Source organism: Caulobacter sp. Root1472 (genome assembly GCF_001426985.1).
GTDB classification, from domain to species: domain Bacteria; phylum Pseudomonadota; class Alphaproteobacteria; order Caulobacterales; family Caulobacteraceae; genus Caulobacter; species Caulobacter rhizosphaerae.
The window spans coordinates 56,360-107,891 of the sequence record NZ_LMFX01000005.1 but is presented as its reverse complement, the minus strand read 5'-3'; the positions used below and the strand labels follow the sequence as shown (position 1 = coordinate 107,891).

Annotated in this window: 55 protein-coding genes, 1 tRNA gene and 1 riboswitch (1 of these 57 only partly in view); of the genes, 26 read left to right on the top strand and 30 right to left on the bottom strand. The window is 68.4% G+C overall.

Going from position 1 to position 51,532, the window contains the following annotated elements:
- Positions 1-98: biotin carboxylase N-terminal domain-containing protein (locus ASD47_RS27420; protein WP_235525767.1), on the bottom strand; the 98-nt coding region annotated here is incomplete at its 3' end.
- A 179-nt stretch (positions 99-277) separates the two neighbouring features.
- Here ASD47_RS27420 and ASD47_RS05475 point away from each other — a divergent pair.
- Positions 278-802: a heme-binding protein gene (locus ASD47_RS05475; RefSeq protein WP_056752735.1), complete on the top strand. Its 525-nt coding sequence runs from the start codon at positions 278-280 to the stop codon at positions 800-802.
- Positions 803-852: 50 nt separating this feature from the next.
- Here ASD47_RS05475 and ASD47_RS05470 read toward each other — a convergent pair whose 3' ends face one another.
- Positions 853-1,422, bottom strand: a complete 570-nt coding sequence (locus tag ASD47_RS05470) for a DJ-1/PfpI family protein (RefSeq protein WP_056752733.1) — start codon at positions 1,420-1,422, stop codon at positions 853-855.
- Between the two features lie 124 nt (positions 1,423-1,546).
- Between ASD47_RS05470 and msrB the strand changes: the two genes are divergently transcribed.
- On the top strand, positions 1,547-2,038 hold the full coding sequence (msrB, locus tag ASD47_RS05465; RefSeq protein ID WP_056752886.1) for a peptide-methionine (R)-S-oxide reductase MsrB: 492 nt from the start codon (positions 1,547-1,549) through the stop codon (positions 2,036-2,038).
- 44 nt (positions 2,039-2,082) lie between these two features.
- On the opposite strand, the gene ASD47_RS05460 is transcribed toward msrB, so the two are convergent.
- The gene (locus tag ASD47_RS05460) at positions 2,083-3,012 is read right to left on the bottom strand and encodes a hypothetical protein (protein ID WP_056752730.1); all 930 of its coding nucleotides are present in this window, start codon (positions 3,010-3,012) and stop codon (positions 2,083-2,085) included.
- 77 nt (positions 3,013-3,089) lie between these two features.
- The gene (locus ASD47_RS05455) at positions 3,090-3,506 is read right to left on the bottom strand and encodes a hypothetical protein (RefSeq protein ID WP_056752727.1); all 417 of its coding nucleotides are present in this window, start codon (positions 3,504-3,506) and stop codon (positions 3,090-3,092) included.
- 286 nt (positions 3,507-3,792) lie between these two features.
- Here ASD47_RS05455 and ASD47_RS05450 point away from each other — a divergent pair, with 286 nt between their 5' ends.
- Positions 3,793-5,943: a galactosylceramidase gene (locus tag ASD47_RS05450; protein WP_082564478.1), complete on the top strand. Its 2,151-nt coding sequence runs from the start codon at positions 3,793-3,795 to the stop codon at positions 5,941-5,943.
- 379 nt (positions 5,944-6,322) lie between these two features.
- Here ASD47_RS05450 and ASD47_RS05445 read toward each other — a convergent pair whose 3' ends face one another.
- Positions 6,323-6,742, bottom strand: a complete 420-nt coding sequence (locus ASD47_RS05445) for an ester cyclase (protein ID WP_056752884.1) — start codon at positions 6,740-6,742, stop codon at positions 6,323-6,325.
- Between the two features lie 116 nt (positions 6,743-6,858).
- Between ASD47_RS05445 and ASD47_RS05440 the strand changes: the two genes are divergently transcribed.
- The gene (locus ASD47_RS05440; protein WP_056752721.1) at positions 6,859-7,740 is read left to right on the top strand and encodes a LysR family transcriptional regulator; all 882 of its coding nucleotides are present in this window, start codon (positions 6,859-6,861) and stop codon (positions 7,738-7,740) included.
- A gap of 48 nt (positions 7,741-7,788) precedes the next feature.
- Here the strand turns inward: ASD47_RS05440 and ASD47_RS05435 are convergent, their stop codons facing one another.
- Entirely contained in the window at positions 7,789-8,583 is a 795-nt protein-coding gene (locus ASD47_RS05435; RefSeq protein WP_056752718.1) for a DUF2461 domain-containing protein, read from the bottom strand.
- Between the two features lie 158 nt (positions 8,584-8,741).
- On the opposite strand from ASD47_RS05435, the gene ASD47_RS05430 reads away from it, so the two are divergent.
- Positions 8,742-9,095: a nuclear transport factor 2 family protein gene (locus tag ASD47_RS05430; protein WP_056752715.1), complete on the top strand. Its 354-nt coding sequence runs from the start codon at positions 8,742-8,744 to the stop codon at positions 9,093-9,095.
- Positions 9,096-9,500: 405 nt separating this feature from the next.
- A complete protein-coding gene (locus ASD47_RS05425) occupies positions 9,501-9,785 on the top strand; it encodes a DUF3892 domain-containing protein (protein WP_056752712.1) in 285 nt (94 codons plus the stop codon).
- Positions 9,786-9,825: 40 nt separating this feature from the next.
- Here the strand turns inward: ASD47_RS05425 and ASD47_RS05420 are convergent, their stop codons facing one another.
- The 3 genes from ASD47_RS05420 to thiC all read right to left on the bottom strand — a co-directional run bounded on the left by ASD47_RS05420 (position 9,826) and on the right by thiC (position 12,446).
- Positions 9,826-10,179, bottom strand: coding sequence for a DUF1428 domain-containing protein (locus tag ASD47_RS05420; protein WP_056752709.1), 354 nt, complete (start codon positions 10,177-10,179; stop codon positions 9,826-9,828).
- 102 nt (positions 10,180-10,281) lie between these two features.
- A complete protein-coding gene (locus tag ASD47_RS05415; RefSeq protein ID WP_056752707.1) occupies positions 10,282-10,485 on the bottom strand; it encodes a hypothetical protein in 204 nt (67 codons plus the stop codon).
- Positions 10,486-10,610: 125 nt separating this feature from the next.
- Positions 10,611-12,446 carry a phosphomethylpyrimidine synthase ThiC gene (gene thiC, locus ASD47_RS05410; protein WP_056752704.1) on the bottom strand — a complete coding sequence of 612 codons (1,836 nt, stop codon included), beginning with the start codon at positions 12,444-12,446 and terminating at the stop codon, positions 10,611-10,613.
- Positions 12,447-12,519: 73 nt separating this feature from the next.
- Positions 12,520-12,626: riboswitch (TPP riboswitch) on the bottom strand.
- A 171-nt stretch (positions 12,627-12,797) separates the two neighbouring features.
- Between thiC and ASD47_RS05405 the strand changes: the two genes are divergently transcribed.
- Positions 12,798-14,603 (top strand): bifunctional diguanylate cyclase/phosphodiesterase, encoded by a 1,806-nt coding sequence (locus tag ASD47_RS05405; RefSeq protein WP_056752701.1) that lies wholly within the window; start codon positions 12,798-12,800, stop codon positions 14,601-14,603.
- 132 nt (positions 14,604-14,735) lie between these two features.
- Here ASD47_RS05405 and ASD47_RS05400 read toward each other — a convergent pair whose 3' ends face one another.
- Positions 14,736-15,584, bottom strand: a complete 849-nt coding sequence (locus ASD47_RS05400; protein ID WP_056752698.1) for a neutral zinc metallopeptidase — start codon at positions 15,582-15,584, stop codon at positions 14,736-14,738.
- Positions 15,585-15,614: 30 nt separating this feature from the next.
- Positions 15,615-16,013, bottom strand: coding sequence for a hypothetical protein (locus ASD47_RS05395; protein WP_056752695.1), 399 nt, complete (start codon positions 16,011-16,013; stop codon positions 15,615-15,617).
- A 187-nt stretch (positions 16,014-16,200) separates the two neighbouring features.
- Here ASD47_RS05395 and ASD47_RS05390 point away from each other — a divergent pair, with 187 nt between their 5' ends.
- Positions 16,201-16,872, top strand: coding sequence for an aspartate/glutamate racemase family protein (locus ASD47_RS05390; RefSeq protein WP_056752692.1), 672 nt, complete (start codon positions 16,201-16,203; stop codon positions 16,870-16,872).
- 26 nt (positions 16,873-16,898) lie between these two features.
- Here ASD47_RS05390 and ASD47_RS05385 read toward each other — a convergent pair whose 3' ends face one another.
- From ASD47_RS05385 to ASD47_RS27115, 5 genes are all read right to left on the bottom strand, one after another.
- Positions 16,899-17,519 carry a DJ-1/PfpI family protein gene (locus ASD47_RS05385; RefSeq protein WP_056752689.1) on the bottom strand — a complete coding sequence of 207 codons (621 nt, stop codon included), beginning with the start codon at positions 17,517-17,519 and terminating at the stop codon, positions 16,899-16,901.
- Positions 17,520-17,659: 140 nt separating this feature from the next.
- Positions 17,660-18,796: an articulin gene (locus tag ASD47_RS05380; protein ID WP_230983934.1), complete on the bottom strand. Its 1,137-nt coding sequence runs from the start codon at positions 18,794-18,796 to the stop codon at positions 17,660-17,662.
- Between the two features lie 167 nt (positions 18,797-18,963).
- A complete protein-coding gene (locus tag ASD47_RS05375) occupies positions 18,964-20,856 on the bottom strand; it encodes a transglycosylase domain-containing protein (RefSeq protein ID WP_056752686.1) in 1,893 nt (630 codons plus the stop codon).
- Positions 20,857-20,950: 94 nt separating this feature from the next.
- Complete coding sequence (locus ASD47_RS05370) at positions 20,951-21,967, bottom strand: sensor histidine kinase (RefSeq protein ID WP_056752879.1); 1,017 nt, start codon at positions 21,965-21,967, stop codon at positions 20,951-20,953.
- Between the two features lie 107 nt (positions 21,968-22,074).
- Positions 22,075-22,245 carry a hypothetical protein gene (locus ASD47_RS27115; RefSeq protein WP_163230131.1) on the bottom strand — a complete coding sequence of 57 codons (171 nt, stop codon included), beginning with the start codon at positions 22,243-22,245 and terminating at the stop codon, positions 22,075-22,077.
- 515 nt (positions 22,246-22,760) lie between these two features.
- On the opposite strand from ASD47_RS27115, the gene ASD47_RS05365 reads away from it, so the two are divergent.
- Complete coding sequence (locus ASD47_RS05365) at positions 22,761-24,407, top strand: pectate lyase (protein ID WP_056752684.1); 1,647 nt, start codon at positions 22,761-22,763, stop codon at positions 24,405-24,407.
- 58 nt (positions 24,408-24,465) lie between these two features.
- Here the strand turns inward: ASD47_RS05365 and ASD47_RS05360 are convergent, their stop codons facing one another.
- Positions 24,466-24,921 carry a hypothetical protein gene (locus ASD47_RS05360; protein WP_056752680.1) on the bottom strand — a complete coding sequence of 152 codons (456 nt, stop codon included), beginning with the start codon at positions 24,919-24,921 and terminating at the stop codon, positions 24,466-24,468.
- A gap of 100 nt (positions 24,922-25,021) precedes the next feature.
- Between ASD47_RS05360 and ASD47_RS05355 the strand changes: the two genes are divergently transcribed.
- Both ASD47_RS05355 and ASD47_RS05350 read left to right on the top strand, forming a co-directional pair.
- The gene (locus tag ASD47_RS05355; RefSeq protein WP_056752677.1) at positions 25,022-25,342 is read left to right on the top strand and encodes a hypothetical protein; all 321 of its coding nucleotides are present in this window, start codon (positions 25,022-25,024) and stop codon (positions 25,340-25,342) included.
- 8 nt (positions 25,343-25,350) lie between these two features.
- Entirely contained in the window at positions 25,351-25,530 is a 180-nt protein-coding gene (locus ASD47_RS05350) for a hypothetical protein (protein ID WP_056752674.1), read from the top strand.
- 172 nt (positions 25,531-25,702) lie between these two features.
- On the opposite strand, the gene ASD47_RS25995 is transcribed toward ASD47_RS05350, so the two are convergent.
- Complete coding sequence (locus ASD47_RS25995; RefSeq protein WP_082564477.1) at positions 25,703-26,005, bottom strand: hypothetical protein; 303 nt, start codon at positions 26,003-26,005, stop codon at positions 25,703-25,705.
- A gap of 116 nt (positions 26,006-26,121) precedes the next feature.
- Between ASD47_RS25995 and ASD47_RS05340 the strand changes: the two genes are divergently transcribed.
- The 8 genes from ASD47_RS05340 (at position 26,122) to spt (ending at position 34,370) form a co-directional block, all read left to right on the top strand.
- Positions 26,122-26,892 (top strand): pseudouridine synthase, encoded by a 771-nt coding sequence (locus ASD47_RS05340; RefSeq protein WP_056752670.1) that lies wholly within the window; start codon positions 26,122-26,124, stop codon positions 26,890-26,892.
- A 117-nt stretch (positions 26,893-27,009) separates the two neighbouring features.
- Positions 27,010-27,627, top strand: coding sequence for an LPS export ABC transporter periplasmic protein LptC (gene lptC, locus ASD47_RS05335; RefSeq protein ID WP_056752668.1), 618 nt, complete (start codon positions 27,010-27,012; stop codon positions 27,625-27,627).
- A complete protein-coding gene (locus tag ASD47_RS05330) occupies positions 27,624-28,793 on the top strand; it encodes a hypothetical protein (RefSeq protein WP_056752665.1) in 1,170 nt (389 codons plus the stop codon). Before lptC ends, ASD47_RS05330 begins: the two co-directional genes overlap by 4 nt.
- Positions 28,790-30,151, top strand: a complete 1,362-nt coding sequence (locus ASD47_RS05325; protein ID WP_056752662.1) for a lipopolysaccharide biosynthesis protein — start codon at positions 28,790-28,792, stop codon at positions 30,149-30,151. The genes ASD47_RS05330 and ASD47_RS05325 overlap by 4 nt, the downstream gene beginning before the upstream one ends.
- A complete protein-coding gene (locus tag ASD47_RS05320; protein WP_056752659.1) occupies positions 30,148-31,851 on the top strand; it encodes a fatty acyl-AMP ligase in 1,704 nt (567 codons plus the stop codon). Before ASD47_RS05325 ends, ASD47_RS05320 begins: the two co-directional genes overlap by 4 nt.
- The gene (locus ASD47_RS05315; RefSeq protein WP_056752656.1) at positions 31,835-32,818 is read left to right on the top strand and encodes an NAD-dependent epimerase/dehydratase family protein; all 984 of its coding nucleotides are present in this window, start codon (positions 31,835-31,837) and stop codon (positions 32,816-32,818) included. The genes ASD47_RS05320 and ASD47_RS05315 overlap by 17 nt, the downstream gene beginning before the upstream one ends.
- A gap of 79 nt (positions 32,819-32,897) precedes the next feature.
- On the top strand, positions 32,898-33,149 hold the full coding sequence (locus tag ASD47_RS05310) for an acyl carrier protein (RefSeq protein ID WP_056752875.1): 252 nt from the start codon (positions 32,898-32,900) through the stop codon (positions 33,147-33,149).
- A gap of 3 nt (positions 33,150-33,152) precedes the next feature.
- Positions 33,153-34,370 (top strand): serine palmitoyltransferase, encoded by a 1,218-nt coding sequence (gene spt / locus ASD47_RS05305; RefSeq protein ID WP_056752654.1) that lies wholly within the window; start codon positions 33,153-33,155, stop codon positions 34,368-34,370.
- 149 nt (positions 34,371-34,519) lie between these two features.
- On the opposite strand, the gene ASD47_RS05300 is transcribed toward spt, so the two are convergent.
- The 3 genes from ASD47_RS05300 to ASD47_RS05290 are packed head-to-tail and all read right to left on the bottom strand — an operon-like array spanning position 34,520 to position 37,439.
- Positions 34,520-35,458, bottom strand: a complete 939-nt coding sequence (locus ASD47_RS05300) for a hypothetical protein (RefSeq protein ID WP_056752651.1) — start codon at positions 35,456-35,458, stop codon at positions 34,520-34,522.
- Positions 35,455-36,381, bottom strand: a complete 927-nt coding sequence (locus ASD47_RS05295) for a diacylglycerol kinase family protein (protein WP_230983936.1) — start codon at positions 36,379-36,381, stop codon at positions 35,455-35,457. Before ASD47_RS05295 ends, ASD47_RS05300 begins: the two co-directional genes overlap by 4 nt.
- Positions 36,381-37,439: a CDP-alcohol phosphatidyltransferase family protein gene (locus tag ASD47_RS05290; RefSeq protein ID WP_230983943.1), complete on the bottom strand. Its 1,059-nt coding sequence runs from the start codon at positions 37,437-37,439 to the stop codon at positions 36,381-36,383. The genes ASD47_RS05295 and ASD47_RS05290 overlap by 1 nt, the downstream gene beginning before the upstream one ends.
- A 156-nt stretch (positions 37,440-37,595) precedes the next feature.
- On the opposite strand from ASD47_RS05290, the gene ASD47_RS05285 reads away from it, so the two are divergent.
- Positions 37,596-38,519, top strand: a complete 924-nt coding sequence (locus tag ASD47_RS05285) for a metallophosphoesterase (RefSeq protein WP_056752645.1) — start codon at positions 37,596-37,598, stop codon at positions 38,517-38,519.
- On the opposite strand, the gene ASD47_RS05280 is transcribed toward ASD47_RS05285, so the two are convergent.
- Positions 38,507-39,022, bottom strand: a complete 516-nt coding sequence (locus tag ASD47_RS05280; RefSeq protein ID WP_056752643.1) for a DUF2141 domain-containing protein — start codon at positions 39,020-39,022, stop codon at positions 38,507-38,509. The two genes, ASD47_RS05285 and ASD47_RS05280, sit on opposite strands and share 13 nt — an antisense overlap.
- Before the next feature lie 61 nt (positions 39,023-39,083).
- Here ASD47_RS05280 and ASD47_RS05275 point away from each other — a divergent pair, with 61 nt between their 5' ends.
- The 5 genes from ASD47_RS05275 to ASD47_RS05255 all read left to right on the top strand — a co-directional run bounded on the left by ASD47_RS05275 (position 39,084) and on the right by ASD47_RS05255 (position 43,726).
- A complete protein-coding gene (locus ASD47_RS05275) occupies positions 39,084-39,521 on the top strand; it encodes an HIT family protein (protein ID WP_056752640.1) in 438 nt (145 codons plus the stop codon).
- 65 nt (positions 39,522-39,586) lie between these two features.
- Complete coding sequence (locus ASD47_RS05270) at positions 39,587-40,747, top strand: LptF/LptG family permease (RefSeq protein ID WP_230983944.1); 1,161 nt, start codon at positions 39,587-39,589, stop codon at positions 40,745-40,747.
- Positions 40,744-41,808: an LptF/LptG family permease gene (locus tag ASD47_RS05265; protein ID WP_056752638.1), complete on the top strand. Its 1,065-nt coding sequence runs from the start codon at positions 40,744-40,746 to the stop codon at positions 41,806-41,808. The genes ASD47_RS05270 and ASD47_RS05265 overlap by 4 nt, the downstream gene beginning before the upstream one ends.
- Entirely contained in the window at positions 41,809-42,960 is a 1,152-nt protein-coding gene (locus tag ASD47_RS05260; protein WP_056752635.1) for a hypothetical protein, read from the top strand.
- Positions 42,961-42,964: 4 nt separating this feature from the next.
- Positions 42,965-43,726: a nucleotidyltransferase family protein gene (locus tag ASD47_RS05255; RefSeq protein WP_056752633.1), complete on the top strand. Its 762-nt coding sequence runs from the start codon at positions 42,965-42,967 to the stop codon at positions 43,724-43,726.
- A 13-nt stretch (positions 43,727-43,739) separates the two neighbouring features.
- On the opposite strand, the gene ASD47_RS05250 is transcribed toward ASD47_RS05255, so the two are convergent.
- The 4 genes from ASD47_RS05250 to ASD47_RS05235 all read right to left on the bottom strand — a co-directional run bounded on the left by ASD47_RS05250 (position 43,740) and on the right by ASD47_RS05235 (position 47,980).
- Positions 43,740-44,195: a hypothetical protein gene (locus ASD47_RS05250; protein ID WP_056752631.1), complete on the bottom strand. Its 456-nt coding sequence runs from the start codon at positions 44,193-44,195 to the stop codon at positions 43,740-43,742.
- Positions 44,196-44,446: 251 nt separating this feature from the next.
- On the bottom strand, positions 44,447-46,744 hold the full coding sequence (locus ASD47_RS05245; RefSeq protein ID WP_056752628.1) for a TonB-dependent receptor: 2,298 nt from the start codon (positions 46,742-46,744) through the stop codon (positions 44,447-44,449).
- A 233-nt stretch (positions 46,745-46,977) separates the two neighbouring features.
- On the bottom strand, positions 46,978-47,730 hold the full coding sequence (locus ASD47_RS05240) for a sugar phosphate nucleotidyltransferase (RefSeq protein WP_056752625.1): 753 nt from the start codon (positions 47,728-47,730) through the stop codon (positions 46,978-46,980).
- 175 nt (positions 47,731-47,905) lie between these two features.
- Positions 47,906-47,980, bottom strand: a tRNA-Gly gene (locus ASD47_RS05235).
- A gap of 150 nt (positions 47,981-48,130) precedes the next feature.
- On the opposite strand from ASD47_RS05235, the gene ASD47_RS05230 reads away from it, so the two are divergent.
- Complete coding sequence (locus ASD47_RS05230) at positions 48,131-48,760, top strand: HD domain-containing protein (RefSeq protein ID WP_056752623.1); 630 nt, start codon at positions 48,131-48,133, stop codon at positions 48,758-48,760.
- A 57-nt stretch (positions 48,761-48,817) separates the two neighbouring features.
- On the opposite strand, the gene ASD47_RS05225 is transcribed toward ASD47_RS05230, so the two are convergent.
- From ASD47_RS05225 to ASD47_RS05210, 4 genes are all read right to left on the bottom strand, one after another.
- Positions 48,818-49,717 carry a TraB/GumN family protein gene (locus tag ASD47_RS05225; RefSeq protein WP_056752621.1) on the bottom strand — a complete coding sequence of 300 codons (900 nt, stop codon included), beginning with the start codon at positions 49,715-49,717 and terminating at the stop codon, positions 48,818-48,820.
- Between the two features lie 42 nt (positions 49,718-49,759).
- Complete coding sequence (locus tag ASD47_RS05220; RefSeq protein ID WP_056752618.1) at positions 49,760-50,668, bottom strand: alpha/beta fold hydrolase; 909 nt, start codon at positions 50,666-50,668, stop codon at positions 49,760-49,762.
- Between the two features lie 109 nt (positions 50,669-50,777).
- Positions 50,778-50,972, bottom strand: coding sequence for a helix-turn-helix transcriptional regulator (locus tag ASD47_RS05215; protein WP_056752615.1), 195 nt, complete (start codon positions 50,970-50,972; stop codon positions 50,778-50,780).
- Positions 50,972-51,532 carry the 3' portion of a hypothetical protein gene (locus ASD47_RS05210; protein WP_056752614.1) on the bottom strand. The gene runs 21 nt beyond the window's last position, so the window shows 561 of its 582 coding nt (coding positions 22-582); its start codon lies off the right edge, out of view; the stop codon is at positions 50,972-50,974. Before ASD47_RS05210 ends, ASD47_RS05215 begins: the two co-directional genes overlap by 1 nt.

The window sequence follows — 51,532 nt, the reverse complement described above, 5'->3', positions numbered from 1 at the left end:
GAATAGACCACCACGGTCTTGATCCCCAGCCGCCGGCACGTCTTGATCACCCGCACCGCGATCTCGCCCCGGTTGGCGATCAGGAGTTTGTCGAACATCCAGCCGGTCCCTAAGCTTTTGTCGTTATGCCTTGCACAGGGACTATCAGGCCGCTGGAGGTTTGCAACGGCGGCGCCGCGTGACATGGTCATGACACCGGTTTCCAGGAGAAGCCGCAACGAAGAGCGACGATCGGCGGGCGAGCCCGTTGTTCGCGCCGCCTGAGAGGAAACCGTCGATGCTTCGTCCCGCCTTCGCGCTGCTGACCCTGGCCGGCGTCCTGGCCGCCGGCTCCGCCCTGGCCCAGACCGTCTCCCCGCCAGGTCCCGCCCCTTCGGCCGCGCCTCATGGCCCGCCGCCGGCCCCGCCCTACGGCCGTCCGGTCACCCTGGTGGAGGCGAAGGTCGCCGCGACCGCCGCCGAGGCCGAGGCGCGCAGGCAGGGCTGGTCGATGGTCATCGTCGTGGTCGAACCCAGCGGGGCCCTGGTGCTGAGCGAGAAGATGGACGGCGCCCAGTACGGCTCCAACGACGTGGCCCGCCGCAAGGCCGAGACCGCCGCCAACTTCCGCCGGCCCACCTCCTATTTCCAGGAGGCGGTGAAGGGCGGCACGCTCAATTCCATCTTCACCGGCGCCCTGGCCATCGAGGGCGGCGAACTGCTGATCGTCGACGACAGGATCGTCGGGGCCATCGGGGTCTCCGGCGGCTCCGGCGCCCAGGACGGCCAGGTGGCGCGGGTCGCGGCGGCGGCGCTGAAGTAACCTTAGACGCCGCTCATTCCCCGCGTTCGCTAAGATGAGGGAAGTCGAAGCTAGTTCTCGAACTCCCCGGCGAACATCGCCACGTAGTCGTCGTGCTGGCCCTCCGGCGCCACCAGTCGGCAGATCGCGGCGCTGAAGGTCACGGGCGCCGAGCCCGCGGCGGTGACCAGCTTGCCGTCGGCCACGGCCTTGGGCGTGTCGACATAGCGCTCGATCCCGGCATAGGCCGGCGCATGGCCGGTCAGCCAGTCCGCGCCGTTCGAGGTGTGGGCCTTGCCGGCCAGGAGCCCGGCTCGGGCCACGGCGACGGTCGCGCCGCAGATCGCGCCGACGATCTTGCCGTCGGCGTGAACCTGGCGCAGCAGGCTGTCGAACGCCTCGTCGCGATAGGCCGGCCAGGCATCGGAGCCGATCAGCAGGAAGACGTCGGCGTCCGCCAGCACCGGGTCGGAGAACCGATAGTCGGCCGCGGCCAACACGCCGCCGATCGAGGTCTGCGGCTCGCCGTCCGGCGTGGCGATCTCGATCTGGACGCCATAGTACTCGCGCAGGGCGGCCAGCACCTGACCGGCCTCCCAATCGGCCCAGCCCGGTTGCAGGAAGGCGACGGCGACGGTCATGGCGGGGTCCTTTCGACGGTTCGGAACGAATGCGATCGACCGTCTTATGCTCCGGCGCGACCGCCCTTGTCAGCAGGCCTTCGCCCTCTACCGCAACACCCGCCGAGGGCCCATATTGCCGACCATGACCGACATAGCTCCCCTCTCCGCCCAGTCCTCCAGCGGCTTCGACCTGACCCCGCCGACCGAGCCGGAACGCCAGCGCCTGGAGGCCGACCTGACGGCCGAGGAGGCGCGCGTCCTGCTGCACCACGGCACCGAGGCCCCGTTCTGCGGCGGCCTGCTGGGCGAGAAGAGCCCCGGCGTCTATTGCTGCCGCGAATGCGGCCTGCCGCTGTTCGAATACCGGACCAAGTTCGAGAGCGGCACCGGCTGGCCCAGCTTCTACGCCCCGTTCGACCCGGCCCACGTCAAGGAGGTGCGCGACACCTCCTACGGCATGGTCCGCATCGAGACGCGCTGCGCCCGCTGCGACAGCCACCAGGGCCACGTCTTCCCCGACGGCCCGGCCCCGACCCGGCTGCGCTACTGCATCAATTCGGTGTCGCTGCAGTTCGTGAAGGCCGGCGATCCCCTGCCCGATCCGCTGCACCGCGGCGACAGGATCGTCGCGTAGAGCGATAGCGGAGCGCCGACCCGTCGCCGGCGCTCCGCCTCGCATCAGGCCTCGACCGTCTCGCGCGGCTTGGCCGTGGCCGCCAGGCCGTTGGTGATGGCCTGGGCGTAGTCGGCGGGCGTGGGCTTGCCGCCGCCCGAGACCTCGGTCGACCAGATGCCGCTGCTGTTCCACAGGAAGCCGCCGGTGATCCCGGTCCCGGCGAAGCCCGCGAAGGTCTCCTGCATCTGCTCGGGCCCGAAGCCGTCGGCGCCCAGCACCGCGAAGCCCGGGACGATGAAGGCGTCGGCGTCGGTCACGCCGGTGTCCGGCGTCGCGCGCACGGCGTCGGCCCAGTCCGTCGGCGAATTGCCGCTGCCGCCGGCGTAGCACTGCAGGTTCATCCACTTGACGACCTGCTTCTGGCCGTTCTGGGCGTAGACGTCGGCCAGGCAGCCGGTCCAGAAGCTGGTCGCCGTGTACGGACAATAGGTGGCGTAGAGCCCCATCGAACCGACGTCGAGCGTCAGGGCGACGATCATCGCCTGGTCGTCTTTGGTGTAGCCGTCCTGGGACTCGTAGTCGAAGTCGACGCCGGTCACCCCGAAGGCCGAGACCAGGGCGCCGAGATTGGCCTTCACCTGGTCGCGGGCGTCGAGCCAGGCGGTGAAGTCGCTGGTCGTGCCCCAGGCGCCGACCGAGACGATCAGGTCCCGGACGCTGCCGCCGCCGGCCATCAGCGCCTTCACCAGAGCCGGGAAGTTCGGATTGACGCCGCTGGTCCCATCGGCGGCGTACTTGATCTGGCCGCCGCTGACGAACAGCGTGTCGTTGAGATAGAGGTCGCCGCCCGGATGGATGTGGATCGACCACAGGATGACCGTGGTGATCCCCGCGTTCAGCTGAGCCGCCTGCTGGGTGTAGGGCACGGGCGGATTAGGATAGCCGTCCTGGAACAGGCCGTTGCCATAGATGGCGATGGGATAGGCCGACATGGGGAATGCCTCCGCGCTCGGAATGAGCCGGCGGCACGTTAGCGCAACGTAAAACTTATGCGCGTATTTTGATGTCACTATCGCGTGACGACATTCCCGCCCTCGGTGACCATCGAGCTGCTGTAGGTCAGGTAGCCGCGTTCGACCATGCGCCGCATGGCCTCGTAGACCTCGGCCAGTTCCTCGTAGGCGGCGCGCAGGGTCGCCAGGCGCGTGGTCTGTTCCGGCGTGATCGCCGAACCGCTTTCGGTCATGGCCACGGCCTCGGCCACCCAGCGGGAGCGGGCCAGGGCCGCGGCCACGGCCAGGCGCTGGAACTTGCCGCCGTCGCTCTTGCCCAGCACCTGGGCGATCACCGCGGTGTTGGAGGCGAAGGCGGTGTAGTCGATCTGCTCCAGTTGGCCGCGCAGGCGGCGCTGGGTCTGGGGATCGGTGTCCTGGGGCTCGAAATGGTCGTGGCTGCGGCGAAAGCTGGAGGTCACGGTCGAGGACATGACGGTCTTCCCTGGGCTCCGCCTTGCCGGCGGGTTGTGGAAAACTGTGCGCCAACAGCCTTAACGGCCGATTGAGAAGCGTCAGCACGTCAGCGCGACGCCCCGCCAAGCTGCGACAGCGCCGCTCACGCCGGATCTCGGCCGCCGAGCGTCGCGGACCGCCCACGTCATCGCCGACCTCAAGCCCTTCCGGATCATTCCAATGGCCCGAATGGAACGAATCGAACGATTTTGTCCGACAAAAGGCGTTCAATGCCGCCTGGAAGTAGGGGACGGGGATGAACCGATGAACGGTTTTTACGCAACGATCGCGGCGCTAGGCGCAGCCCTTCTTGTGGCGGCTCAACCGGCCACGGCCCAGGATTCGGTCGTCACTCCTTTGCATCTCGATGGCAAGGCGACCGGGGCGACGTTCGAAGGCATTGGGGTGGTCGATGGCGGCGGCGCGACTTCGGTACTTCTGAAGGACTATCCAGAGCCGCAGCGGCGGCAAATTCTCGATCTGGTGTACAAGCCGAAATTCGGCGCGTCCGTGAGCGCGCTCTATGTCGAAATCCCCGGCGACGGCAACTCGACGCAGGGCTCGATGCCAAGCCATAGGCACAGCCGGGACGATCTCAACTACGGTCGCGGCTATATCTGGTGGGTCATGACCGAGGCTCGCCGGCGCAATCCCCGGCTTTCGCTCGACGGAGCGGCCTGGAGCGCCCCCGGCTGGGTGGGCGACCGCGGCGTCCGCTACGGTCGCGCCGACGAGCCGTTCTTCTCGAAAGACGGGGTCGACTATTACATCTCCTGGCTCAAGGGCCTGCGCGACGTGCACGGCCTGACTCTCGATGCGATGGGCCTTCGTAACGAGAAGGGCGTCAGCTACGATTTCGCCAAGGCCATGCGGCAGGCGCTCAACGCCAATGGCTTCGCCGCCGTCCGACTTCACGGCTTCGACAATTGGCAGGACGACCGCTTCGACTTCGTCAAGGACATGGCCCGCGACGGGTCCTTGCGCGCGGCGCTCGACATCGCGAGCGCGCATGTCAGCCCGGTGGAAGGGACAAAGGTCTCGCCCGAGGTCAAGCTATTGGCCGCGCAGATGGGCAAGCCGCTCTGGAACACCGAGCAGCACGTCTATCAGGCCGGCTACGAAGGGCTCCTCAACACCGTCAAGTCGTTCAACGAAGGCCATATCACCGACGGCTTCACCAAGATCGTCGACTGGTACGGCATCGCGGGGCTGTACACGATGGAGCCCTATTCGGGAGAGAAAGAGGCGCTTGTCCGGGCGAATTGGCCTTGGAGCGGCCGGTATGTCGTCAATCCGAAGCTCTGGGCCTATGCCCATTATGGCCAGTTCACCGAGATTGGCTGGACCTATTTGGCGGGCGGAAGCGGCGCGCTCAAAGGCGGCGGAACCTTCGTTGCCCTGAAATCGCCCGGCAACGACTACAGCATCGTCATAGAAACCGCCGACGCGAAAGAAGCCCAGTCCGTCCGGCTCGACGCCCTCAATCTCGCTTCAGGGCCGCTGGCCGTATGGCGAAGCACCGCGGCCGAACAGTTCGTGCGCCAGCCCGACGTCGCGTTGTCCAACGGCGTCGCAACCCTCCGGCTTGAGCCTGGGGCGGTCTACTCCTTCACCACCACCCGCGGACAGCAGAAGGGCCGTTTCGACGCCGTGCCCGACGCCAGACCCTTTCCTTTTCCGTATCGCGAGACGTTCGACGAATACGGCCAGCCCGCGCGATGGGGCTACCTGCCCCGCTATTTCGCCGACATTTACGGGGCGTTCGAACTGGCGGGCTGTCCGCAGCGCAAGGGTGTTTGCCTTCGCCAGGCAGCGCCAACTCATCCCATATCCTGGGCCCCCGGCTGGCTCCCCTACACCATCTTCGGGGACGACCAGTGGCAGGACTACGCCGTCAGCGCCGACGTCTATCTGAAACCCGGCGAATCGGGTGGCGTGATGGGCCGGATCAACAATGTCGGAAGCGGCTACGGCTCCATCCCGAAGGGCTATGTCCTGCGGTTGTCGTCAGCCGGCGAGGTCAGCATTGTGGCCGTTCGCGGCAAGATCGACAAGAAGGCGCTTGTGGGCGACGCCGTGCAGCAGGCGATCATCAAAAGCGGCGCGGATACCGGCGAGGGCGGCGAAAAGACCCTCGCGACCGCGCGGCTTGACGGGACGGGGTCGGGTGGCTGGCATCGGCTGAAGCTGCAAATGCAAGGGAGCGACTTGACCGGGTTCGTCGATGGCAAGCCGCTCGTGAAGGCCTCCGACACGCTTTTTCGCTCGGGCATGGCGGGGCTGCAGGCGGGCGCGAGCGAGCAGTCCATGAGCACGCCCTTCTTTGACGAGATCGAGTTGGCCGCTGTCGGCGAGCTGGCTCCGCGCGTTGCGGCGTCGCGGCCCGCAGCAAAGCCGATTTATCCCGCGCGCTAGGGATGAGCTTGCCCCAGAACGAAGTCTTGGCCGCCGCATTCGAAAGGGTCGAGGGACAGTGGGTCTGGTACGGCAACGCGTGGTCACGAGGCATAGTCGTCAGCGACGGCGAGCGTGATATTTACCTCGCATTCAGGCCATTCGCCTTTCGGCAGGCGATCAAGGGACGAGCTCCGACCTTTCCTCGACGACCATACTGGCCGACCCTCAAGCGCATCTTATTTGCGAGCTCTTGAGGGCGCGACCCGAGGCGGGCGTCGGCAGCCACACGTGCGCAATGCGGCGCGGAACGGCCAACTAGGGTCGGGAACGGAAATTGGGCCGTCGCGCGAAACCGGAGATTCGACCAAAGGCCCGAGCGCAGAACCGTGTTGCGCCGCTACGACGTTTGGGGGGCGAGCCCGATCTGCTGGAGGATCGACAGCATGTCGGGAAGACCTCGCTCCTCGACGATTTTTCCGCCCGAGAGTTTGTAGAATCCCATGCTCGTGGCCTGGAAGGCCTTGCCGGTCGGCGGCGCGCCCATGAACGAGCCATCGTTCGTGCCGCTCATGCTGAAGCGGGCGGCGATCGTGTCGCCCTCGGCCACCGCTTCTTCCAACACCCACCGCACATCCGAAAAGGCGCTCCGGAGCATCGCCAGGAGTTGCAGATAGCCATCAGGACCCGACAACGGGGCCGCACCTGGCGCGTGGAAGATGGCGTCCGTAGAAACAAGCTCCGGCGCCAGGCTCGGGTCACCCGAATTTATGAAGTTGGTGAAGCGGTGGATGAATGCGTGGGCGGCGTCTGACGACATTTCGGACCTCTGCATGGGCGGCTCGCTCACCGTCGGCGGCGCACATGCCTGATAATCGAAAACCAACGTCCGAATAATGGTAGGGTTGGACAGACAGTAGAAACCTAGAGTTTCCAATGGATCGGTTCGCGGCGATGAGGGTGTTCATCCGGGCGGTGGAGCTCGGATCGTTCAGCGCCGCGGCGCAAGCGTTGCGGAGCTCTCCCCAGTTGGTGGGCAAACAGGTTGGCCAGTTGGAGGCCCACCTCGGGGTGCAGCTTCTGCATCGGACGACTCGTCGGCAGAGCCTGACGGATTTCGGACGCGTCTTCTACGACAGGGCCAAGATCATTCTGGCTGATGTCGAGGCGGCGGAAAGCTTGGCGGCCGAGGCCCTGGCGACGCCGACGGGCAGGCTTCGAGTCAATGCGCCGGTCAGCTTTGGCATGCATGCCCTCGCGCCGAGATTACCAGAGTTCCTCCGGGACCATCCGCAGGTGACCGTCGACCTGACGCTCAACAACCGCGCCATAGATCTGGTCGACGAGGGCTATGACGCGACCTTCCGCGTCGGCGCGTTGGCCGACAGCCGCCTCGTCGGGCGCGCCCTGGCGCCCTATCGGCTCGTCCTCTGCGCCGCGCCCGCCTATCTTGCTGGAGCGCCGCCGCTTCTGGCGCCTCACGACCTCCAGCAGCATGAATGCCTCGGCTTTGCCCATACGGAACTGCGGACCCATTGGACTTTCGACGGCCCGGGCGGGCGCACCGTCGTGCCGGTGACCAGTCGCCTGATGGTCGATCATGGGGAGCCGCTGCTGCACGCGGCGCTCGCGGGCCTTGGCGTCTTGCTGCAGCCGGTCGAACTGCTGCAGCCGGCCTTGGAAGACGGCAGGCTGGTTGAAGTCCTGCCCGGCTACACCGCACCCGCCCGGCCCTTACACATCCTGTACGCCCCCGACCGCCTCATGACCCCCAAACTACGCAGCTTCATCGACTTCGCTGTTCTGGCGTTTGGCTGATCGCTCGGCGGCAGACTGTTCACAATCCTACCGAGGATAAAAGCCGCCCTACCCCAACGCCTTCCACCCAAACGCCAGCAACGGCCGCGCGTCGGCCACGAAGTCGGCGATGATCTCCGCCAGCCCCTTGCCGCCGATCTCGGCCCCCGTCAGCGGGCGGCGGACCAGCCAGCGGGTGCGCTTGAGCGCGGGCTCCAGCGAGCCGCCGGCCTGGTCCTCGAAGCCCTTGGGCATGCGCTTGGTCGGCTCGCCCAAGTCCAGCGCCAAGTCCTTGGCGGCCAGGGCCGTCTCGACCGCCGCCCAGCCCTTGGGATCGGCGGCGATGGCCCGGCGGAAGGCGTCGATGTCCGGGCGTTCGGTCAGGTAGAAGCCGGCCGCCGCGAACGGGCCGTTGCCGAAATAGCCCGCCTCGGACGCCTGGGCCGACGGCAGGGTCGAGGGGTCCAGCGGGTCGATGGTCTCGGGATCGAAGGCCGGCGCCGGCCCGCCCTCCGGCTCGATGTGCACATACACGAGGCCCGGCGACAGTTTCTGCCAACTTCCATCAAGATTGGCGCGGGTGAGCGTGGCCGAGACGTGGGTCTTGTACGGCCGCTTGTCCTTGGAGAACCGCACGTCGCGATGGATGCGGAACACGCTCTTCTTGGGATCGCCCGCCAGCGGCAGGTCGCGCGCCGCGAAGGCCGCGTTCAGGGCGTCGATCAGGGCGGCCAGGGTCGGCTTCAGGCGATCGTCGTAGACGGCGCGGTTGGCCGTGAACCAGTCGCGGTCGTTGTGGGCGGCCAGGCCCGTCAGGAAGGCCAGGTCGGCGGCGGCGAAGCCGGGGAAGGACGTGCGAGTCATGGCGGGAGGCTAGAGCAGAAGGCCGCCGCCTGTCCCTGCTGACACCTCCTGTCAGCAACCGCGCCGAAGTGGAACCTATGGGGAACAAACAGCCTTGCACGAAGGCTTGGGAGGGTGGACGGTCCGCCCCGATCTTCACCCCGACCCAGGAGCCTTCCATGAGCATCCAAGACATCGCCGCCGACCTCGTGGCCCTTTGCAAGGCCGGCAAGTTCGACGAGGCCGGCGAAAAATACTGGGCCGACGACGTGGTCAGCGTCGAGGCCATGCCTGGCGACATGGCTCGCGTGGCCGGCAAGGCCGCCGTGCGCGGCAAGGGCGAGTGGTGGGCCGCCAACAACGAGGTCCACGGCTTTACGATCACCGGTCCGTTCGTCAACGGCGACCAGTTCGTGGTCGGCTTCAAGATGGACGTGACGCCCAAGGCCACCGGCCAGCGCACCACCCTGGACGAGGTCGGCCTCTACACGATCCGCGACGGCAAGATCGTCGAGGAGCGGTTCTTCTATTGAAGGGCGGCGGCACCGGATCGCCTGGCAGAAAGGTAGCTGATTGCCGCTTCCTTAAAACGAATCGAAACACGCTCAGAAACGCTTGCGCGGCTTTCTGGAATCACGAGACATGTAGCTAACCGCTACATCTAGACGACTTATCCACAGATAACCCTACATCTATGAGGGTTGGTGTGGATCGTCTGCGCTTGACTCGCGCCCAGCGCTAGGTACCACTTATTAACGTGACGCTAAGAACGACGAAGCCGCCGGAGCGCGAACTCCGACGGCTTCTAGTTCACGGTTCCTGCCGCAACCACTGACGGGCTGCAGGACAACGAGGTCGTATAGACACGTGGACATTCCTTCCACGACGTCCTCAAGTCAAGTCCGTCCGCCAACGACGCCCTAAGGAGGGGCGGACGCATGACTACTCGCGCCGAAATTAAGTGCATTAATAAGACTGATCGCTACAGCGCCCACGATCGCATCCAGAACGTGGGCGGCGTCAACCCTGATGGCACGCGCTGGAAACTCAGCCAGCCGGCCGCCATCATCGGCATCGAAAACGGTACCTATAGCTTCTGGACTCAGGGTGGTGGTCACGTCGCCGAAGTGATCGTCGCGACCAACAACGGCAATAAGTACCTAAAAACTCAAAACGACGGCGATCAGCCCAACAATTTGCTGAGCTTGCCCGAGTGCCCCTAATCAATTGGGCGCGCTTCGGCGCGCCCAATACTTTTGTTGCCTACAGCTCGAGAAACGCCTCGAACCCGCCGAAGATCATCCGCTTGGCGTCGAACGGCATGTTGGCCATGTCGGCCTTCAGGCGTTCGTCGGCCATGACCTTGGCCATGATCTCGTCGCGCGAGGCCTTGTCCTTGTAGGTGATCCACGAGAACACCACGATCTCGTCGTCGGTCGCCTGGACCGCGCGCGGGAACGAGGTCAGCTCGCCATAGGGCACGTCGTTCGCCAGGCATTCGACGTAGGACAGCGCGCCGAACTCCATCCAGACCTCGCCGGCCAGCTGGGCCATCTTCTTGTAGGCTTCGATATTGGCCTTGGGCACCGCGAGCACGAAACCGTCGACATAGGACATGGCGTCCTCCCTTGTTGCATCAGGTCCCCTAGGACGACTGAACGCCGACAAGGCCGACAAAGGCATCGATTTTTTCGGGGCGGACGGCGAGATCCGGCCGGATCAGTGGCCCAGCGCGGCGACGACGGCCTTCTGGTGCGCCGGATCCAGGTGCTTGGACACCGCCTTGATGATGTCGGCCGAAACCTTGGCCACGGCCCGCGCGTCAGGCGCAGGATCGCCGCCGTGGATCGCCAGCCAGAGCTCGATGATCCACTGGGGATCGTTCCTGTGGATGGCGGTGATCTGCCGAGGTTGAAGAGCCACGATACGTCCTCCCGGTCGCCGCGCCTTTGGCGCCTGAACCTATGAGTGTATACGCGATCCCCGCAACCAATGATCACCACTCCGTGATGATTGCAGGGCACGCCGACGACGCGCCCTGCTCCGCCCTACTCCGTCTTCAGGTAGATCTCCGACCCCTGCTCGCGGAACTTGTCGCTCATCTCGGCCATGCCCTGTTCGATGGAGTTCGGGGCCATGCCGGCCGCGAACTCGCGGACTTCCTGGCTGATCTTCATCGAGCAGAACTTGGGGCCGCACATCGAGCAGAAGTGGGCGGTCTTGTGCGCCTCCTTGGGCAGGGTCTCGTCGTGGAAGGCCCGGGCGGTCTCGGGGTCGAGGCCGAGGTTGAACTGGTCCTCCCAGCGGAACTCGAACCGCGCCCGGCTGATGGCGTCGTCCCACATGGCCGCGCCGGGGTGACCCTTGGCCAGGTCGGCGGCGTGGGCGGCCAGCTTGTAGGTGATGACGCCGGTCTTGACGTCGTCGCGGTCGGGCAGGCCCAGGTGCTCCTTGGGCGTGACGTAGCAGAGCATGGCCGTGCCGAACCAGCCGATCATCGCCGCCCCGATCGCGCTGGTGATGTGGTCGTAGCCAGGGGCGATGTCGGTGGTCAACGGGCCGAGGGTGTAGAAGGGGGCCTCGTGGCAGTGCTTGAGCTGCTCGTCCATGTTGGCCTTGATCTTGTGCATGGCCACGTGGCCCGGCCCCTCGATCATCACCTGCACGCCGTGCTTCCAGGCCACCTTGGTCAGCTCGCCCAGGGTGCGCAGCTCGGCGAACTGGGCCTCGTCATTGGCGTCGGCGGTCGAGCCCGGGCGCAGGCCGTCCCCCAGCGAGAACGACACGTCATAGGCGCGCATGATCTCGCAGATCTCTTCGAAGCGCTCGTAGAGGAAGTTCTCCTTGTGGTGGGCCAGGCACCACTTGGCCATGATCGAGCCGCCGCGCGAGACGATGCCGGTGACACGTTTTGCCGTAAGAGGAATGAACGGGAGACGGACGCCGGCGTGGATGGTGAAGTAGTCCACCCCCTGCTCGGCCTGCTCGATCAGGGTGTCGCGGAACACCTCCCAGTTCAGGTCCTCGGCCACGCCGTTGACCTTCTCCAGCGCCTGGTAGATCGGTACCGTGCCGATCGGCACCGGGCTGTTGCGGATGATCCAGTCGCGGATGTTGTGGATGTTGCGGCCGGTCGACAGGTCCATGACCGTGTCGGCGCCCCAGCGGGTGGCCCAGACCAGCTTGTCGACCTCGTCGGCCACGGTGGAGAGCACCGCGGAGTTGCCGATGTTGGCGTTGATCTTGACCAGAAAGTTGCGGCCGATCGCCATCGGCTCGAGCTCGCCGTGGTTGATGTTGGCCGGAATGATGGCCCGGCCGCGGGCCACTTCCTGACGCACGAACTCGGGGGTCACGAAGTCGGGGATGCTCGCGCCGAAGTCCTCGCCGTCGCGCACGCACGGGGCGTTCTGCTCGCGGCGCAGGTTCTCGCGGATGGCGACATATTCCATCTCGGCGGTGATGATCCCGGCGCGGGCGTATTCCAGCTGGGTGACCAGCTTGCCCTGCGCGCCCTTGAAGATCGGCCGCTTGGCGGTGAACTGCGGGGCCAGGTGCTTGCCCTGGGCGAAGCCGTTGTCCTCGGGCTTGACCTCGCGGGGATTGGCCACGACCTCGACGTCGCCCCGGGCCACGACCCAGGGCTCCCGCACCCGCTGCAGGCCCTGCTCGATGTCGATCTTGGCGTGGGGATCCGTATAGGGACCCGACGGGTCGTAGATGGTGACCGGCGGCTCGTTGGCCGACGGGTGCACCGCGACCTCGCGGAACGGCACCCGGATGTCGGGGAACAGCGCGCCGGCCTGGTAGACCTTGCGCGAACCAGGGCGTTCGCCGGTGGGGATGGCCCCGATGGCGTCTTTGATCGGCAGTTGAACGTTCATTTCGGGCGCTCCTCAAGCGGCAAGGAGACCCGGACGTGTCGCGCTAAGTCGGTCTACGGACGGGCTTTTCGAAGTCCCGGCCGCGTTCCCTCCCTTCGCCGGCATGACCCGGATCAGGTTCGACGGGTCAGGGCGGGCGCCCAATCTCAGCCGCGCGAAACGGCCCCCCGGTGAACGGGGGGACACTAGGCCGACTGACGCACGGGTCAAGGGCGGCCGTGAAACCGGCGTTGACGGAGGTCCGAGCTTCACCATGCGCTGTTCCGCCGCACCGTTTCCACGGCCTCGCTAACAGCGCGTTGACCGCGATCGGCGAAGCTGGACGGCCAGAAATGCGAAGGGACGCGAAAGATGGCAGAGCCGAGGCCGCACGACCTCGGACCGGACGCGGGAGCGCAAGCGGCTCCGGCCAAGCCGCGCCTGGAGTCCACGCCGAACAGCTTCCGCCGCGCCCAGGACAGGATCAGCCAGGCCGCCGCCGAGCTGGCCCTGGCCGAACAGAACCGGCGGTTCGACGCCGCGCTCAGCAACATGCCCCACGGCCTATGCATGTTCGACGACGGGACCCGGCTGATCCTGTGCAACGCCGCCTATCGGCGACTGTACGCCCTGCCCGAGCGTCTGACCCGGCCGGGCACCCCGCTGCAGGACATCCTGAACCACCGCATCGCCACCGGCTCGGCCCCCGTTGACTGGGTGGAGTATCGCGAAATTCCCATCGAGTCGGCGCTGCGGGGCGGCGACCTGATCAACCGTCACGTCCAGCTCGAGGACGGCCGGACCATTCAGATCACCCACAATCCGATCCCCGGCGGCGGCTATGTCGCCAGCCACGAGGACGTCACCGAGATCCTGGCCGCCGCCGCCGATCGGCACCTGGCCCGCCACGACCCGCTGACCGGCCTGCCCAACCGCGTCCTGCTGCATGAGCGGCTGGACCGGGCGCTGGCCCGCTCCAGGCCGACGAACCGCCTGTCGGTGCTCTGTGTCGACCTCGACCATTTCAAGGCGGTCAACGACACCTTGGGCCACCCGGTGGGCGACGACCTGCTGCGGGCCGTGGCCGGGCGGCTGTCGGCCTGCGTCCGCGAGAACGACACCGTGGCGCGCCTGGGCGGCGACGAATTCGTGGTCCTGCTGCCCGACGGACAGGGGCGCAGGCAGGTCGAGACCCTGGCCCGGCGGCTGATCGAAACGGTCAGCACGGTCTTCGAGATTCAGGGCCACCGCATCACGATCGGCGCCAGCATCGGCGTGGCCATCGCGCCGGGCGACGGCGACCACGCCGAACCCTTGCTGGCCAACGCCGACCTCGCCCTCTATCGCGCCAAGGCTGAGGGACGCGGGACAGCCTGCTTCTTCGAGCCCGGGATGGACGCCCTGGCCGAGGCGCGTCGCAAGTTCGAGCAGGATCTTGGCGACGCGGCCCAGGCCGAACGGTTCGAACTGCACTACCAGCCCGAGGTCGACACGCGGACCGGAGCGATCGTCGGGTTCGAGGCCCTGCTGCGCTGGAACCGCCCCGGCCACGGCATGGTCGCGGCCGCCGATTTCATCGCCCTGGCCGAGGAAACCGGCCTGATCGCCCATGTGGACGACTGGGTGATCGGACGGGCCTGCGCCGACGCGGCCGGCTGGCCGAAACCCGTCCGGGTGGCGGTCAACTTGTCGCCGACGGCGTTCCGGAGCCGAACCCTGGTTGGGGCCGTGGCCCGCGCCCTGGCGGACTCGGGCCTGGCCCCGGCCCGCCTGGAGCTGGAGATCGGCGAGGCGGTGCTGCGCGGCGACGGCGCGCGCGCCCTGGCGATCCTGCATCAGCTACGCGGGCTGGGCGTGCGCATCGCCCTGGACGATTTCGGGACAGGCCATTCCTCGCTCGACTGCCTGCGGCTGTTCTCGTTCGATAAGGTCAAGATCGATCCGTCGTTCATCGCCGGCCTGTCCGAACCTGGCCCCTGCGCCGCCATCGTCAGGGCGGTGACCCGCCTGGGCGCGGCCCTCGGGTTCGTCACCACGGCCGAAGGCGTCGAGACCGCCGACCAGCTGGCCCAACTGCGCGAGCAGGGCTGCGACACGGCGCAAGGTTATCTGCTGGGCCGCGCCGGACCGGCGGACGAGGTTCCGGCGCTGTTCGCGCAGCAGCGGAGGTGCGGCTAGCCGAGTCCAGGGCCCCATGGGGCCCGTTCAAGGATCGAGGCCGAGCCAGGCCGTTTCCAGTGGGACCAGCGCGGTCATCCGCGGGCGGTGAACCTGGCCGACAATCTCGGCGCGCGCCTGCCGGCCTGAGCCCTACAATGTCCGCGCGCCGAAGGTGTCGCAGGCGCCGGGATCCCCCGCGTCGTAGCCCTTGCCGAACCAGCGCATGCGTTGGGCCGAGGTGCCGTGGGTGAAGCTGTCGGGCATGACGCGGCCCTGGGCCTGCTCCTGGATGGCGTCGTCGCCGACCGCCGCCGCCGCGCCCAGGCCGTCCTCGATGTCGGCCCTGGAGATCTGGATGCCGCCGTTCGAGGCCTCCGGCGCGTGGCGGGCCCAGACGCCGGCATAGCAGTCGGCCTGCAGCTCCAGCCGCACCGAACCGCTCTGCGCCCCGCGCGCGCCCAGCCGGCGGGCTTCGTCGGCGGCGCCGGTCAGGCTCTGGATGTGGTGGCCGATCTCGTGGCTGATCACATAGGCGCGGGCGAACTCGCCCTTGGCGCCGAACCGGGTCTCCAGCTCGTTCCAGAAGCTGGTGTCGAGATAGACCTTTTTGTCGGCCGGGCAGTAGAACGGCCCCATCGCCGATTGGCCCGTGCCGCAGCCCGTGCCGGTCGCCTGGGTGTAGAGCACCACCGCCGCGGGCGGGCGATAGGTGACATCGTGCTTGGCCAGCAGCGGCCCCCAGACGTCGGTGTTGGACGTCTCGATCACGTCGATGAACTGGCCCTCGCGGTCGCTGACCTGGCCGCGCACGCCCTCCTGGGCGGCGGGCTGCTGCGCGCCGCCCACCACGCTCATCGTCTGCTCGGGGCTAATGCCGAAGACGAAATAGCCGACGGCCGCCAGCACCAGCGCGCCGATGCCGCCGCCGGCCACGCCCACCGGGCCCAGGCCTCGGCGATCCTCGATATTGCCTTCGCGGCGTCCCCCACCCCATTGCATGCGATCAGTCTCCTGGTGTTGCGAACGGCGTCAGGACGCCGGCTTGATGGCCCGCAGGCGGGCGTTGCCCGCCGCCAGGGCCTGGTCGGTCAGGCGGTCCATCCGCGCGATGTCGGCGGCCATGTCGTCAGCGGTGGGTCCGCGCGGCGGGGTGGGCGAAAGGGCTGGCCGCAGCATGGGCCGGGTCGGCGGCGTCGCCGTCTCGTTCAGCGCCCGCAGGGTCAATTGGGTGTCGTAGCGGCTCTGGGCCGCCGATCGCTCGCGCTGGGCGGCCAGGGCGTCCTGGCGGGCGATGTCCTGCTGCTGCAGCATTTCGTCCCGCTGGCGCAGGGCCCGCAGGTCGGTCTGGGCGAAGGCGGACGCGCCTGAGGCCACGACCAGGCCCGCCGCCACGCTCATCGCCAGGGTCTTCGCACCTAGGGGGGTCATGCCGTCGGCTCCGATTCAGGACCCTGGATATAACGCTTTCAATGCGTCGCGTTCAGGGCCGCCTGATCGTAGAACGCGCGAGGCCGCTTTTGGGAGCCTTTTCATTGTGGCGTCGCCTATGGCGCGGCGTCCCCCGCCCCGCTATCGGATGGAGCGGAAAATCGCGCCGCTGCGGAGGGATCGCACCATGTCCAAGGTTCTCGGCGTCCTCGGCGGCATGGGCCCCGCCGCCACCCTCGACTTCCTGGCCAAGCTGCAGGCCGCCACGCCGGTCGGGCGCGAGCGCGACCATCTGCGGGTGCTGGTCGACATCAATCCCAGGGTCGCCGACGGCGATGGCGGCTATGACGCGGCCGGGCCGGTGCTGGCGCAGATGGCCGTGGGCCTGCGTGACGCCGGGGCCCAGGTGCTGGCCATCGCCTGCAACACCGCCCACGCTCATGTGGACCCGGTGAAGGCCAGCGGCCTGCCCCTGATCGACCTGATCGAGACCGCCGGTCTGGCCGCGAAGGCGCAAGGCGCCGAACGCGTCGGCGTGCTGGGCACGGGCGGGGCCCTGGCCCTCTACCGCCGGACCTTCTCGCACCTGGGGATCGAGGCCGTGACCCTGGACGACCACGAACAGGTCGAGTTCATGGCCCTGCTCTATCGCCTCAAGCACGGGGACCTCGGTCCCGACAGCCGCCAGACCATGGCCGCCCTCGCCCACCGCCTGGTCGGCAAGGGCGCACAGGCGGTGGTGGCCGGCTGCACGGAGGTTCCGCTGGCGATGGACGCGGCCGACCTGGTCGTGCCGTTCATCGACGCGACGGAGGCCCTGGCACGGCGGTGCGTGGAGGTTTGCCTGGCCTCCGACTGATCCCCGGCCTCCGCGACCAGGCCGACCTACTCGGCCGCAACCACCGCGGGCCCGGCGAACGGCGTCACCACGGCCATCGCCCGCTCGACCCAGGCCGCCTTCTCCCCCACGGGCGCCACATAGTGGATCGCGGCCTCGGCGGCCTCGCGGCCCGCGCCGCGCAGGATCATCCAGGCGGCCAGATATTGCGACGCCAGGCAGCCGCCGGCGGTGGCGACATGGCCATGGGCGAAGAACGGCGCGTCGACGACGTTCACGCCCGCGTCCACGACCCAGGGCTTGGTGGTCAGGTCGGTGCAGGCCGGGACGCCGTCGACCAGACCGAGCCTGGCCAGGATCAGCGTGCCCGAGCATTGCGCCGCGATCAGCTGTCGGGCGGGGTCCAGGCGGATCTGGGCCAGCAGGTGCGGATCGGCGGCGATCTCCCGCGTGCGGACGCCGCTGCCGATGATCACCGCGTCGGCCTCGGCGGCGAAGCCGAGGGGCTTCTGCCGGCGCACGACGACGCCGTTCATCGAGGTCACCTCTTCGGTCGGCGCGGTGATATGCGCCTTCCAGCCGCGCGGCTTCATGCGGTTGAGGATCGCCGCGGCGATGAACGAATCCAGTTCGTTGAAACCATCGAAGGTGAGGACCGCGATCTGCATGGGCCTAGTTCCCGGGGGCGTTGCACCTCTCGGGTCTTAGGCCATCCCCGCGCCGTCGTCTTCGATTTACGCGGCGGTTTCGGTGAAGAAACCGCGCAGGGCGTCAGTCCGGCGCGACGCCGGCGGCCGCGCGAACGCGGTCAGCGTCCGCAGCAGCCGCCGTGACCGCCGGTCGAGCCGCCGCCATGGCCGCCATAACCGCCGCCGTGGCCGCCCCCGCCGTAATGCCCCCCGCCCGAGACCGTCACGCTGGTCGAGGAGCTGGCGCTGGAGCTGGCCCGGGCGCTGGATGCGGCGCCGGCGCCGGCCCAACCGCTGGAATAGCCGCCCGAATAGCCCGATCGACCATAGGACTGGCCGCCGAGCCAACCGCCGCCGGCCCCGTAGCGGGCGCTGGAATAGCCGTAATAGCCACCGCCGCCCACGCCGCCCAGCGACTGGGCGTAGCCGTCGCCGGCCATGTAGCTGCCCTGCGAGCTCCAGCCCTGGCCTTCCTCGCTATAGCGGCTCGATTCCGACTCGTAGCTCTCCTCGGAACGCTCGAAGCCGCCCTGGACTTGGTCGTAGGCGCCGCCCTGCTCGTAATAGCCACGGTCGCCTTCGCAGTCGCAGCCGCGGCGCTCGACCCGACGTTCCTGGTGCTCGACATAGACCGGCGTCCGGACGATCCGCTCCACCGGCACCTCGACCCGCTTCTCAATCACGCGGTCGACATAGACCGGACGGTCGACCGGCACTTCCACGCGCTTTTCGATGATGCGATCGACGGGACGGTCGACATAGACGGGGCGGTCGACCGGGATCTCGACCCGCTTCTCGATCACGCGGTCCACCGGCCGATCGACATAGACCGGACGATCCACCGGGATCTCGACCCGCTTTTCGATGACCCGATCGACGGGACGGTCGATATAGACGGGGCGGTCGACGGGCTTCTCGACGATCTTCACGACCGGGACCTCGACGCGCTTTTCAACGATGCGCTCGACGGGCACTTCCACCCGCTTCTCGACAATGCGGTCCACCGGGCGGTCGATATAGACCGGCCGGTCGACGGGCACCTCGGTGCGCTTTTCGATATAGACCGGCTGCTTGACGATCTTTTCGACGTAGACGGGGCGTTCGACGATCTTCACCCGGGTTCGGACCACGGGCTTCGGCTTGGCGACGGGGGCGACGCTGGCCGGATAACCGTCCGCCAGCGCGGTCGCCGCCGGCCCCATCGCGGCGAGCATCATCGTCGTCGCTCCGATCAGGAGCACTGCCTTCGGGTTCATTCCAAGCGCCTTTCCGACTACGCCGCCCAGCACCTCTCGACCGTTCTCCGCCGAACGATCGAAAAGCGTCCCATTCTGGGTCGCGGCGTAGGCTTGGCAGCAAGCGGCGGGCCATTCGCCTCTCCCCCGCTCCGGGGGACGTTCGCGAGCACGAGTCCGTGGAAAAGTCACAGTCCGAAGATGCGCCGGATCCATTTCGGCACACGCCTGGGTCGCGGCGCCGGTTCCACGACCTCCGGTTCGGGGCGCTCGACCCGGTCGTAGCGCGGCTCCGGCGGACCGTCGCGCGCCACCAGCCCGGCCTTCAGGCCGCCGGTCATCACGTCGCGCCAGATGCGGGCCGGCAGGTCGCCGCCGACCATGCGCTGCATCGGCGAATGGTCGTCGTTGCCGACCCAGACCCCGACCACCAGGTCGCCGGTGAAGCCGACGAACAGGGCGTCGCGATAGTCCTGGGTGGTGCCGGTCTTGCCATAGGCCTTTTGCCCCAGGCGCGCCGCGCGGCCGGTGCCCTCCTCGACCACCGCGCCCAACAGGTCGTAGAGCGCGGCCCGCTCTGCGGTGTCCATATCCGCTGCGGCGATCGGCGTCGTGCGCGGGCGACCGTAGGGCCGGACCGGCATTTTGCCCGAGGCCACGGCGGCGTAGGCGGCCGTGAGCTCCAGCAGGCTGGTCTCGGCCGTGCCCAGGGCCAGGGTGGCGTCGTCCTCGCGCAGCGGCGAGACGATCCCCAGATCCCGCGCCGCCCGGACCACCTCGGACCCGCCGGCCTGCTGGTACACCCGCGCGGCGATGATGTTGTTGGACTGGGCGAAGGCGTCGCGGATCGTCAGGTCGCGCCCGCCTCCGCCCTCGTAGTTGCTGGGCGTCCATCCGCCGATCGTCACCGGATCGCCGATCACCAGGTTGTCGGGCGTGGCCCCGTCGCGCAGGGCGGCCAGGTAGACGAACAGCTTGAAGGCGCTGCCCGGTTGCCGGCGGGCCTGGACGGCGCGGTTGAACGGGGACTGGCGATAGTTCGCGCCGCCCAGCATGGCCACGACCCGGCCGTCCGGGCGCATGGCGACGACGGCCACCTGCCCGACCTTGGCCTTGGCGGCGCTCTTCATCTCCTTGGCCGCCGCCCGCTCGACGATCCGCTGCAGGCGGCTGTCCAGGGTGGTGGACACCCGGACCTCGCCATAGCCCGGCCCGTCGAAGGCCGACTTCACCTGCGGCGAGATCCAGTCGGCGAAATAGCCCCCCACCGGCAGGTCGGCCCGGGTGGCGGGCGCCACGACATGGCCGGCGGCCTGCGCCTGCTCGCGGCTGATGGCCTTGGTCTGCACCATGGCGTCCAGCACCAGCCGGGCTCGCGCCCCCGCCGCCTGGGGATGGTCGACCGGGTCCAGGTCGACTGGGGCCTTGACGATGCCCGCCAGCATCGCCGCCTCGCCGATCGACAGCTGCTCGGGCGGCTTGCCGAAATAATGCCGGGCCGCCGCGCCCAGGCCGTAGACCCCATCGCCGAAATAGATGCTGGACAGGTAGCGCGACAGGATCTCGTCCTTGGACAGCCGCAGCTCCAGCCACAGGGCGATCATCGCCTCCTGGCCCTTGCGGCGCAGGCTGCGCTCGGGGGTCAGGAAGGCGTTCTTGGCCAGTTGCTGGGTGATGGTGCTGCCGCCCTGGACGGTGCGGTGGGCCTTGGCGTTGACCAGCAGCGCCCGCGCCGCGCCCTGGAAGTCGATGCCGATGTGGCGGTAGAAGCGACGGTCCTCGATGGCCACGAAGGCGGCCGGCACGTGCCTGGGCAGCGCCGCGATGATCACCGGCGCCTCCTTGTAGGCCCCGCGACGCGCGAAAGGCTGGCCCTGGTCGTCCAGCAGGATCAGGGCGCGGCTGGGCAGGGGCTCCAGGGCGCGCGAGACCGGCAGGCTCGCGCCCAGCCAGACCAGCAGCACCGCCAGCGGCAGCAGCGCCCCGATCGCGGCCCCGAACCACAGTCGATGGCGCAAGACAAAGGCGCAAGCCGCCGTCCAGGCGGTCGCCAGCCCCGTCTTCGCCTGCCGTGGGATCATCAGCGACGCGCCTCCGCGACCTCAGCGCCGCTCAAGCTTGCACAACGGCCCAGCAGGATCGCGGTTCACGGTGTCGGGAAGTTGACCGCCCCCTTCAGGCCAGCGGCATGAAGGCGTCGACCTTGTCGAGGGCGGCCAGCGGGGCGTGGATGCGGCAGCGCAGGCCCTCCGGGCGATAGTCGACGTCCACGGCGCCGCCCAGTTCGTTGGGCAGGGCTAGTTCGACGATCCGCGAGCCGAACCCGCGGCGCTCGGGCGGCAGGACGGGCGGGCCGCCCTGTTCGGTCCAGGTGATGTCCAGTTGGCCGCCGCCCCCGACCGCCCAGCCGATGTCGACATGGCCGCCCGCCGAAGACAGGGCGCCGTATTTGAGCGCGTTGATCGCCAGTTCGTGAAAGGCCAGGGCCAGCACCACCGCCGGCTTGGGCGAGACCCTCAGGTCTTGTCCGCTGATGGTCAGTTGCGACGGATTGCTGCGATACGGGGTGACCGAACCGTCGATGATCTGGCGCAGGCTGGCGGCCGACCAGTTCTCGTCGGTCAGCACGTTGTGCGTAGCGGCGATGGCCATCAGCCGGCCCTCGAACGCGCCGCGCACGGCCAGGTCGACGCCGGCGTTGCGCAGCGACTGGCTGGCGATCGACTGGATGGTGGCCAGGGTGTTCTTGACCCGATGGTTCAGCTCGTTGACCAGCAGCTGCCGCTGGGCTTCGGACCGCATCTCGCCGGTGACGTCGCGCGAGGTGGCCAGGACGCGGATCACCCGGCCCTCGTCGAGGATCGGCGACACCGTGGTGTCCCACCAGCGGGGGTCGCCCTTGGCGGTGGGGCAGAGGGCGCGGAAGGCGGCGGCCTCGCCGGCCAGGGCCATCCGCAGGGCCTGCTCGACGGCGGCGCGGCTTTCGTCCGGCCACAGGTCCGGCCAGTAGCGGCTGCGGTTTCGGCCCGCGAAATCCTCGATCTCGAACAGCGCCTGGCCGCGGGCGTTCATGTATTCGACGAAGCCTTCGGGGCTGATCACCCGGATGCAGTCGCGGCTGGCTTCCACGATGCTGAGGAAGTAAGCCCCGGCGCCCTCCAGAACAGCCTTGTCCGATCCCTCGCCCGCCACCAAGGTCTCCTTGCTGGAGCCCATGTTCACCGAGCCGCGTAGCAATTCAAGCGATGCGTGTATCTGGGGGACGACTTTGCGAGGAAACGAGCGATCCACGCGCCCGATCAGCCGGGGTGTTCTTCGCGGCTGGCTTCCAGCATGCCGACCAGGGCGGCCGACAGCCGCGAGGTTTGGGCCATGCGGCGCAGCGCCTCACGGGCGTGCTCGCTGTCGGCAAGCTCGGCTTGGCGCTCAAGGTGCTCGGCTTCGTTCAGGTGGTCGTGTTGGCTGGGCATAGTGAGTATTTACGAGGGATGAACGCGTCGAACCATGTGACCGCTAGTCGCAGAACATTGTAATATAATATGTAAATCAATAGCCTAGCTGTGATCGGTCTCAAAACTGAAAACGGCCCCGGATCATTGCTGACCCGGGGCCGTCGTCCTGTTCCCCAACAGGACGGCGTCGCGCGCTACCAGAACCCGGCGCGGCGGCGTCGCCTCAAAAACCGATGACCCGTTCTCGCCGAACGACCGGCCTGACACAACGTGACGGCCTGTCGCACGAGCCTGACGCGGCGTCACATAACAAAGCTCGACCAAAAGGCGCTGGTCAAGTCATGACACCGGTATCATAACTGCGATCAACAACGCGCCGGCCAACGGCGACGGGGGTTTCGGCAAGGACCGACCGGGAGGACGACCAGGATCAAGGGGGACAAAGTCGCCCTCCTGTCCCTCTCCCAGCCAGCCTGCCGCGGCCTTGCGTCGCGGGTCGCTCGACGCGAAGGTCCCCTGGGAGAGTACCGTCCATGCCGCTGAGCCCCCTCACCCGCCGCCGCCTGCTGGCGACGACCACCGCCACCTTCGCCGCCGCCGCGGCCATGGCCCCGCTGAAGGCCCTGGCCCAGGGCCTCGCACCGTTCAGGGACCAGGTCCTGGCGACGATGAAGAAGGCCACCACCTTCATGGCCGAAAAGGCCGCCTATGAGGGCGGCTATGTCTGGAGCTACCTGCCCGACTTCTCGCGGCGGTTCGGCGAGATGGAGGCCTTTCCGACCATGATCTGGGTCCAGCCGCCCGGCACGGCGACCATGGGCCACCTGTTCCTCGACGCCTACCACGCCACCGGCGACGAGTATTATTACGAGGCGGCCAAGAAGGCGGCTAAGGCGCTGATCAAGATCCAGCACCCCGCCGGCGGCTGGAACTACATGGGCGACCTGGCCGGGCCGGAGTCGCTGAAGAAGTGGTACGACACCATCGGCAAGAACGGCTGGCGGCTGGAGGAATTCCAGCACTACTACGGCAACGCCACGTTCGACGACGAGGGCACCGCCGAAAGCTGCCAGCTGATGCTGCGCATCTATCTGGAAAAGAAGGACAAGGCCTTCAGGCCGGCGCTGGACAAGGCCATCCAGTTCGTCCTCGACGCCCAGTACCCGAACGGCGGCTGGCCGCAGCGCTTCCCGCTGATGAGCGGCTTCGAGAACAAGGGCCACCCCGACTACACCGGCTACATCACCTTCAACGACGGCGTGGTCGACGAGAACATCAAGTTCCTGATCATGGTCTGGCAGACCCTGGGCGACAAGCGCGTGCTGGACCCGATCAAGCGGGCCATGGACATCTACATCGCCGCCCACCAGCCGATGCCGCAACCCGGCTGGGGCCTGCAGCATACGGTGGCCGACCTCAAGCCGGCCGGGGCGCGCACCTACGAACCCAAGGCCTTCGCCAGCCACACTACGGCCGGCAACCTCGAAAACCTGATGGACTATTATCAGCTGACGGGCGACCCGAAGTACCTGGACCGCATCCCCGAGACCATCGACTGGCTGGCCGGCCTGAAGCTCGACGACAAGATCGCCCCGGGCAAGCCGCGCTATCCCACCTTCATCGAGATCGGCACGAACGAGCCGCTCTACGTGCACCGTCGCGGCTCCAACGTGTTCAACGGCGAGTACTTCGTCGACAAGCACTGGGAGAACACGATCGTCCACTATTCGTCGTTCCGCTCGGTCAATATCGACAAGCTGCGCAAGCGCTACGAGACGCTGAAGGCCACGCCGCCCGAGGTGGCCAGCAAGGACTCGCCGCTGAAGGTCAAGGGCGGCAGCCAGGCCCTGCCGCGCTACTTCACCACCAAGGACATCTCGGTGTCCGACCTCAATGTCGGGGCCCTGAAGGCCGCCGACGGCAAGACCTCGGAGGCGCAGGTCGCCCAGCTGATGTCCGAGCTGAACGCCGAGGGCTGGTGGCCCACGCCGATGAAGGCGGTCAGCAACCCCTATATCGGCGACGGCTCGACCACCGTGACCCCGGGCGAGTTCTCGCAGACCCGCGTGGGCGATCCCACCGACACCTCGCCCTACCTCGCCGACGTACCCAAGCCGGGCATCTCGACCGGCGCCTATATCGAAAACATGGCGGCCCTGATCCGCTACGTGACGGCTTAGGACCGGGACGGTCCTGGGGACACGCGCCTGCGCGTGTCCCCGCCCGCTATCCCAAAGCCTAACTCCGCGCCACCTTGATCGCCTTCTCCAGCTCTGTCCGCCGCGCCTCGAAGCCTTCCATCGCCGCCGCCTCCTCCGCGTCCAGCGCCGAGCGCCGCTCGGCGAAGGCCAGTTCCGAGGCCTCGGCCTCGTCCTCGACGGCCTCCAGGTCCGCCTTCAGGGCGGCCAGCTTCTCGGCCCGCGCCGTTTCGGCCTTGGACGGCTTGCGCCGCGCCTTGGCGGGCAAGGCCTTCAACGCCGCGCCCAGGCCGCCGGCCGGGGTGGTGACGACGGTCTCCGGCGCATCGAGCGCGGCGTCGCGGGCTCGCCCCTCGACGATCTCGCGCGCCGTGCCGTCCTTGAACAGGTCGCGGCCGACGTCCCACGCCTCCAGCGCCTTGGCGCGCGAGGACGCCGCCACCGTGTAGTCGTGGAGGCCGTCGGACCAGCAGAACACTTTCAGCTTGCGCGCCATGGGCTTCGAACGATCGATTGCTCAGCTTGTTCCGAAGGTTGGCCCTGGGAACCTCGCGTCCCACCGACGGATTTTCCTCCCACAGCAGATGGAGGACGACATGCCCCAAGGCGACAAGTCCAAGTACACCGACAAGCAGGAGCGCAAGGCCGACCATATCGCCGAGGGCTACGAAAAGCGCGGCGTCTCCGACAAGGAGGCCGAGCGGCGGGCCTGGGCGACGGTCAACAAGGACGACGGCGGCGGCAAGCGGCCCGGCGGCTCGGGCCGCGGCAAGGACACCGGCCATCCGGCGGCCCACAAGGGCGGCGAGAAGGGGGGGAAGGCGGCGGCTTCCCGCACGGCCGCCGAACGCTCGGCCTCGGCCAAGAAGGCGGCCGCGACCCGCAAGCGCAACGCCGAACACCACACCCGTCACTAGGAGCCGTCATGGGCGAGAAGAACAACACCAAGGGCCGCGAAGCCAACGACGCCCTACCGCTGGGCGAGATCCCAGACAAGGACACGGCCGAGACCGGCCGGAAGGAACGGCGCACGGCCGGGCCGGACGGCGGCGATTCCCGCGAGGTCGGCAATACGTTCAAGAATAGCCCAGGCGGCCGGGTCTAGGGTCTGTGGACCGTCAGACGTTTAGCGTCGCCGCCCTCGTCCTTCGACAGGCTCAGGATGAGGGCTACTGGCGAGGCGGTTGAGTAGAATTCCTCATCCTGAGCTTGTCGAAGGACGAGGAATTCGGCCCAAAGATCGGCAATCGTGCACAGTCGCTAGGGCCTCACCGCCCTTACGACTTGCTCAAGTCCATCCCCAGCGTCGGGCCGATCCCTTCCGGATGCTCGCCGAACGGGTTGCTCGACCGCCGCCTGGCCGCCGCCTCGAGCTTGCGGCGTAGGTCGTCGTCCAGGGCCAGCTCGGGCTTGGGCACGGGATCATCCTCGTCCACCGGATCGTCGATGATCGAGGCCGCCAGAACCTGGCGCAGCCGGGCTCCGAAGCGGGCGTCCTCCGGCGTGCCCGGCGCGGGCGGATTGGCGAGGAATTCCATGACCTCCTCAAGGGCGGTGTCGTTGTCGACGCGATCGGTCATGGGATTTCTCCAAGCCAAGTTTCACTCGCAGTGGAACGGCCACGCCCCCATGGCGGTTGCGGAACCCCGCCGACCGGTCCTAGACAGGCCCGCTCACCTTTCTGGACGCTGCGATCATGGCCTGGACCCGCCTCTATGACGAAGCCGAGCCCCAGCGCGTCAATCGCTGGCTGGCCCAGAACGGCGTCTGCTCGCGCCGGGAGGCCGAGGCCCTGATCAGCCAGGGCCTGGTGTCGATCGACGGCCAGAGGGTCGACGACGTCGGCCGCAAGATCGAACCCGGCCAGACCCTGGTGCTGTCCGACCGCGCCCAGGCCCAGCTGGAGGGCGCTCTGACGGTGATGATCCACAAGCCGGTCGGGATCGTCTCGTCGCAACCCGATCCAGGCCAGGTTCCGGCCGTGCGCCTGCTGACCCGCGAAGCCCTGGTCGGCGCCAGCCCGGTCATCCCCGACTTCGACAACAGGCTGGCCCCGGTCGGGCGGCTGGACATGGATTCGCGCGGCCTGCTGATCCTCTCGGAGGACGGGGTGGTGGCCAAGGCGGTGATCGGGCCGGCCTCGGAGCTGGAGAAGGAATACCTGGTCTGGGTCGACGGCTGGATCACCGACGACAAGCTGGCCCTGCTGCGCCATGGCCTGGAACTGGACGAGCGCCAGCTGCGGCCCGCCCAGGTCGAGGTCGTCGGCCGCCAGCAGCTGCGGTTCGTCCTCAAGGAAGGCCGCAACCGCCAGATCCGGCGGATGTGCGAACTGGTCGAGCTGACCGTCGTCGATCTGCTGCGGGTCCGGATCGGCGACCTTGTGCTGGGCGACCTTCCGGAGGGCCGCTGGCGCCCGCTGACCGTCGCCGAACGGTCCAGCCTGATCGGCCTCGCGCCTCGATAACCGGCCGTTGACCGCGCCCCCGGCCGGGGGCAGGGTCGCAATACCTCTTGGGAGATCGGGCCGGGAGGCTTAAGTCCCTCACCTGTCGCTTCGGCCCATCGCCTTCAGTCCACGACCATGATCGCCATCACGCCCGCCGTTCCACGTCCTGTTCGCAAGAAGAACCGCAACCGCCATCGCAAACCGGTGCGCGTGCTGCGGACCGTTCTGCCCGCCGTCGCCATCGGCATGACGGTCGCGATCGTCGGTCAGGGCGTGATCCGCGCCATGGAGGTCAAGTCCGCCCCGCCCGCCGCCGTCGCGCCCCTGCGCATGGATAATCCGCGCTTCACCGGCACCCTGAAGGACGGCCGGGCCTTCCTGATCACCGCGACCTCGGCGACGCGCGACCTGAACAACACCGACCAGGTGTTCCTGAAGAACCCGCAACTGACCCGCGGCTATGGTTCGGATCGCCCGACCCACGTGGTCTCCAAGGACGGGGCCTACCAGGAGGAAAAGGGCTCGCTGCTGCTGACCGGCGACGTCAAGATCGACAACGGCCAGGGCTACCAGTTCGCTTCGCAGAAGGCCCTGGTCGACACCCGCACCGGCGACCTGGTGGGCGGGGCCGCGGTCGAGGGCGCGGGCCCGAACAACCGCGCCATCCGCGCCGACAGCTATTCGGTCAGCGACAAGGGCGACCGGGTGCTGTTCAAGGGCCGGGTGCGCACGCGCCTCACGCCGCAACAGTGATCACCTCCGCCTCGAAGGGCCGTGGAGAGCGGCCCAGCGTCTGTTTCCTCTACATCGCCCAGACCCACCAGATCCTCCACAGCCTGCCGATCGCCATCGCCCTGGCCAGGGGCTGGCCCGACATCGACGTGCACATCGCCACGACTACCCAGGAGCACCTGGACTATGTGCGCGCGCTGCTGGAGACCTTGAAGGTTCCGCCGATCCCCTCGCGCCTGCTGCCGCCCGCCTGGCTGCGGGATCTGCGGCTGAAGGGCGCGGCCACGCCGCCCAAGGCCCTGATGCTGGCGGCCAACGCCCGTCGCCTGGGCCGCTACGACGCCGTGGTCACCCCCGAACGCACCACGGCCCTGCTGCGCAAGTTGGGCGTGCGGGACACCAGGCTGGTCTACACCCAGCACGGCGCGGGCGACCGCGGCGGACCGTTCGAGCCGCGCCTCAAGCAGTTCGACCTGGTGATGGCGGCCGGCCCCAAGCAGCGCGACCGCATGCTCGCCGAGGGCTGGGTCACGCCAGAGACCTGCGCCATGGTCGGCTATCCCAAGTTCGACATCATCGACGCCCTGCCGTCCTCGCCGCTGCCGACCTTTCCGCAGGCCAAGCCGGTGGTGCTGTACAACCCGCATTTCCACCCGACCCTGGGCTCCTGGCCACGCTGGGGACGCGAGGTTCTCGAGCAATTCGCGGCGGACGAGCGTTACAATCTGATCTTCGCGCCCCATATCCGGCTCTTCGAAGGCGCGGACGCCAGGACGATCGAGGCCTTGGGGCCGTTCGTCGACCACCCGCGCATCCATCTCGACCTGGGCGGGCCGGCGGCGATCGACATGACCTACACCCGCGCGGCCGACATCTATCTGGGCGACGTCTCCAGCCAGGTCTACGAGTTCCTGCGCACGCCCAAGCCGTGCCTGTTCCTCAACGCCAGCGGCGCGGCCTGGCGCGGCGACGAGAGCTTCCATCACTGGCGCTACGGCCCTGTGCTCGACCGCGCGGAGGGCGTCGTCGACGCCGTCGCCTCCGCCCAGCGGGGGCACGGCGACTATGTCGAGGCCCAGCAGAAGGGCTTCGCCGAAAGCTTCGACCTGCGGGAAACGCCCTCCTCGGTCCGCGCCGCCCAGGCGATCGTCGAGCGCCTGTCTTCGAGATCTCGACGCCTCCGATGAGCAGCGAACCCAATGTTCTCAAACGGGTCCTGGCCAATGCCGGAACCCTGCTCGGCGGCCGTACGGTCAACGCCGTGGTCGGGCTGGCCTATATCGCCCTGACCGCGCGCGGCCTGGGCAAGGAGCTGATGGGCGTGATCGTGCTGATCAACGCCTTCGCCCAGTTCCTCGGCGAGGTCGCCAAGTTCCAGTCCTGGCAGACCCTGTTGCAGTACGGCGCCTCGGCCCTGCTGCAGGGCGACCGTCCGCGCTTCCAGCAGGTCCTGCGCTTCACCCTGCTGCTCGACAGCCTCGGCGCCGCCGTCGGGGTGACCCTGGGCGTGATCGGCGCCCTGCTGTTCGGCCACTTCCTGGGCTGGCCGGCGGCCCTGTCGCCGGCCGCCGCCTGCTACGCCCTGTCGATCGCGGTGATGGACTCGGCGACCTCGGTCGGCCTGCTGCGCCTGTTCGACCGCTTCCGGTTCCTGGCGGCCGAGCAGGCCGTCAGCTCGACCGTACGCCTGATTGGCTGCGCCCTGTGCTTTACGCTGCACGCCCCGATCGAGGCCTATCTGGCCGCCTGGGCCGCAGGCACGGTCACGGCCTTCGTCTATGTCAACAGCGTGGCCCTGTGGGATCTCAACCGCCGGCAGCTGCTGAAGGATTTCACCCTGCGCGGGCCGTTGTCCGAGGGGCTGCCCGGCGTCTGGCGCTTCGCCTGGGCCACCAATTTCAGCGGCACCATCGACACTGCCTTCAGCCAGGTGATCACCCTGGTGGTGGGCTCGGTCCTGGGCCCGGCCCAGGCGGCCATGTGGCGCGTGGGCCGCCAGGTGGCCGACGGCATGGCCAAGCCGGCCAAGCTGCTGGTCCCGGCGCTCTATCCGGAACTGGCCAAGATGCGCGCCACCGGCGGGGAGGACGCCATGCGCAGGCTGTCGCGCCAGATCGGCCTGATCGGCGGCGCGGTGGCCGGCGTGCTGCTGCTGGTCTCGATCCTGTTCGGCGACGACGTGCTGACCATCGTGATGGGCAAGCCGTTCGCCGCCGGGGCGGGCATCATGAACTGGCAGGTGGCCGCCGCGGCCATCGGCGTTCTGGCCATGCCGCTGGAGCCGATGCTGGTCTCGCTGGGCAAGGCCGGCCTGGCCCTGCGGGTGCGGGCCATGGTCTGCGCGGTCTACCTGGTCGCCCTGGTTCCGCTGATCCGCGCCGCGGGCCTGGACGGGGCCGGCGCGGCCCTGGTCGCGGTCGCCGCCGCCCTGGCGATCGGCATGTATCTGGCCCTGCGCCGCAGCCTGGCGGCCGAAACGGCCCGCCCCAAAGACGAACAAACTTGCGCCGAAGGTCAAAACGGCGCCAAAGGCCTCTCGCAATGATTACTCCGACGTCCTCCTCGCGAACGGTGAGATTCGCCGACTTCCCCACCCTGACGGCCGCGCTCGATTTCGCCGCGGCCGGCGAAACAGGGATCAACCTCTATTCGCTGCGCGGCGAGCTGGTCGAGGCCCTGCCCTACGCCCGGCTGCGCGAACAGGCGCTGGAGCTGGCCCCGCGCCTGTTGGCGACCGGCGCCAGGCCTGGATCCAGCGTCGGCCTGATCGCCGACACCGAGGCCGACTTCGTCCGCGCCTTCTTCGCCTGCCAGTACGCCGGCCTGGTCCCCGCGCCGCTGCCCCTGCCCGCGCCGCTAGGCGGCCGCGACGCCTATGTCGAGCAAATCGCCCGGATGCTGGACTCGGCCCACGCCAAGGTCCTGATCGGTCCCGCCGGCATGAAGGACTGGGTGGCCGAGGTCGCCGCCAAGGCCCCGCTGAACTTCGCCGGCGCGCTGGCCGACCTGCCCGACAGCAAGGGCGACGCCCTGCCGGACGTCGCTCCGGACAATACCTGCTACCTGCAGTTCTCGTCGGGCAGCACGCGCTTTCCGACCGGGGTGGTGGTCACCCACCGGGCCCTGATGGCCAACGCCGTGGCCATCACCCGCGACGGCCTGCAGGTGCGGCCGACCGACCGCGCCGTCTCGTGGCTGCCGCTGTACCACGACATGGGGCTGATCGGCTTCCTGCTGTCGCCCATGACCAGCCAGATGTCGGTCGACCTGCTGCCCACCGGCGCCTTCGTGCGCCGGCCGCTGCTGTGGCTGGACCTGATCACCAAGAACGGCGGCACCATCTCCTATAGCCCGACCTTCGGCTACGAGCTGTGCGCCCGCCGGGCCGAGGTGGCCTCGATCGAGCACCTGGACCTGTCCAAGTGGCGCAGCGCCGGCCTGGGCGGCGACATGATCCGCACCGGCCCCTTGCGCGCCTTCGCCGAGCGGTTCGCCAGCGTCGGCTTCTCGGACAAGGCCTTCGTGGCCAGCTACGGCATGGCCGAGGCGACCCTGGCCCTGTCGATGGCCCCGTTGGGCGGCGGCCTGAAGACCGAGCGGCTGGACGTCGAGCGCCTGGAGCAGCACGAGGCCGTCGTCACCGAGGACACCGAGCGCTCGCGGGAATTCGCCCGCAACGGTCCGGCGCTGCCGGGGCACCAGTTGGAAGTGCGCGACGAAAACGGCGCCGTGCTGCCCGAGCGCGGCGTGGGCCGCATCTTCGCCCGCGGCCCCAGCCTGATGCGAGACTATTTCGAGCAGCCGGAGGAGACCGCCCGCGTGCTGTCGGCCGACGGTTGGCTGGACACCGGCGACCTCGGCTACCTCGTCGACGGCGAGATCGTCATCACCGGCCGCGGCAAGGACCTGATCATCCTCAACGGCCGCAACATCTGGCCGCAGGACCTGGAATGGACCGCCGAGGCCGAGATCGACGGCCTGCGCAGCGGCGACGTGGCGGCCTTCTCGGTCCCCGGCGACGGTGAGGAAACCGTGGTGGTGCTGGTCCAGGCGCGCGGCGGCGACGCCGACACGCGCGCGGCCCTGGTCGAGAAGATCGCCGGGGTCCTGCGCCTGCGCCACCAGGTCGAGGCCCAGGTCCAACTGGTCGGCGCCCACGCCCTGCCCCAGACCTCGTCGGGCAAGCTCAGCCGCTCCAAGGCCAAGACCGCCTATCTGGCCGGCGCCTATGGCGAGCGTCCCTGACGTGATCGACGCCCGGGCCGGTCCGGTGGTCGCCGTCACCGGCGCCACGGGCTTCCTGGGCCGCCGTCTCGTCAGGGTCCTGGCCGAGCAAGGCTGGACCGTCCGGGTCCTGGCCCGGCGCGACATCACCGACCCGGCCTGGGCGGGCCTCGAACCGCAGCTGGTGATCGGCGACCTGGCCAACGCCGGCGCCCTGGCCACGCTCTGCGACGGCGCCCAGACCGTCGTCCACGTGGCGGGCCTGATCAAGGCGCGGGACCGCGCCGCCTTCGACCGGGCCAATGTCGAGGGCTCGCGGCGAGTCGCCCAGGCGGCCAGGACAGCCGGGGCGCGACTCATCCTGATCTCCAGCCTGGCCGCGCGCGAGCCGGAATTGTCCGACTACGCCGGCAGCAAGCGTGGCGGAGAAGACGCAGCTCGCGAGATTTTTGGCGGTGATCTGACCATCATTCGCCCGCCGGCCATCTACGGACCGGGCGATGTCGAGACCCTCAGACTGTTCAAAATGGCTTCGGAATCGGCGTTTTTACCGGTTTTGAGCCCAAAAACCCGCATGGCCTGGATCCATGTCGACGACGCCGCGGCGAAGATCGCGGCCCTGGTCAAAACGCCGCGCCCCGGGTTGCTCAGCTTGTCCGACAACCGTCCGGAGGGTTATGGCTGGGTCGAACTCATGCAGACCGCGTCCAAGGCGGTCGGCAGGTCGCCAAGGCTGGTGCGGGTCCCCTCGGGCGCGATCAAGGCTTTGGCGGTGCTGTCAAAATGGGCTTCATTCGTCACCGGGAAGGACACAATTCTCACCCCGGGCAAGGCTCGGGAGTTGCTTCACGCCGATTGGGGCCTATCTAGCAACGATCCGATTCCGGACTTTCCGCCGGTGAGTTACTCTCTCCAGGCGGGATTCGCGCAAAGCGTGCGCTGGTATCGTTCGGAAGGCTGGTTGAAGGATAAAAAGTCTCGGAAATAGTCGAATCCGGCGATTTTCGGTCGAGACGGCTGTTACAATTCGGTTATGTAGGACCTTGGTCGGGGATATCGTCGCGTCGATGGAAGCTGTTACGGATCTCACTTTACGTGAAATCGGCTTGGCTACGAGCAAGGTGCTCGGGCGCTCTGTCGATGTGACTAACGACACCCATATTGGCCGCGATCTGGCCGTCGATTCCTTGGCCTTGATGAACATCATCATGGAGCTCGAAGACACCTTCGACATCTCCATTCCTCTGGATCGCCTGGCTTCGGTGGAAACCGCCGGAGACTTGGCCTCCCTGATTAAAGACCTACGGAATAGGGCCTAAGCCATGGGGCTGTTCGACAAGCACCTCGCGTATCGCGACGCGTATAACGCGATCCGGCAAGCCGGCGCCGATCCCTTCAGCGTGCGCTTCGACGCCGTCGTCTCGCCCACCGAAGGCGTGATCAACGGCAAGCGGACGATCCTGCTAGGCACCAACAACTATCTGGGCCTGACCTTCGACGAGCAGGCGATCGCCTCGTCGGTCAAGGCGGTTCAGGAACGCGGCACGGGCACCACCGGCTCGCGCATCGCCAACGGCAGCTTCGAAGCGCACGTCGAGCTCGAGGAAGCCCTGGCCAAGTTCTACAAGCGCAAGCACGCCATGGTGTTCACCACCGGCTACCAGGCCAATCTGGGCGTGCTGTCGACGCTGGTCGGCCGCGGCGACCACCTGATCCTGGACGCCGACAGCCACGCCTCGATCTATGACGGCGCGCGCCTGGGCCACGCCGAGGTCATCCGCTTCCGCCACAACGATCCGGAAGACCTATACAAGCGCCTGCGCCGCATGAAGGACGTTCCGGGCGAGCGCCTGATCGTCGTCGAAGGCATCTATTCGATGATCGGCGACACCGCGCCGCTGAAGGAAATCGCCGCCGTGAAGCGCGAGCTGGGCGGCTACCTGCTGGTCGACGAAGCTCACTCGATGGGCGTGCTGGGCGAACATGGCCGCGGCCTGGCCGAGCTGGCAGGCGTCGAGGACGACGTCGACTTCGTGGTCGGCACCTTCTCCAAGAGCCTGGGCGCCATCGGCGGCTTCTGCGTCTCGGACATGGACGACTTCGACGTCATGCGCGTCACCTGCCGTCCGTACATGTTCACCGCCTCGCTGCCGCCGGCCGTGGTCTCCTCGACCGTGACCGCCCTGCGCCGCCTGGAAGAGCAGCCCGAGCTGCGCCACAAGCTGATGGCCAACGCCCGCCGCCTGTACGACGGCCTTTCGGCCATGGGCTTCATGACCGGCCCGACCTCCAGCCCGATCGTGGCCATCACCATGCCCGACACCGAGCGCGCGATCGGCATGTGGAACGCCCTGCTGCAGAACGGCGTCTATCTGAACCTGGCCCTGCCGCCGGCCACGCCGGACAGCCGCCCGCTGCTGCGCACCAGCGTCAGCGCCGCCCACAGCGAGCAGCAGATCGATCAGGTGCTGGCCGTGTTCGCCGAGATCGGCGTGGCCATGGGCCTGATCGAAGCCCCGCTGAAGCGCGTCTCGGCCTAGGTCGAACGTTCAAGCGCCTGAAACGCGAAAGGCCCGAGGGAAACCTCGGGCCTTTTCCTTTTTGGCGGGGACACGCCCTCGCGGCCTGTCCCCATCAGCATTCACGGAGCCTGGAAATGGGGACACGCCGCAAGGGCGTGTCCCCGTCCCTAAACGCTTTTCTTGACCCCATCCCGCGCCTCGCGCTGTCGCCATAGTCGCCACAGCACCCCCGGAGCCGCCAGCACCGGGTGACGTTCGCGCCAGGGCGTGAGGGCCACGGCCATGCCGGTGTGGCGCTCGATCTTCCAGGCGGCGTAGCGCGCCGCGCCGTCGAAGGTGAAGGCCGCCTTGACCAGGCGGGCGTAGTTCAGCGGCCGCCCCATCCGCCGGCGCAGGCGCCAGGCGGCCTGGATCCGCCGGCGTTCAGCCGGGTCCAGGGCAGGCCGGACCGAGTCGCCGGCCTCCAGGTCCAGCAGGCCGTCCTCCCGCCAGCAGGCGACCAGCAAGCGGTGGTAGCGGGCGACGTCGAAGGCCAGGATCGAGCGCTCGCGCCCGCCCTTCTCGACCCGGAATTCGGCCGCGTAGGTCTCCTGGAACAAGGCCGACCAGTAGGCCGCCGGCGGTCCTTCCGAGGGCCCCAGGGCCGCGGCGAAGCGGGCTGCGGTGCGGGCCGCGTCGGCCACGGCCTCGACCACCTGGCCAGCCACGGCCGGACTGGCGCTCCAGACCAGGCCGGCGGGCTGGACGAAGCGGGCCCAGATCGTGGTGTCGATCCCCCGCCCCCGTGTCGCCGCCTGGAACTGGGCCAGGGTCATGGTGGCCACCTTGGCCCGCAGCACCTGGCCGTCCAGCTCCAGCTCGTGATAGCTGACATCGGGCCACAGCAGCCGCGTGGCCAGGCCCCTCAGGCCCGGGCGCACGCCTTCGGTCAGGACGTAGAAGTCCAGCACCCCGTCCAAATCGCCGGTGCGCAGGATCGAGCCGTAGAACAGCACCGCCAGCGGCGCCTCGAACCGGTCCAGCAGCCGGGTCGCCAGGGCCACGGCCTGAGGCGGGGCGGGCGCCAGCAGTTCCTCGCCCACCAGGCTGGCGACAGCCCCGCTCATCCCGCCAGGAACCGCAGGGTCGGCCCCAGCACCACGGTCACCCCGCCCGCGCCGTCATAGACGTCGCCGTCGACCACCAGGGGCTGGTTCGTGGTGATCCGCAGCCGCGAGGCGTCGCCGCGCCGATAACCGCGCCGGCCCGACCAGGCCGACTCCTTGCCGGCCACCAGGGCCGGAAAGGCCCCCGGCAGGCCTCGGGGCGGGGCGTCGACGTCCAGGAACTTCAGCCCTTCGCGCGGCGGGCCGAACGGCTTGACCCCGAACGGCAGCCGCTTGAGCGTGGTGGCCAGGACCAGGAAGCGGTCGGCCGTGCGGGTCTCCTCGCCGTCGATCGCCAGGCACAGCGGCACGCCGGCCCGCCACTGGTCGCGCTTGCCGCCCATAACCGTACCGACCAGCGCGCCCAGCACGCTCATGGCCACGGCGATGCTGTGGAAGGCGCCGGTCTTGTGGACGGTCTGGGCCAGGCTGGTGGCGCGCACGAAGGCGCCCAGGCCGAACACGAAACCGCGCAGGCTGGGCCGCCCGTCGTCCCAGCGCACCTCCAGCGGCGCGCGGTGCTTGATCACCGCGGTCTCGGACCGGGCGGCGGCCAGGGCCTTGGCCAGGGTCCAGTCGCGCGGCACGCCCAGGTCGATGGCCAGGACGTTGGTCTTGCCCGACGGGATCAGGGCGATCAGCGGCATGGCCTCGCCGAAGATGGTGGCCGCGCGGCTGAGCACGTCGCGGATGGTGCCGTCGCCGCCGTCGATGACCAGCATCTTCACGCCGCACTGGGCGAAGGCCTGCAGGTCCTGTTCCAGCGCCTCGGGCGTGGCGGGCTCGACCAGCAGCACCGCGTCGGGCGTCTGGCCGGGCCCATCAGGCTCGGACCGCCCGATATTGGCGTGGCTCATCGGATTGCGGACGACGCCCACTCGCATCAGCGCGACAACCAGGAAACGACGGCCCCCTTCGGAGCCCCCAGGGCTTGCAGGATCTGCGCGGCGTGCACGACCAGGCAGATCGCCGTCCAGACCGCCACCGCCAGGAACCCGATGTCGGGACGGCCCGCCAGAACCGCAAGGGTCAGCAGGATCAGGTTGGGGTTGCGGCGGGCGGTGATCAGCCGGAAGAAGCTGTCGAACGGCCGCCAGGCGTGCATCTCGACCTTGAACAGGGCCAGGAAGATCCCCTCCTCCACCCGCTGCAGCACATAGCCGCCGACGATGATCGCCAGGGCCAGCGGGCCATGCGGCATGGTCAAGCCCACCGCGCCCACGCCGACATACCAGGCCCACCACCAGAACGGCGGATGGACCAGGTCGATGCCGTGGTCGAAGACGTTGCCCCACTTGGACGAGGTCAGGGTCACCCGCGCCAGCTTGCCGTCGACGGTGTCGAGGAAGGTCATGATCCAGGCGCAGACCAGGCCCCAGCCCCACTGGCCGGTCCAGAACAGCCAGAAGGCGGCCAGCACCAGCAGGAAGCCGATCAGGGTCACCTGGTTGGGGGTCATCTTCGCCAGGGCGCACCAGCGGGTGACGATCCGGGCGGGCGTGGGCCAGACGTACTTGGTCACCAGGTCGGTGACGCCCTTGTACGAGCCCTGGAACAGGCGCTTCTCGACCGCCACGCGGGTCTCGGGCGTCAGGCGCTCCAGCACCGGCGGCTCGCGCTTGCGCAGGGCGCTGTTGTAGGCCGAGCCCAGCTCCAGCGCCGTCAGGCGGGTGGCGGCCAGGGCGGTGACGTCCTCGCCGGTGTCCAGCCGCACAATCGCCTCGCGGGCTTGGGCGGCGGGGACGTTGACGGCCACCACTCGGCCGGTCTCGTCGACGAGGGCCACGCCGGGGCGTCCGGCCAGGGCCTTGATCAGCGACTCGTCGAACACCCAGCCGGCGTCGACCACGACGACGTCGCCGGCGATGAACACGGTCTCGGGCCCGGCCTCGACCAGGCCCACGCGGCGGTAGATTCGCGACAACCGCTCGGCGGAGCTCATGCCCCAGAGGCGGGTTTTAGCCTGGCCGACCGTGACGGCGGACGGGCCGGCGGCCTCATTTGGCTGATTTTCCGCGCTCACGATAGACAACCCCTTGAAACCTGGCGCGATTGATAAGCAGCTTCGGCCCCTTCCGCCAGAATCCGTGAACCAAACTTGTCGATATTCCGCCTCGCCCACCTCTCGGACCTCCACCTGCCGCCGCCCAAGGGCGCGTTCGGCTGGCGGGACCTGCTGTCCAAGCGGCTGCTGAGCCGGATCGCCTGGCGGCGCAAGCACCGGGAGCATCGGCCCGAGGTGCTGGAGGTCGTGATCGCCGACCTTAAAGCCCACGCCCCGGACCACATCGCCATCACCGGCGACCTGACGAACTACGCGTCCCAGGCCGAGTACGAGGCGGCCCGCGTCTGGCTGGAGGCCCTGGGCCCCGCCCGCGACATCACCGTCAGCCCCGGCAACCACGACGCCCTGGTCGGCGCTCGGGACGGCGACTCGTTCGCGGCCTGGACCCCGTGGCTGGGCGACGATGGCGAAGCCACCTTCCCCCAGGTGCGGCTGCGCGACGGCGTAGCGCTGTTCAACCTGTGTTCGGCGGTGCCGACCGCCCCCCATCTGGCCACCGGCCGCCTGGGCCAGGCGCAGCTGGAGCGGCTGGACGCCCTGCTGGGCGACCCGGCCTATGGCGACGCCTTCCGAGTGCTGCTGATCCACCACCCGCCGGTTCCGGGCGCGGTGGCCCGGCGCAAGTCGCTGGAGGACCAGGACGCCCTGCGCGCCCTGCTGGCGCGCCACGGCGCCGACCTGATCCTGCACGGCCACGCCCACGAAGCGACGGTGTCCACCGCGCCTGGACCGGACGGCGCGGCGATCCCCGTGCTGGGCGTGCCCTCCGCCTCGGCCCTGGGCGAACGCGGCCACCCGGCGGCGCGCTGGCACGGGGTCGAGATCGACCGCCAGGCGCAGGGTGGCATCGAGGTCAAGCTGGTGGCCCGCGGGTTGGATCCCGCCACCGGCCAGACGGGCGAACTGGGTCGCTACGTCCTGGTCCAGGCCGGCCGGCCCGCGATTCAGCGGACGTAGCGCATCTTCACGCGCAGGACCGTGTCGCCAGGCCGGACCGTGAACCGCGCAGCCTGGAACGTCGGCGCGCCGACCTTGCTGGGCGCGTCGTTGGAGAAGGCGAAACCCTCGACCGGCAGACCGACGGTATTGCGGTCGAAGTCCCGGTTGGCGTTGGCGTCGTGATAGACGGCCACGGCGTAGGCGTCCGGCTTGGGCAGGTAGAAGCAGGCCTCGGTCACCGGCGCGTCGGCCCTGGCGCGCACCCGCATCAGCTTGCCGTGCGGCGCCAGGAACCGCCGGGGATCGGACGGGTAGACGGTGACCGCCACCTCGCCCTGGCTGGACTTCAGGCGCGCCACCTGGACGATGAGCCGAACCCCCGTCGGGCGGCCCTCGCAGGTCCGGCCCGGGCTGGCGACGCCCGCGCCCGCGCCGCCGCCGGAATCGTCCGCCGACACCGGTCCGCTCACGAGGGCGAAAACGGCCAGAACCGAGGCGAACAACGCGGATCGTGCTTCCATGGAAATGACGGCGTCCCTATTGTAGGAGCAACGGCGGCGAACGCCCGGAGGCGAGGCCGACATGACCAATCCCACCGCTGAGAATTTCGGTTTCCCGCGCACCAAGGTCGCCGAAACCGACAGCTGGCTGATCCTGGTGCGTCCCAAGCAACCGACATTTGGGTCGCTGGTGCTGGTATGCAAGGAATCGGTCGAGGCCTTCTCCCAGCTGAGTCCGGCCGCCTTCGCCGACCTCAAGACGGCGACGCAGGGCGTCGAGCGGATGTTGGCCAAGGTGGTCGCGTACGAGAAGATCAACTACCTGATGCTGATGATGGTCGACAAGGACGTGCATTTCCACGTGATCCCGCGCTACGCGGGGACGCGCGAGCATGAAGGCCGGGTGTACAACGACGCCGGCTGGCCCGCCGTTCCCGCCCTGGGCTCGACGGTCGATCTGGACCTGGACGCCGCCGAGCGGCTGGCCGGGACGCTGGCCGAGGCGTGGTCGGCCGCGTGAAGAAGCCCATCCCCACGCCGCACGGCACCGCCCGCTTCCGGCTGATCGACGCCTATCTGCTGCGCATGCTGCTCTGGCCGATCGTCGGCTGCCTGGGCGTGACGGTGATCGCCCTTTTGCTCGAGAGGGTCCTGCGCCTGCTGGACGTGCTGTCGCAGAGCAGCGCCCGTTTCGGCTACGTGACCGAGCTGGCCGCCAACCTGGTGCCGCACTATCTGGGCCTGGCCCTGCCGGTGGCGTTCTTCGTGGCGCTGTTCATCGTCATCACCAAGCTCAGCGACGGCTCGGAGATCGACGCCCTGCTGGCCAGCGGTCAGTCCCTCACCCGCATCGCCGCCCCGTTCGTCTATGTCGGCCTGTTCCTGATGGTCTTCAGCCTGATCGTCTTCGGCTACATGCAGCCCTACAGCCGCTACGCCTATCGGGCGGTGATGCACGAGGCGATCAACGCCGGCTGGAACGGCAAGCTGAACGGCGGCTCCTTCATCGACCAGCCCAAGCTGCTGATGACCGCCGACGGCGCCGATCCGGCGGGCCAGCAGCTGACGCGGGTGTTCATCCGCCGGATGGACGCCGCCGGGCGGGAAGAGGTGATCACCGCCGCCACCGCCGACCTGCGCTCGGCCCCCGACGGCAAGAACGTCATCATGCTGCTGCGCCGGGGCCAGCGGATCGGCCTGGACGCCCGCGGCGAGTACCGCATCCTGGTGTTCGACCAGTTCACCACCAACGTCCCCCTGTCCGGCGCGGCGGCCCTGCTGCGCAGTCGCGGCGGCGACGAGCGCGAACTGACCCTGGGCGAGTTGGCCCGCCAGGCCGAGAGCCCCAACCCCATCGTGCCGCGCCCCACCCTGCTGGCCGAGCTGTACGGCCGCCTGGCCCGAGCCGCCTTCCTGCCCTTCCTGCCGTTGCTGGCCTTCCCGCTGGGCCTGGCCGCCAAGCGCGGCAACCGCACCCCCGGCCTGATCATCGCCGGCGTGCTGCTGCTGGCCTTCCAGCACAGCCTGCAGCTGGGCCAGAGCCTGGCCGAGTCGGGCAAGGCCATGCCGCTGGCGGCCATCGGCCTTCCGTGGCTGATCTTCACCAGCCTCAGCGTCTGGATGTTCGTCGGCAGCCGCAAGCGGCCCGGTCAGACCCCGGTCACCGACCTCATTCAGAGCTTCGGCGGCGGCATCAAGCGCTTCCGGCGGATGTTCCGGGACAAGTTCGAGCAGGCCGACGCATGAAGATCCAGCTCTACGTCCTGCGCACGGTCGGCACGCGCGTGCTCGGCGCGGCTCTGATCCTGTTCTCGATCCTGCAGATCCTCGACCTGCTGGAGGTGACCACCGACATCCTGGACCGCGGCCTGGGGACGGCGGGGGTGCTGTACTACGCCGCCCTGCGCTCGCCGCGGCTGATCGAGCAGGTCGCTCCGATCGCCACCCTGGCCGGCGGACTGTTCGCCTTCTCGCAGCTGGCCCGCGAGAGCGCGATCATCGCCATGCGCGCCACGGGCATCTCGGCCTACCGCATCGTCGGCATGGCCCTGCCCGTGGCCTTGCTGGTCATGGCCGTCGACTTCGGCTGCGCCCAGCTGATCGCCCCGCGCACCGATCCGGTGCTGGCCGACTGGTGGCAGGCCACCACCCCGGTCGCCGACCGCAAGGTTCCCGGTCCCCGCAGCTTCCGGGCCGGCGATGACCTGGTGATCGCCGGCGGCGCCTCGGCCGACGGCGGCGTCCTGAAGGCGGTCAAGGTCTATCGGCGCGACAAGGTCGGCCGGCTGGTCGAGCGCATTGAGGCGCCGTCGGCCACCTATGCCCGCGCCAGCGGCTGGACCCTGGTCAACCCCGTGATCGTCCGGTTCAACGGCGAGCAGGTGAACGTCACGCCCGCCGCCCGGATGGGCTGGCCTTCGCCCCTGCATCGGCAGGACGTCCAGGCCCTGTTCGCTGACAGCCCCGTGCCGACCGCCGCCACGGCCCGCCGCGCCCTGCTGAGCGGCGGCGGCGACCGTCCGAGCAGCTTCTACGAGACGCGCCTGCTGGCGGCCTTCGCCGGGCCATTCGCCTCGCTGGTCATGCTGCTGCTCAGCGCCCCGGTCGCCCTGGCCAATTTCCGCAGCGGACAAGGCGCGGTGCTGCTGACCGCCGGCCTGGCGGCCGGCCTGGTCTTCCTGGTGGTCAACGGCCTGCTGTCCGCGCTCGGCGAAGGCGGCTCACTGTCCCCCGCCCTGGCCGTCTGGGGCGGCCCAACCATTTTCGCGGCCCTCGCGATCTACGCACTTGTTGTCCTGGAGGGCTGAATGCCGTTCGACACCACCGATTCCGACCTCACGATCGTCCCGGTCGGCTCCAAGGCCGAGTTGAGGCGGTTCGTCGACCTGCCCAACCGCCTCAACGCCAAGGACCCCAACTGGGTCGTGCCGCTGATGTACGAGCGGATGGCGGCCCTGACGCCCAAGACCAACCCGTTCTTCGAGCATGCCGACGTCCAGATGTGGCTGGCCGTGCGCGGCGGCCGCGACGTGGGCCGGATCAGCGCCCAGATCGACCATCTGGCCACCGAGGTCGGGACCGGCAAGACCGGCAATTTCGGCATGATCGCCGCCGAGGATGATCCGGCGATCTTCAGCCTGCTGTTCCGCACCGCCGAGGACTGGCTGAAGGCCCGCGGTTGCGACCGGGCCCTGGGTCCGTTCAACCTGTCGATCAACGAAGAGGTCGGCCTGCTGGTCGACGGCTTCGACAGCAAGCCGATGGTGATGATGGGCCACGACCCGCGCTACACCGCCGCGCGGGTCGAGGAGCAGGGTTACGCCAAGGCCAAGGACGTCTACGCCTATGTCTGCGACCCACGCGCGGCCCTGCCGCCGGTGGTGGTACGCCGGGTCAAGCGCGGCCTGCCCGAGGGCGTGACCCTGCGCGAGCTGGACATGAGCCGCTACGACGACGAGGTCAAAGCCCTGACCGACATCCTCAACGACGCCTGGTCGGGCAATTGGGGCTTCGTGCCGACCACCGAGGCCGAGACCGCCCAGTTGGGCAAGTCGCTGAAGGACGTGCTGGACAAGCGCCTGATCCTGTTCGCCGAGATCGACGGCGAGCCGGCCGGCTTCATCGTGCTGCTGCCCAATGTCAACGAGGCCATCGAGGGCCTGAACGGCAAGCTGCTGCCGTTCGGCTGGGCCAAGCTGCTGTGGCGGCTGAAGGTCAAGCGGGTGAAGTCGATCCGCATCCCGCTGATGGGCCTCAAACGCAAGTTCGCCGACAGCCTGCGCGGCCAGGTCGTGCCGTTCCACCTGATGAACGCCGGCCGCGACGCCGGCCTGGCCCTGGGCTACGACAAGTTCGAGTTCTCGTGGATCCTCGAGGACAACGCGCCGATGCGCCGGATCTCGGAAGCCATGGGCGCGGAGATCTACAAGACCTACCGGATCTACGAGAAGGCGATCTAGGGCCGTGGCTGCGTTCCAGGCGCTGGTGCTGGCCGGCTCGCGCGGCGGCGTCGACCCTGTCGCCGCCTATGCCGGCGTCAGCCAGAAGGGCCTGATCGTTCTGGGCGGTCGCACGTTGCTGGCCCGGGTGCTGGACGCGCTGGACAAGGCCGGCGCCGAGCGCATCGGCGTCTCGACCAACGACGCGGCCCTGGAGGCGGCCCTGGCCGACGAGACCACCCGCGCAACGCTATCGCGCCTGCCCTCGGCCGCCGGCCCCAGCCAGAGCGTCCACGACGGCGCCCAGGCCATGGGCACGCCCCTCCTGGTCACGACCGTGGACCACGCTCTGCTGCAGGCCGAATGGGTGAGCGACTTCATGGCCGACACCCCGGCCGACGCCGACATCGCCATCCTGCTGGGCGAGGAGGCGCTGGTGCAGGCCGCCGCGCCGACCACCAAGCGCACCTACCTGGCGTTTCGCGACGGCCGCTATTCGGGCTGCAACCTGTTCTACCTGAAGACCCCGGCCAGCCTGCGGGCCATCGACCTGTGGCGCACGGTCGAGAAGCATCGCAAACAGCCGTGGAAGATCGCGGCCCTGTTCGGCCCCGTCACGCTGATCCGCTATCTGCTGGGCCAGATGACCCTGGACGAGATGGTCGCGCGGATCGGGCGCCTGGCGGGGGTCAGGGCCGCGGCGGTGCGGGCGCGGCACGGCTTGGCGGCGGTGGACGTCGACAAGCCGGCCGACCTGGACCTGGTGCGATCCCTGGTCGAGGGATGATCCCTCGCGCCGCTCAGCTGGTGGCGGCCTCGGGCGCGTTCCCTTCGTCCCCGCGATAGAACACCCCGATCGCGGCGACCCACAGCAGCGCCACGATCGTGGGGACGAACGCCACCGAGGACGGCAACGGAATGGGTGAGTTCGCCCCCAGGGTCGCGGTCCAGATGACGAACGAGATCGCCGAGATGACGATCCCCAGCACCTGAGGCTTTACGCCGCCTTTCGAGGTGGACTTGACGCGGACCACGACCAGGATCGCGATGCAGGCCACGGCGATCAGGATCAGGCCGATCAGCTTGCCCACGCCCGTGACCGAGGCCGGGATCAGCGCCACGGTCGCGGCATAGGTTCCCAGCGCCTCGGCGGGGATCAGCTTGGCCAGGCGCGAGGCCCAGCCGTCGGTGTTGGTGTCTTGCGGCGGTGGGTTGTCGCCGGGCTGCAGCGGCGGGCCATTAACTCTCAGTGACATGGATGCTCCCTCTCTCTTCAAAAATTTGGTTTTCGAAGCAGGACGCCGCCGTCGCGACTTGCCGACGCGATACTGAGCCATCCACGCGCGCCGTCCTCGGAGGAGCCTGACCGAACTCGGCCGTTACCGCAATCGGCGATAGAAACTTTCGTTTTCTGCAACTCAAGGAATCCCTTGAGGAGCAGGCGCGAAAAACCCCGCCGCCGGAGCCGGCGACGGGGTTTCAAGAGGTCCGACGATGTCGGCGAAGACTACTTCAGCTTGGCGCTGACCGAGACGCCCACGATGCGCGGCTCGTTGTAGACGGCCGCCATGTAGTTCTCGATGACGCCCTTGAGGTTCTTCTCGTTGGTGATGTTGCGGCCGAACAGGGCCACTTCATACGCGCCGTTTCCGCCTTCGTAGCCGAGCTTCAGCCCGCCTTCGAAATTGCCCTTCGAGTAGAACTCGTCGGTCTTGTAGAGCACGAAGTTCGTATAGCCCTGGACGTTCCAGTCGGTGGCGACGAACAGCTTGCCGTCGGCGCCGACCGGCACGTCATAGCGGCCCGTGAAGCTGAGGTTGTACTTCGGCGCGTTGGGCAGCGGCTGGCCGTCGATCTGGGCGAAGGTGCTGGTGCCGAACGGACCGACGATCGCGATCGTCGGGTTCTTGACCGTGCAGACCACCACGCTGTTGAGGGCGCAGACCTGGGCGTAGACGCGCTTGTCCTTGATTTCGCTGTGCAGCAGGCTGACGCCGGCGGTCAGGGTCAGGTTGGCGATCGGGCGCCATTCGGCGTCGGCTTCCAGGCCGTAGGCCTTGGCCTTGTCGGCGTTGAACAGGACGCCGTTGCCGTTGGAATCGTTGCCGTTCAGCTGGATGTCCTTGACCTCATAGGTGAAGGCCGAGGCGTTCAGGCGCAGGGTGTTGTCCAGCAGCGTGCTCTTGAAGCCGGCTTCCCACGACAGGATCGTCTCGGAATTGGCGGTCGTGAAGTCGCTGTTGAACACCGCCGAGCGGCCCTGGATGGTCGGGCCGCGGAAGCCCTTGGCCACGCGGGCGTAGAGGTTCAGGTCGGGATTGACCTCGTAGTTGGCCGACAGATCCCAGCTGACCTGCTCGTCCGACAGGCGCACGTAGCGGCGGCCGGCATAGGTGGAGACGTTGGCGGCGGTGTTGGCGGTCTTGGCCAGGACGGTCTTCTTGGCGTCGTAGGTGTCGCGCAGGCCGCCGGTGACCGTCAGGGCGTCCGTCAGCTTGTAGCTGACCTGGCCGAACACCGCCCACGAGGTGTTGAGGTTGTTCAGCTCGACCCAGTTGTTGGGGTTGCGGGCGGCGGTGGTGAGGAAATAGGCGCGCTGGAAGAAGTCGGTGGTGTCGCGCGAGTCGAAGTACAGCGCCCCGACCTGCCACTTCAGGCGGTCGTCGCCGTTGCTGGCCAGGCGGATTTCCTGGGTCAGCTGGTCGAGGTCGCGGACCTGGCCCATCGACTGGCCAAAGCCGTTGGGCGCGCCGGCCACCGGGAAGTTGGCCGCCGCGCCGCCGTCGGTGTCGCCGCGGCTGTAGCCGCTGGTGGTCTCGTAGGCGCTGATCGAGGTCAGGGTCACCGGCCCGAAGTCGTAGGCGATGTTCAGCGACGTGCCTTGAGTGTCGTAGGCCTGCGGGTTGTTGTTGGCCTCGTCGAAGGCGACGCTGTCGCGCGGGGCGGTCGAGCTGTTGGAGCCCTTTTTCAGCGCGCCGCGCAGGAACAGGGTCGAGGTGCCCTCGTAGTTGCGGGCGTGGGCCGAGGCCAGGACCGTCAGCTGTTCGGTCGGGGTGGCCAGCAGTTGGATCCGCACGTCCTTCTCGTCGAAGCCGCCCATGGCGTTCTTCTTCGGGGTGACGGTGCCGTCGGCGCTGGCGCCGGCGAAGGTGTTGTCGACATAGTCGTCGCGGTGCTGGTAGAGCGCCGAGACGCGGAAGGCCAGTTTGTCGGCCACGATCGGACCGCCGATGCCGCCGTCGAAGGTGGTCGTGCCATAGGTGCCGTACGAGGCGCTGGCGCGGCCTTCCAGGGTCTGGGTCGGCTTGTTGGTGTCGAACTTGACGATGCCGGCGGTGGTGTTACGGCCGAACAGCGAGCCTTGCGGGCCGCGCAGCACTTCCACCTGCTTGACGTCGAACACCGGGTTCGACTTCAGCACCACGTGCTCGAGCACGACGTCGTCCTGGATGATCGACACCGGCTGCGAGGCGCCGAGGTAGAAGTCGATGTTGCCCAGGCCGCGGATGTAGAAGCGCGGGAAGATCCGGCCCGTGGTGGTCTCGGCGTAGAAGCTGGGCACCTTGCCCGACAGCGAGATGATGTCGTCGCCGCCGCCCTGGATGGCGCGCAGCTGGTCGCCACCGACCACGGCCACCGAGACCGGCACCTTCTGCAGGTTTTCCGACCGGCGCTCGGCCGTGACCACGATCTCGTCCAGGGCGGTCGAGGACGCCTCCTGGGCCAGCGCCGCGTTGGCGAACGACAGGGCCGAGAGACCCGCGCCCAGCAGGAGCGCGCATTTAAGTGCGTTGAAACGAGACATTGAACCCCACCACTTCCTGGAAAATCGAACCGACATGAGAGAATCGAAAAAGCGCCGGTCGTTGAGTCCGCCGTCGCTTGTAAGGACCCGCTTACTTCTTCGCGAGCCTGCGGCCTATAGGCATGTTGCATGACAGCGCCGTGACAGGGTTCACGGCGTCCAGGTGGTTGGATTGTCGGCAGCTACGAACGGCGGCGCCTTGCCTTCCCCCAAACGGAGAAGGATCCGGAATCCTACTCGCCCGCCGCGATCCAGGCCGCCGCCAGTTCGCGGTTCTTCGGCAGGTCCTCGGGGAAGTCCATCTCGGCCCAGTCCAGGCCCTCGATCGACTGGACGCGAACCACGTCATGGTCCTGGGCGATCTGGTTGATGACGCTAAGATACCAGCGCTTGAGGCCCTCGGGCGCGCGCAGGGCCTGCTCGACGATGCGGGTGAACAGGGCCGCGCCCTCGGGATCGAAGCGCAGGAAGCCGATCGACTCGGCGTCGTACTGGTCGATGGTCTTGCCGATGGCGCGCAGGGACAGGCCTTCGGTCAGCACCTTCATGTCGTCGGCGTCGTAGCCGGCGGCCTTGCGGTCGATGGTGACGGTGATCGGGGCCGGCGGGGCGGCGATCAGGCGCTCGGCGATGCCGGTCTCGAACAGGGTGTCGCCGTTCAGCAGCAGGAAGTCGCCGCGCATCTCGCCCCGCGCCAGCCAGCAGGTCGCCAGGTTGTCAGTCAGGGCATAGAAGGGGTTGAACAGGGTGCGGACCGTCAGGCCCGGGATGTCGAGCGCCGCGATCTCCTTTTCGACCGTGTCGGCGGCGAAGCCGGTCACCACCACCGCCTCGGTGATCCCGGCCTGGGCCAGGTGCTTGAGCTGCCAGTGCAGCACTGTGCGACCGGAAAGCTCGACCAGGCACTTGGGGCGGGTGTCGGTCAGGGGCGACAGGCGCTTGCCCTGGCCGGCGCTGAGGATGATGGCTTTGGCCGGTTTCGCCACGGGCGTGGTCTCGTCTGTCTGGGAAAAGCAAGAGCGCGAAATAGCGACGACGGGGCGGACCCTCAAGTCCGCCCCGTCGCTTCAGGGCCAAGTATCAAGTTTCGCCGGGTCGGCGCAAGCACGCCCCGCCGCGTCCAAACGGTGCGGCGAACATCATCGGCTTCATTGAGGGATCTGGAGCGGGCGATGGGAATCGAACCCACGACATTCTGCTTGGGAAGCAGACGCTCTACCTCTGAGCTACGCCCGCATTGGACGAATGGGCAAGCCGCGCCGTCCAAGCGCTGAGCCCGTCTAGCCGGTTCGCGCCGTCTTCTCAATGGCTTCTTTAGGCCCCGCGTTGACGACGCTCGTGGCACGGCGCACGATCGGTCAAACAGTCGTTCGGGAGGAGAGCGCCATGGCCGACGGCCACCAGCATCCGCAGGAGCATGAACGCGCCCATGAACGCGCCCATGACCGCGCCAAGTTCCACGCCATGGTCGACGGCACGCAGGAAGACTGGGCGATCATCGCCGACGCCTCGGTCGCGTTCGGCCGCGACCTGCCCAAGCGCCTGGTCTCGCACCTGAAACTGCTGCAGGGCGACTGCGGCGGCTTCGCCATCGATCGGCTGGACCACAGCCTGCAGACCGCCACCCGCGCCTTCCAGGACGGCCGCGACGAGGAATACGTGGTCTGCGCCCTTCTGCACGACATCGGCGACATCCTGGGTCCGCGCAATCACGCCGATATCGCCGCAGCGATCCTGCAGCCCTTCATCTCCGAGCAGAACCACTGGATGGTGGCCCACCACGCCATTTTCCAGGGCTACTACTTCTTCCACCACCTGGGCCTGGACCGCGAAATGCGCGACCAGTTCCGGGGCCATCCCAGCTTCGAATACACCGCCCAGTTCTGCCACATCTACGACCAGGAGGCCTTCGATCCGGCCTATGCCTCGATGCCGCTGGAAGCCTTCGAGCCGATGCTGCACCGGGTCATGTCGACGCCGAGGCGGTCGATCTATCTGCGCGAGGCGAAGCTCTAGGCGCTCGCCCCGCAGGGTTCGACCTCCGCGAACTCCTGGCGCGGGCTAGCGGTGGCCCTACTCCACCCGCTCGGTCTTGATCCCCAGCCTGGCCAGCTGCGCCTGCAGACTGTCGGGTCCGGTCAGGTGGCCCGCCCCGACCGCCACGAAGCTGACACCCGAGCCCGCCAGCCTGGTCTTCAGCTGGTTGGCCCAGTCCTGGTTCCGGTCGACCAGCAGCAGCTTGTAGACGTCGGGATATTCGGTCTGCATCTCGTCGACCATCTGGCGTTTCAGCTCGCCCTGGTCGCCGGCCGCCCAGGCCGCCACCAGGGCGTCGATCTTGGCCGGGCCGTCGTCGATCTCGTCCAGGGTCGATTCCAGCAGCTGGGCCTCCTGGGCCGGGGTCATGTCGGCGAAGAAGCGGACCTGCTGCTCCATGGTCTCGAAGGCCGCGATCGGCTTGCCCGCCGCCTTGGCCTGGGCCGTCAGCAGCTTCTCGACGCCGCTCTCGGGATCGTAGCCGGCCTTCAGCAGCGGGGTCAGCGACACGGTCAGCGCCGCCAGCCAGGGCCGCATGGGCTCCAGGGCCTGGGGCGGAAAGCCCATGCCCTGGGCGGCCGCCTGCAGCTTGGCGTAGCTCTCGGGTTTGAGCTTGGTGGACAGGGGCGCGGCTCGGTCGACGCCGTATTTCATCATCAACGCGCGCGTGGTCGCCGGATCCTCGGGCTGCTCGATCTCCATGACCACGTCGTCGGCGTCCTGGAAGGCCTTGGCGATCTTCGGCGAGCGCCACGGGGTGCTCGGCTTCAGCACATGGACCGTGCCGAACAGGTAGATCGTGGAGTCCTTGTCCTTGATCGCCCACAGGGCGGGCTCGGCCAGGACGGGGCTCGCCCCCATCGCCAGCGCGGCGACGAGGACGGGCGCGACGAGGGCGAGAGCGAAGCGGCGGACAGATCCGGGCAGAATCATCATCCCGCCACTGTTCCGGTCCTGAGCTCCACCGGCAAGCCGTCTCTATTTCAGGAAGCTCTCGACCTCGAAGGCGAAGGCGGCCGGCTGGTCCAGCATGATGAAGTGGTACGAGCCGTCGATCCGCTTGACCTTGGCCTGGGTCATCGGGGCGTAAGCGCCGGTGTAGAGCTGGTCGAACGCCGCCTGGGGCGCGATGGCCGGGTCCCACGGATAGAGCATCGTCGTCGGGGTCTTGATCGAAGCCAGCTCGCCGCGCAGGTCGGTGGTCAGGTCGTCATAAAGCGCGCGAGCCACCACCGAGCGGTCCGAGGCGATCGTGGCGGCGGTGGCCGACTTCAGGCCCTCGGGCGACTTGACCAGGCGCGCCATCATCGCCGTCTCCATGGCGGTCCAGGCCTCGGGCGTGGCGGAGGCCGTGCGGTCGCGCATGGCGGCGGCCTGGGGCTTGGTCGTCTCCACGGTGGCGGCGGGCGAGAACACCATGGCGTAGAACGGCAGGCTGTCGACGACCATCAGGCGGCCGACGTCCTCGGGGTGCTGGCGGGCCAGCATCAGGCCCATCAACCCGCCCATGGAGTGGCCGATCACGGCGGGCGACTTCAGCCTGGCCGACTTGATGTAGCCGTCCAGGGCGTCGACGGTCGGCTGGATCACCGGCCCCTCGGCGTTGGCCCCGGCCGGCGCGCCGGCGAAACCGGCCACCTGGACCACGTGCAGGCGGTACCGCCCCTGCAACTGCTTGACGGTGTCGTCCCAGACGGCGGCCGAGGAGGCGAGGCCGGGGATCAGGATCACGTCGGGCCCCTGCCCCGTCACCGCGATGGTGAAGCGGGGCGCGGCGGCCGAGGGGACGGCCAGGGGCGCGGCGTGCGCCCCGCCGAACACGCCCACGGCGGCCAGGATCGCCAGCAGGAGGACGATCAACGGGAAGGAAGGTCGGCGGTAGGTCATGATCGTATTCCTTGGATGACGGACGCGCGAAAGGCTTCGGCGTCGCGCCGAGGGAGGGATGGGCGGGTAGATCGAGTGGCTCATCTGGCGGCGGGGCGGCCGCGTCAGGTCAGGTCTCGTCCTGGAAAATCGTCTCGATCGGCAGGCCGAACAGCCGGGCGATCTTGAAGGCCAAGGGCAGGCTGGGGTCGTACTTGCCCGTCTCCAGGGCGTTGATGGTCTGGCGCGAGACCTCCAGGCGTTCGGCCAAGTCTGCCTGGCTCCAGTCGCGTTCGGCCCGCAGGACCTTGAGCCGGTTCTTCATCAGCAGTACCGCCGGGCGATGAGCGGCTGAGACAGGCCCATGGCGACGGCGAAGATCGGAACCACCGCCCAGGCCGGCGCGTGAGGCGCCTTGCCGAAGGTCTCCAGGAAGCCCCAGACGCTGGCCGCGCCCAGGGTGACGGCGATGCCCCACAGCAGGCTCTGGATCAGCACCTCGCGGTGGAACTCGTCGGTCTCCTCGGCCAGGTAAAACCCCATGCTGGCGATCGTGCCCAGGATGGCCAGGGCCGGGGCCAGGGCGATCAGATAGCCCAGCGGCCCGGCTGTCAGGCCATGGCGATGCAGCATCGTCGCCCCGATCAGCAGCACCACATAGGCCGACATCGAGACGCCGAACCGCAGCAGGTAGCGCCGGATCGGCGGGCGCAGGGGCTCACGCGCGAACAGGCGGTAGGAAGCGTAAGCGAAGACCAGAGACGCCGCTACCGTGCCCAGCCCGCCGACGAACGACCATACGCCGCCCAGGGCGCCGATACGCACCGAGAGCAGAATGCCGCCGATAAAACCTGCGAACAGCAGTAACTTCTTGAGGGCGCGAAA

Coding starts and splice junctions, on each gene's coding strand:
- ASD47_RS05365 (WP_056752684.1), top strand. CDS start 22,761: ATGCCGCTGAGCCCCCTCACCCGCCGCCGCCTGCTGGCGACGACCACC.
- ASD47_RS05325 (WP_056752662.1), top strand. CDS start 28,790: ATGAGCAGCGAACCCAATGTTCTCAAACGGGTCCTGGCCAATGCCGGA.
- ASD47_RS05225 (WP_056752621.1), bottom strand. CDS start 49,717: ATGATGATTCTGCCCGGATCTGTCCGCCGCTTCGCTCTCGCCCTCGTC.
- ASD47_RS05250 (WP_056752631.1), bottom strand. CDS start 44,195: ATGTCACTGAGAGTTAATGGCCCGCCGCTGCAGCCCGGCGACAACCCA.
- lptC (WP_056752668.1), top strand. CDS start 27,010: ATGATCGCCATCACGCCCGCCGTTCCACGTCCTGTTCGCAAGAAGAAC.
- ASD47_RS05380 (WP_230983934.1), bottom strand. CDS start 18,796: ATGAACCCGAAGGCAGTGCTCCTGATCGGAGCGACGACGATGATGCTC.
- ASD47_RS05450 (WP_082564478.1), top strand. CDS start 3,793: ATGAACGGTTTTTACGCAACGATCGCGGCGCTAGGCGCAGCCCTTCTT.
- ASD47_RS05435 (WP_056752718.1), bottom strand. CDS start 8,583: ATGACTCGCACGTCCTTCCCCGGCTTCGCCGCCGCCGACCTGGCCTTC.
- ASD47_RS05215 (WP_056752615.1), bottom strand. CDS start 50,972: ATGAAGAACCGGCTCAAGGTCCTGCGGGCCGAACGCGACTGGAGCCAG.
- ASD47_RS05385 (WP_056752689.1), bottom strand. CDS start 17,519: ATGCAGATCGCGGTCCTCACCTTCGATGGTTTCAACGAACTGGATTCG.
- msrB (WP_056752886.1), top strand. CDS start 1,547: ATGACCGACATAGCTCCCCTCTCCGCCCAGTCCTCCAGCGGCTTCGAC.
- ASD47_RS05320 (WP_056752659.1), top strand. CDS start 30,148: ATGATTACTCCGACGTCCTCCTCGCGAACGGTGAGATTCGCCGACTTC.
- ASD47_RS05395 (WP_056752695.1), bottom strand. CDS start 16,013: ATGACCCCCCTAGGTGCGAAGACCCTGGCGATGAGCGTGGCGGCGGGC.
- ASD47_RS05295 (WP_230983936.1), bottom strand. CDS start 36,381: ATGCGAGTGGGCGTCGTCCGCAATCCGATGAGCCACGCCAATATCGGG.
- ASD47_RS05245 (WP_056752628.1), bottom strand. CDS start 46,744: ATGTCTCGTTTCAACGCACTTAAATGCGCGCTCCTGCTGGGCGCGGGT.
- ASD47_RS05275 (WP_056752640.1), top strand. CDS start 39,084: ATGACCAATCCCACCGCTGAGAATTTCGGTTTCCCGCGCACCAAGGTC.
- ASD47_RS05390 (WP_056752692.1), top strand. CDS start 16,201: ATGTCCAAGGTTCTCGGCGTCCTCGGCGGCATGGGCCCCGCCGCCACC.
- ASD47_RS05360 (WP_056752680.1), bottom strand. CDS start 24,921: ATGGCGCGCAAGCTGAAAGTGTTCTGCTGGTCCGACGGCCTCCACGAC.
- ASD47_RS05375 (WP_056752686.1), bottom strand. CDS start 20,856: ATGATCCCACGGCAGGCGAAGACGGGGCTGGCGACCGCCTGGACGGCG.
- ASD47_RS05230 (WP_056752623.1), top strand. CDS start 48,131: ATGGCCGACGGCCACCAGCATCCGCAGGAGCATGAACGCGCCCATGAA.
- ASD47_RS05460 (WP_056752730.1), bottom strand. CDS start 3,012: ATGTCGGCCTATCCCATCGCCATCTATGGCAACGGCCTGTTCCAGGAC.
- ASD47_RS05430 (WP_056752715.1), top strand. CDS start 8,742: ATGAGCATCCAAGACATCGCCGCCGACCTCGTGGCCCTTTGCAAGGCC.
- ASD47_RS05355 (WP_056752677.1), top strand. CDS start 25,022: ATGCCCCAAGGCGACAAGTCCAAGTACACCGACAAGCAGGAGCGCAAG.
- thiC (WP_056752704.1), bottom strand. CDS start 12,446: ATGAACGTTCAACTGCCGATCAAAGACGCCATCGGGGCCATCCCCACC.
- ASD47_RS05260 (WP_056752635.1), top strand. CDS start 41,809: ATGCCGTTCGACACCACCGATTCCGACCTCACGATCGTCCCGGTCGGC.
- ASD47_RS05405 (WP_056752701.1), top strand. CDS start 12,798: ATGGCAGAGCCGAGGCCGCACGACCTCGGACCGGACGCGGGAGCGCAA.
- ASD47_RS27115 (WP_163230131.1), bottom strand. CDS start 22,245: ATGCCCAGCCAACACGACCACCTGAACGAAGCCGAGCACCTTGAGCGC.
- ASD47_RS05270 (WP_230983944.1), top strand. CDS start 39,587: ATGCTGCTCTGGCCGATCGTCGGCTGCCTGGGCGTGACGGTGATCGCC.
- ASD47_RS05350 (WP_056752674.1), top strand. CDS start 25,351: ATGGGCGAGAAGAACAACACCAAGGGCCGCGAAGCCAACGACGCCCTA.
- ASD47_RS05475 (WP_056752735.1), top strand. CDS start 278: ATGCTTCGTCCCGCCTTCGCGCTGCTGACCCTGGCCGGCGTCCTGGCC.
- ASD47_RS05340 (WP_056752670.1), top strand. CDS start 26,122: ATGGCCTGGACCCGCCTCTATGACGAAGCCGAGCCCCAGCGCGTCAAT.
- ASD47_RS05300 (WP_056752651.1), bottom strand. CDS start 35,458: ATGAGCGGGGCTGTCGCCAGCCTGGTGGGCGAGGAACTGCTGGCGCCC.
- ASD47_RS05440 (WP_056752721.1), top strand. CDS start 6,859: ATGGATCGGTTCGCGGCGATGAGGGTGTTCATCCGGGCGGTGGAGCTC.
- ASD47_RS05315 (WP_056752656.1), top strand. CDS start 31,835: ATGGCGAGCGTCCCTGACGTGATCGACGCCCGGGCCGGTCCGGTGGTC.
- spt (WP_056752654.1), top strand. CDS start 33,153: ATGGGGCTGTTCGACAAGCACCTCGCGTATCGCGACGCGTATAACGCG.
- ASD47_RS05400 (WP_056752698.1), bottom strand. CDS start 15,584: ATGCAATGGGGTGGGGGACGCCGCGAAGGCAATATCGAGGATCGCCGA.
- ASD47_RS05420 (WP_056752709.1), bottom strand. CDS start 10,179: ATGTCCTATGTCGACGGTTTCGTGCTCGCGGTGCCCAAGGCCAATATC.
- ASD47_RS05280 (WP_056752643.1), bottom strand. CDS start 39,022: ATGGAAGCACGATCCGCGTTGTTCGCCTCGGTTCTGGCCGTTTTCGCC.
- ASD47_RS05265 (WP_056752638.1), top strand. CDS start 40,744: ATGAAGATCCAGCTCTACGTCCTGCGCACGGTCGGCACGCGCGTGCTC.
- ASD47_RS05445 (WP_056752884.1), bottom strand. CDS start 6,742: ATGTCGTCAGACGCCGCCCACGCATTCATCCACCGCTTCACCAACTTC.
- ASD47_RS05455 (WP_056752727.1), bottom strand. CDS start 3,506: ATGTCCTCGACCGTGACCTCCAGCTTTCGCCGCAGCCACGACCATTTC.
- ASD47_RS05470 (WP_056752733.1), bottom strand. CDS start 1,422: ATGACCGTCGCCGTCGCCTTCCTGCAACCGGGCTGGGCCGATTGGGAG.
- ASD47_RS05290 (WP_230983943.1), bottom strand. CDS start 37,439: ATGAGCTCCGCCGAGCGGTTGTCGCGAATCTACCGCCGCGTGGGCCTG.
- ASD47_RS05310 (WP_056752875.1), top strand. CDS start 32,898: ATGGAAGCTGTTACGGATCTCACTTTACGTGAAATCGGCTTGGCTACG.
- ASD47_RS25995 (WP_082564477.1), bottom strand. CDS start 26,005: ATGACCGATCGCGTCGACAACGACACCGCCCTTGAGGAGGTCATGGAA.
- ASD47_RS05425 (WP_056752712.1), top strand. CDS start 9,501: ATGACTACTCGCGCCGAAATTAAGTGCATTAATAAGACTGATCGCTAC.
- ASD47_RS05220 (WP_056752618.1), bottom strand. CDS start 50,668: ATGACCTACCGCCGACCTTCCTTCCCGTTGATCGTCCTCCTGCTGGCG.